The 47,083-nt window shown below is 56.2% G+C and carries 44 protein-coding genes, 3 pseudogenes and 1 riboswitch; of the genes and pseudogenes, 24 read left to right on the forward strand and 23 right to left on the reverse strand.

Annotated features, from left to right (window positions below):
- The first annotated feature begins 145 nt into the window (after nt 1-145).
- The gene (locus JCM12296_RS50340; RefSeq protein ID WP_054691798.1) at nt 146-325 is read left to right on the forward strand and encodes an FmdB family zinc ribbon protein; all 180 of its coding nucleotides are present in this window, start codon (nt 146-148) and stop codon (nt 323-325) included.
- Between the two features lie 139 nt (nt 326-464).
- Nucleotides 465-1,265 (forward strand): inositol monophosphatase family protein, encoded by an 801-nt coding sequence (locus JCM12296_RS09255; RefSeq protein WP_054691800.1) that lies wholly within the window; start codon nt 465-467, stop codon nt 1,263-1,265.
- Between the two features lie 28 nt (nt 1,266-1,293).
- On the opposite strand, the gene JCM12296_RS38080 is transcribed toward JCM12296_RS09255, so the two are convergent.
- Nucleotides 1,294-1,464 carry a hypothetical protein gene (locus JCM12296_RS38080; RefSeq protein WP_157067496.1) on the reverse strand — a complete coding sequence of 57 codons (171 nt, stop codon included), beginning with the start codon at nt 1,462-1,464 and terminating at the stop codon, nt 1,294-1,296.
- Between the two features lie 157 nt (nt 1,465-1,621).
- Here JCM12296_RS38080 and JCM12296_RS09260 point away from each other — a divergent pair, with 157 nt between their 5' ends.
- Nucleotides 1,622-3,079 carry an aminoacyl-histidine dipeptidase gene (locus JCM12296_RS09260; RefSeq protein ID WP_054691804.1) on the forward strand — a complete coding sequence of 486 codons (1,458 nt, stop codon included), beginning with the start codon at nt 1,622-1,624 and terminating at the stop codon, nt 3,077-3,079.
- 29 nt (nt 3,080-3,108) lie between these two features.
- On the opposite strand, the gene JCM12296_RS47250 is transcribed toward JCM12296_RS09260, so the two are convergent.
- Nucleotides 3,109-3,726 carry a J domain-containing protein gene (locus tag JCM12296_RS47250; protein WP_172683826.1) on the reverse strand — a complete coding sequence of 206 codons (618 nt, stop codon included), beginning with the start codon at nt 3,724-3,726 and terminating at the stop codon, nt 3,109-3,111.
- 202 nt (nt 3,727-3,928) lie between these two features.
- Here JCM12296_RS47250 and JCM12296_RS09270 point away from each other — a divergent pair, with 202 nt between their 5' ends.
- Nucleotides 3,929-4,186 carry a hypothetical protein gene (locus JCM12296_RS09270; RefSeq protein ID WP_054691811.1) on the forward strand — a complete coding sequence of 86 codons (258 nt, stop codon included), beginning with the start codon at nt 3,929-3,931 and terminating at the stop codon, nt 4,184-4,186.
- An 18-nt stretch (nt 4,187-4,204) separates the two neighbouring features.
- Here the strand turns inward: JCM12296_RS09270 and JCM12296_RS09275 are convergent, their stop codons facing one another.
- From JCM12296_RS09275 to JCM12296_RS36155, 5 genes and pseudogenes are all read right to left on the reverse strand, one after another.
- Nucleotides 4,205-4,591 carry a response regulator gene (locus tag JCM12296_RS09275; protein WP_172683827.1) on the reverse strand — a complete coding sequence of 129 codons (387 nt, stop codon included), beginning with the start codon at nt 4,589-4,591 and terminating at the stop codon, nt 4,205-4,207.
- Nucleotides 4,592-4,604: 13 nt separating this feature from the next.
- A complete protein-coding gene (locus JCM12296_RS09280; RefSeq protein ID WP_054691817.1) occupies nt 4,605-4,976 on the reverse strand; it encodes a NifB/NifX family molybdenum-iron cluster-binding protein in 372 nt (123 codons plus the stop codon).
- A 183-nt stretch (nt 4,977-5,159) separates the two neighbouring features.
- The gene (locus JCM12296_RS09285; RefSeq protein WP_054691820.1) at nt 5,160-6,560 is read right to left on the reverse strand and encodes a sigma-54 interaction domain-containing protein; all 1,401 of its coding nucleotides are present in this window, start codon (nt 6,558-6,560) and stop codon (nt 5,160-5,162) included.
- Between the two features lie 176 nt (nt 6,561-6,736).
- Nucleotides 6,737-7,138 carry a hypothetical protein gene (locus tag JCM12296_RS09290; protein ID WP_157067497.1) on the reverse strand — a complete coding sequence of 134 codons (402 nt, stop codon included), beginning with the start codon at nt 7,136-7,138 and terminating at the stop codon, nt 6,737-6,739.
- Between the two features lie 38 nt (nt 7,139-7,176).
- Nucleotides 7,177-8,495: pseudogene (locus JCM12296_RS36155) on the reverse strand ((Fe-S)-binding protein).
- 553 nt (nt 8,496-9,048) lie between these two features.
- On the opposite strand from JCM12296_RS36155, the gene JCM12296_RS38085 reads away from it, so the two are divergent.
- The 18 genes and pseudogenes from JCM12296_RS38085 (at nt 9,049) to JCM12296_RS09400 (ending at nt 29,099) form a co-directional block, all read left to right on the forward strand.
- Nucleotides 9,049-9,213 carry a hypothetical protein gene (locus JCM12296_RS38085; RefSeq protein ID WP_157067498.1) on the forward strand — a complete coding sequence of 55 codons (165 nt, stop codon included), beginning with the start codon at nt 9,049-9,051 and terminating at the stop codon, nt 9,211-9,213.
- 268 nt (nt 9,214-9,481) lie between these two features.
- Nucleotides 9,482-10,087 carry a paraquat-inducible protein A gene (locus JCM12296_RS09305; protein ID WP_083455996.1) on the forward strand — a complete coding sequence of 202 codons (606 nt, stop codon included), beginning with the start codon at nt 9,482-9,484 and terminating at the stop codon, nt 10,085-10,087.
- Complete coding sequence (locus JCM12296_RS09310) at nt 10,084-10,746, forward strand: paraquat-inducible protein A (RefSeq protein WP_054691826.1); 663 nt, start codon at nt 10,084-10,086, stop codon at nt 10,744-10,746. Before JCM12296_RS09305 ends, JCM12296_RS09310 begins: the two co-directional genes overlap by 4 nt.
- On the forward strand, nt 10,727-11,317 hold the full coding sequence (locus JCM12296_RS09315) for an MlaD family protein (protein WP_054691827.1): 591 nt from the start codon (nt 10,727-10,729) through the stop codon (nt 11,315-11,317). The genes JCM12296_RS09310 and JCM12296_RS09315 overlap by 20 nt, the downstream gene beginning before the upstream one ends.
- Nucleotides 11,257-12,414 (forward strand): PqiB family protein, encoded by a 1,158-nt coding sequence (locus JCM12296_RS09320; RefSeq protein ID WP_054691828.1) that lies wholly within the window; start codon nt 11,257-11,259, stop codon nt 12,412-12,414. The genes JCM12296_RS09315 and JCM12296_RS09320 overlap by 61 nt, the downstream gene beginning before the upstream one ends.
- Nucleotides 12,411-13,055 carry a PqiC family protein gene (locus tag JCM12296_RS09325; protein WP_054691829.1) on the forward strand — a complete coding sequence of 215 codons (645 nt, stop codon included), beginning with the start codon at nt 12,411-12,413 and terminating at the stop codon, nt 13,053-13,055. Before JCM12296_RS09320 ends, JCM12296_RS09325 begins: the two co-directional genes overlap by 4 nt.
- A 404-nt stretch (nt 13,056-13,459) precedes the next feature.
- A riboswitch (cobalamin riboswitch) is annotated at nt 13,460-13,660 on the forward strand.
- A 148-nt stretch (nt 13,661-13,808) separates the two neighbouring features.
- Nucleotides 13,809-15,761: a TonB-dependent receptor plug domain-containing protein gene (locus JCM12296_RS09335; protein ID WP_054691838.1), complete on the forward strand. Its 1,953-nt coding sequence runs from the start codon at nt 13,809-13,811 to the stop codon at nt 15,759-15,761.
- Nucleotides 15,762-15,868: 107 nt separating this feature from the next.
- Nucleotides 15,869-16,543: a hypothetical protein gene (locus JCM12296_RS43925; protein ID WP_054691840.1), complete on the forward strand. Its 675-nt coding sequence runs from the start codon at nt 15,869-15,871 to the stop codon at nt 16,541-16,543.
- Complete coding sequence (locus tag JCM12296_RS47255; protein ID WP_054691841.1) at nt 16,513-18,648, forward strand: cobaltochelatase subunit CobN; 2,136 nt, start codon at nt 16,513-16,515, stop codon at nt 18,646-18,648. Before JCM12296_RS43925 ends, JCM12296_RS47255 begins: the two co-directional genes overlap by 31 nt.
- Nucleotides 18,648-19,838: a cobaltochelatase subunit CobN gene (locus JCM12296_RS47260; protein ID WP_054691842.1), complete on the forward strand. Its 1,191-nt coding sequence runs from the start codon at nt 18,648-18,650 to the stop codon at nt 19,836-19,838. The genes JCM12296_RS47255 and JCM12296_RS47260 overlap by 1 nt, the downstream gene beginning before the upstream one ends.
- Nucleotides 19,839-20,008: 170 nt before the next feature.
- The gene (locus JCM12296_RS43930) at nt 20,009-20,998 is read left to right on the forward strand and encodes a DUF2162 domain-containing protein (RefSeq protein ID WP_246804101.1); all 990 of its coding nucleotides are present in this window, start codon (nt 20,009-20,011) and stop codon (nt 20,996-20,998) included.
- Nucleotides 20,979-21,395 (forward strand): MotA/TolQ/ExbB proton channel family protein, encoded by a 417-nt coding sequence (locus tag JCM12296_RS09360; protein WP_246804102.1) that lies wholly within the window; start codon nt 20,979-20,981, stop codon nt 21,393-21,395. The genes JCM12296_RS43930 and JCM12296_RS09360 overlap by 20 nt, the downstream gene beginning before the upstream one ends.
- Nucleotides 21,364-21,726, forward strand: a complete 363-nt coding sequence (locus JCM12296_RS09365; RefSeq protein WP_054691844.1) for a DUF2149 domain-containing protein — start codon at nt 21,364-21,366, stop codon at nt 21,724-21,726. Before JCM12296_RS09360 ends, JCM12296_RS09365 begins: the two co-directional genes overlap by 32 nt.
- Nucleotides 21,727-21,787: 61 nt before the next feature.
- Entirely contained in the window at nt 21,788-23,854 is a 2,067-nt protein-coding gene (locus JCM12296_RS09370; protein ID WP_054691845.1) for a helical backbone metal receptor, read from the forward strand.
- A 45-nt stretch (nt 23,855-23,899) separates the two neighbouring features.
- Complete coding sequence (locus JCM12296_RS09375; RefSeq protein ID WP_054691848.1) at nt 23,900-25,825, forward strand: TonB-dependent receptor plug domain-containing protein; 1,926 nt, start codon at nt 23,900-23,902, stop codon at nt 25,823-25,825.
- Nucleotides 25,826-25,893: 68 nt separating this feature from the next.
- A pseudogene (locus JCM12296_RS09380) lies at nt 25,894-26,624 on the forward strand (sirohydrochlorin cobaltochelatase).
- A gap of 535 nt (nt 26,625-27,159) precedes the next feature.
- Nucleotides 27,160-27,603 carry a (2Fe-2S) ferredoxin domain-containing protein gene (locus JCM12296_RS43935; RefSeq protein WP_246804103.1) on the forward strand — a complete coding sequence of 148 codons (444 nt, stop codon included), beginning with the start codon at nt 27,160-27,162 and terminating at the stop codon, nt 27,601-27,603.
- Nucleotides 27,540-29,099: an NADH-ubiquinone oxidoreductase-F iron-sulfur binding region domain-containing protein gene (locus tag JCM12296_RS09400; RefSeq protein ID WP_246804104.1), complete on the forward strand. Its 1,560-nt coding sequence runs from the start codon at nt 27,540-27,542 to the stop codon at nt 29,097-29,099. Before JCM12296_RS43935 ends, JCM12296_RS09400 begins: the two co-directional genes overlap by 64 nt.
- A gap of 657 nt (nt 29,100-29,756) precedes the next feature.
- On the opposite strand, the gene JCM12296_RS39735 is transcribed toward JCM12296_RS09400, so the two are convergent.
- The 16 genes and pseudogenes from JCM12296_RS39735 to JCM12296_RS09460 all read right to left on the reverse strand — a co-directional run bounded on the left by JCM12296_RS39735 (nt 29,757) and on the right by JCM12296_RS09460 (nt 43,864).
- Nucleotides 29,757-29,939, reverse strand: coding sequence for a hypothetical protein (locus JCM12296_RS39735; protein ID WP_054691859.1), 183 nt, complete (start codon nt 29,937-29,939; stop codon nt 29,757-29,759).
- A 34-nt stretch (nt 29,940-29,973) separates the two neighbouring features.
- The gene (locus tag JCM12296_RS09410) at nt 29,974-30,624 is read right to left on the reverse strand and encodes a P-loop NTPase family protein (RefSeq protein WP_054691860.1); all 651 of its coding nucleotides are present in this window, start codon (nt 30,622-30,624) and stop codon (nt 29,974-29,976) included.
- Between the two features lie 256 nt (nt 30,625-30,880).
- Nucleotides 30,881-31,096 carry a biotin/lipoyl-containing protein gene (locus tag JCM12296_RS09415; protein WP_054691861.1) on the reverse strand — a complete coding sequence of 72 codons (216 nt, stop codon included), beginning with the start codon at nt 31,094-31,096 and terminating at the stop codon, nt 30,881-30,883.
- Nucleotides 31,097-31,218: 122 nt separating this feature from the next.
- A complete protein-coding gene (locus JCM12296_RS09420; RefSeq protein WP_054691864.1) occupies nt 31,219-33,171 on the reverse strand; it encodes an acetoacetate--CoA ligase in 1,953 nt (650 codons plus the stop codon).
- Nucleotides 33,172-33,216: 45 nt separating this feature from the next.
- The gene (locus tag JCM12296_RS09425; protein ID WP_054691866.1) at nt 33,217-33,855 is read right to left on the reverse strand and encodes a helix-turn-helix domain-containing protein; all 639 of its coding nucleotides are present in this window, start codon (nt 33,853-33,855) and stop codon (nt 33,217-33,219) included.
- A gap of 67 nt (nt 33,856-33,922) precedes the next feature.
- The gene (locus tag JCM12296_RS43940; protein WP_246804105.1) at nt 33,923-34,183 is read right to left on the reverse strand and encodes a hypothetical protein; all 261 of its coding nucleotides are present in this window, start codon (nt 34,181-34,183) and stop codon (nt 33,923-33,925) included.
- A 20-nt stretch (nt 34,184-34,203) separates the two neighbouring features.
- A complete protein-coding gene (locus tag JCM12296_RS09430; protein ID WP_246804106.1) occupies nt 34,204-35,088 on the reverse strand; it encodes a beta/alpha barrel domain-containing protein in 885 nt (294 codons plus the stop codon).
- Nucleotides 35,089-35,127: 39 nt separating this feature from the next.
- Nucleotides 35,128-36,131, reverse strand: a pseudogene (locus JCM12296_RS50345) (carboxyl transferase domain-containing protein).
- Entirely contained in the window at nt 36,091-36,717 is a 627-nt protein-coding gene (locus JCM12296_RS43955) for a carboxyl transferase domain-containing protein (protein WP_246804108.1), read from the reverse strand. Before JCM12296_RS43955 ends, JCM12296_RS50345 begins: the two are co-directional and overlap by 41 nt.
- Nucleotides 36,718-36,765: 48 nt before the next feature.
- Nucleotides 36,766-37,548, reverse strand: coding sequence for an enoyl-CoA hydratase-related protein (locus JCM12296_RS09440; RefSeq protein ID WP_054691869.1), 783 nt, complete (start codon nt 37,546-37,548; stop codon nt 36,766-36,768).
- Between the two features lie 41 nt (nt 37,549-37,589).
- Complete coding sequence (locus tag JCM12296_RS09445; RefSeq protein ID WP_054691872.1) at nt 37,590-38,738, reverse strand: acyl-CoA dehydrogenase family protein; 1,149 nt, start codon at nt 38,736-38,738, stop codon at nt 37,590-37,592.
- A 163-nt stretch (nt 38,739-38,901) separates the two neighbouring features.
- Nucleotides 38,902-39,249 (reverse strand): AMP-binding enzyme, encoded by a 348-nt coding sequence (locus JCM12296_RS48975; RefSeq protein ID WP_306303994.1) that lies wholly within the window; start codon nt 39,247-39,249, stop codon nt 38,902-38,904.
- Nucleotides 39,246-40,589: an AMP-binding protein gene (locus tag JCM12296_RS09450; RefSeq protein WP_306303995.1), complete on the reverse strand. Its 1,344-nt coding sequence runs from the start codon at nt 40,587-40,589 to the stop codon at nt 39,246-39,248. The genes JCM12296_RS48975 and JCM12296_RS09450 overlap by 4 nt, the downstream gene beginning before the upstream one ends.
- 353 nt (nt 40,590-40,942) lie before the next feature.
- Nucleotides 40,943-41,287: a response regulator transcription factor gene (locus JCM12296_RS48980; protein ID WP_306303996.1), complete on the reverse strand. Its 345-nt coding sequence runs from the start codon at nt 41,285-41,287 to the stop codon at nt 40,943-40,945.
- A gap of 11 nt (nt 41,288-41,298) precedes the next feature.
- Nucleotides 41,299-41,592, reverse strand: a complete 294-nt coding sequence (locus tag JCM12296_RS48985) for a response regulator (protein WP_306303997.1) — start codon at nt 41,590-41,592, stop codon at nt 41,299-41,301.
- 40 nt (nt 41,593-41,632) lie between these two features.
- Nucleotides 41,633-43,864 (reverse strand): cache domain-containing protein, encoded by a 2,232-nt coding sequence (locus JCM12296_RS09460; protein WP_054691874.1) that lies wholly within the window; start codon nt 43,862-43,864, stop codon nt 41,633-41,635.
- Between the two features lie 934 nt (nt 43,865-44,798).
- Here JCM12296_RS09460 and JCM12296_RS09465 point away from each other — a divergent pair.
- Both JCM12296_RS09465 and JCM12296_RS09470 read left to right on the forward strand, forming a co-directional pair.
- Complete coding sequence (locus tag JCM12296_RS09465; protein ID WP_054691878.1) at nt 44,799-45,029, forward strand: hypothetical protein; 231 nt, start codon at nt 44,799-44,801, stop codon at nt 45,027-45,029.
- The gene (locus JCM12296_RS09470; protein ID WP_054691881.1) at nt 45,026-46,963 is read left to right on the forward strand and encodes a TonB-dependent receptor; all 1,938 of its coding nucleotides are present in this window, start codon (nt 45,026-45,028) and stop codon (nt 46,961-46,963) included. The genes JCM12296_RS09465 and JCM12296_RS09470 overlap by 4 nt, the downstream gene beginning before the upstream one ends.
- Nucleotides 46,964-47,083 lie beyond the last annotated feature (120 nt).

Raw genomic sequence — 47,083 nt, forward strand, 5'->3', positions numbered from 1 at the left:
AAAACACGACGGATGAGGCTTGACACGCTTCTGAAAGCGATTTAAGTTAAAGCGTTAAGCAGAAAGGCGCCATGGTTCGCCGACTTTACCATTTAATCGAAAGATTCGGGTCATTTCCCATCAGGATCCGGAAAAGGAGTGACAGATGCCGGTTTATGAGTTTCAGTGTAAATGTGGCCACATTACCGAGGAACTGGTCAGAATGGACACAAAGACGGTCGAGTGCCCCAAATGCCATGGTCAGGCAAAAAAAATCATTTCCGCCTGTAGTTTTGAATTGAAGGGCGGCGGATGGTATGCCGACGGGTATGCCTCGAAAAAATAGCCGGCGCGCCCCGATCCATCACTTGTCGGGGCCACGATTATGTTCTTCCCACCTGGTTTGTTAACCCGTTGAAAAGCATTTGATTGTGAGCGCTTGGTGGTCACAGGCCCAGTCAGCCACCCATCGACCAGGAGACAGCATGTCACAGGATCCAAACCATGGGCTCGAAAACCTGATGGCGTTTGCCATTGATGCCATTCGGGGTGCCGGCCAAATCGCTTTGGAAAGCTTTAGCCGAAGCGGTGGCGTAACCAAGTTTGACGAAAATCTCGTCACTCGGGCGGAGCTTCAGATCAGCCAGGATTTCCAACGTCGCCTGGACCAGTCTTTTCCCGATCACCAGCTTTTTGACAGTCGCCGTCTGGATACGGATTATACGCATGACAGCCGCCGATACCTATGGATTTTTGATCCCATTGACGGCGTGGACAACTACCAGGCCGGGATCCCCATTTGGGGCATGTCTTTGGCGCTGTTCGAAAATTTCTGGCCGGTGTACGGTGCGTTTTATATGCCGGCAACCGGGGATTTATTCCATGCCCAGGCTGGGGGACAGGCCCTCTGGGGCGAACGTACCATCCACATACCCGACGATCGCACCATTGACGATGAAAGCCTGATGTTCACCTTTTCCCGCTTTCATCGCTACTATGCATCTCATTTCCCGGGTAAGATCAGAAACCTGGGCTGTACCGGCGCCCATCTATGCTACGTGGCCATGGGGCGGGCGGATGTCGCTGTCACGGCTAACGAAACGTTCCAGGATCTGGCGGCCACACGGGTGATTGTCGAGGCGGCGGGGGGGCGATTCTATAAGACCAGCGGTGAGAAATTCTATCTTAATGACTACCTGAATGGGGAACGGATCGAAGAACACCTTTTGATTACCGCACCCGGAAACTGCCAGGCGGTGCTGGACAGCCTCGAAAAACGCACCTGAATCAGAGCCCCTCACATCGACGGGGCGATTATTTGTTGTCTTCTTTTTCTATCACGCGCACATTCTCTGTGCGATAAATAAACACACAGATACTGAGACCTGCGGCGAACAGGGCGCAGAACAACAGAAAGTCGTCGGCGACCCGTTTCCAGGCCAGAAAGAAGACGAATGCGATGATCATTAGGAGTTTGGTGCTCATGGGCTGACCGGGATTCCTTCATGTTCCGTCGAAGTCTCATTTTGAGTATCGGTTGTTTTCGCCTTGGCCTTGAGACCTTATTTTCCCGCAGGTAGTCCTTGCTGCCGTCGTGTCATCCACCAAGCCCACACCCGTGACCCACCCAGGAGAATTGTGCATGCATCAACAGACCCGTCGAATCATTGACTACTTTGAACAGATCAGCCGGATTCCACGCTGTTCCAAAAATGAAATGCAGATTGCCCGATGGCTTCGGCAGTGGGCCGAGAAAAAGGGATGGGCCGTGCAATCCGATGCCGCAGGCAACCTGGTGATCAAGGTGCCAGCCAGTCAGGGCGCTGAACAGGCTCCCCCGGTCATCCTTCAGGGCCATATGGACATGGTTTGTGAAAAGCGCGGTGGTTCCGGACACGATTTTTCCAAAGATCCGATCCGCCTGGTCGAAGACGGTCTTTGGTTGACCGCCGCCGAGACGACCTTGGGCGCCGACAACGGGATTGCCATCGCTCTCGCGTTGGCCCTTGTGGACACGCCTGCAATCGAGCATCCGCCCTTGGAGCTCTTTTTCACCGTCGACGAAGAGACCGGTTTGAACGGTGCCCTGCAAATGGACCCAACGATGCTGTCCGGAAAGATCCTGATCAATCTGGATTCGGAAGAGGAGGGGCTGTTTGTCGTGGGCTGCGCGGGCGGTCGCGACACGACCCTCCGGCGGCCCTCACGATTCACGGCGCTGACATTGCAACAGGACGGTCTTGCCATTTCCGCCCAAGGCATGCGCGGCGGACATAGCGGGATTGATATCGCCAAGCACAGGGCCAATGCCAACACGGTGATGGCACGCCTTTTGGACGCCGCCAGAGCGCAAGGCCCCATTCAAATCGTCGACATCCTTGGCGGCACGGGCCGGAATGTGATTCCCCGCAGCTGCGAGGTTCGTCTGGCCTGCCCGTCGGGTCGGATAGCGGCGGTCGAACAAGCGGTCAGGCGGGCTGCCGAGACCATCCGAGCGGAGTTCAGTATGACGGACCCCGGGCTGACGATTCGTGTGGAGCGGTGGCGCAATGCCGATACGGGCTGCCGCGCGATGACCGAAGCCGATTCATCCGCAGCCATCGATCTGCTGTTGGCGCTGCCCAGCGGTCCGATTGAAATGAGCGCGGAATTTCCCCTGCTGGTGCAGACATCGACCAACCTTTCCATGGTTGCCATGGAGGCGGATGGCCTATGGGTGATCACCAGTCAGCGCAGTTCGGTTCTATCCCGACTGGATGCCATCTGCCGCCAAGTTGCCGCCATCGGCAATCTTGCCGGCGCCCGGGTGGCGTCGGATGCCGGTTACCCGCCTTGGCCCATGAACCCGGATTCAGCCCTGCTGGAACGGTGCAAGACCCTGTATCGTGAACTTTTCGGTTCCGCAGCCGATGTTCAGGTGATCCATGCCGGGTTGGAGTGCGGCGTCATCGGCGATCACTGCCCGGAAATGGACATGATTTCTTTGGGGCCCACCATCGAGAATCCGCATTCCCCCTCGGAACGGCTCCATCTACCCTCTGTGGAAAAGGTATGGCAACTGCTGGTCGCGCTAATGGCGTCCTTTGGCAAACGATCCTGAAAGCGGAACCGACCCTGTCCGTTTTCGCGTTAGCGGCCTTTGCCGATGCCGCGAACCCGCCCCACGGGCTGGACCGGTTCAACGCGGGACGTGCCTTGGATTGACTCGACGTTGCTTCCGCCATGGCGTCCATAGGTCGCTACCGACCGACGGCGGCGGGTCGTGCGATGGGTTGTGGTATCGCGCGGGCCAAGCTCGGCACTGCCGGCCATTTCATCCAACACCTGTTTGAAACTACGCCGCCGGGACGGCATGCTGTCGTCGGCCGATTCCGGCGGGATCGCTTCATTTTCCCTGCCTACAAACGCATTCAGCCTTTCAAAAAGGTGGTCTATCCAACTGCGGCCCGGGTCGCGTCCCGCGGTAGATGGGCGATGGCTGACGTCCGGGGCAGATTTGTGGGCGGTGGGCGGGGGATCGGCCTGGGGCGTCGGATCGGGACGTCGGGTGAAAAGGTACGGCTTGATCCGGGCGTAGGCGATGTTGATCTGTTTGAGTTGTTCCTCGGCCTGGGCTTTGGCGACGGATCCCTCGGGAAACTGGTCCGGATGCCAGCGCCGCACCAGACGCTTATATGCCTGCCGGGCCTCGGCCGTGTCTGCCCGGGGGCCAAGCCCGAGGATTTTGAAACACGTCGTTAAATCCATGGTTGCTTTCCGGTTGTCCGGTTGATGGGGTCGGTTAGGGCGCCCCATATGCCATTTCCCCTTTATATCGGCAGTTATACCGGAGCGGTCAAGAATTACAAGACGTGGCGGCTGGCGGCCGGAACCGTAACGAGGGCCTTGACCCGGCCGACAAAAGTCTTTATTCATTCCGGCAAAATGCCATCGCCGCCAAGGAGTGACCATGAAGAAAAAGCATCCCCTGACGATTTCCTATATTGTGTTTTACCTGCTTCTTTCCGAAGACACGTGGCGCATTGCCGCCGGGTTTGTCTGTGCGGTCCTGTTTGGGCCATTGGTGACCCAAGGACGCGGTTTGCAGCGACCCGCCGAAATAATGGTCTGGATAATGGTCCTGGCCATTGGATGGTCGATAACGGCATGGCCGGCCAGGAAAATCACCTCCATGCTGAAACGGGCGATCCAAAAGGCCGGCCGATGAGGGGCCTGCTTTCGTCTTCTATCCGTTGCCGGCGGTGGCAAACCCGAGAATCTGGTTCAGGTGGGTTATCAAACGTTTCGCATCGGCCTGGCTTGGCCGCGGGGGAAGTTGCATCAGGACGCCGAGCCCTTCACTGGCCTCGTGATAGTCGGCCTTGGAGAGTGAACTGACCAGCGCGCAGTTGATCATCGGGTTGATCGCCACCAGACGCTCGATAAATTCGAGACCCGTCATGTCCGGCAAGGTTTCGTCGACCACCACCAGATCGGCCGCCTGGGCACGCAGGGTTTCCAGCGCCTGGTCACCGGTTTCTTTCCAGTCGATGGCGCCACCTTGGCTGCCAATGGCGGTGGAAAGATCGGCCAAATGGTTTCTGTCCGGAGTGACTAGTAAAACAGTGATCAATGGTTTCTCCTTTTCAATGCGTGGAAGAGCTGTCGGTTTCAAATACGGCTCCCAAACAGCCCGGCATGATAAAAGCCGGTGCAAGCGATGTCCCCTGGGCGTATGCTCCAAGAACACGTTCCACTTTTCCGGTGATAAAGGGTATCAACCGGATGCCGCTTGCGGTGATAACGGCTGCCGGTGTCTGGGATACCGCCCCGCAGATGAGCACCGCCACTTCCTGGTCGATCAGTGCTTTTGTGAGATTTGACGGCTGCTCGGGATCGAATGTCGCCTCTTCTCGATTGATGATGTGGCCCTGGTCGATGGTGACGATCAGCAACCGCCGGGCTGCGTCAAAGACCGGTGAAATACGATCTCCCCAAATCGTAATGGCAACTTTCATAATTCCCCTCCAACTCGCGCAATGGCAAAGCCCATGCCAGAGCGCCAAAAAAGCCAGGAAGGGGTGAATGAATTGAATTTATAGGAAGTTGGGCCAAGGCGTCAAGGAATCTCATTCATCATCGACCTGCGAGTATCGCAAAACTGCATCCCCATGTAGGACCCTTTGCGCCCCATCTACCGCTCAATCGGTGGTTTGGGACGTTTTTTGTTTTCCCGAGGCCGAACGGCCATCGATATCCGGCAGGTGAATTCCCAGTTTTTTGATTTTTCGGAAAAGGGTGCTCTTGTGCATGCCCAACGCCTTGGCGGCCGCCAAACGATTGTAGCCATGATCCTTTAAGGTGTTGAGGATGGCCACGGCCTCGGTGCTGTTGAGGGTCTGGGCCAATGGCGGCGTCCGGTCTCGGGGAAGGGGGGACTGACCGCCAAATCCGCCGGGAAGGTGACGGATTTCGATGGGGCCGGCCGAGCACAAGACAAAGGCATGTTCGATAATGTTCTCCAGCTCCCGGATGTTACCGGGATAGTCGTGACACATGAGTACCCGCAAGACATCGGGATCCACGCCGGTGACGGCCTTTGCTCGCAAAAGGTTCATCCTTTCGACAAAGTGCTCGATCAGGAGCGGAATGTCCTCTTTGCGGTTACGCAGGGGGGGCAGGACCATGCGGACGACGTTGATGCGGTAGAACAGATCCGGACGGAATTTCCCCTCGGCCACCAGATCGGCGAGACGCCTGTTGGTGGCGGCAATCACGCGGACGTCCGATTTTACCTGGCGAACCGATCCAAGGGGCGTGAATGCGTGCGTTTCGAGAACACGCAGAAGTTTGACCTGAAATGCCGGGCTGGTCTCACCGATCTCGTCGAGCAGGATCGTGCCGCCTTGGGTGACTTCGAAATAACCGGGTTTGTCCCGTGTGGCATGGGTAAAGGCACCCGATTTGTAACCGAACAATTCGGATTCGAGCAGGGTGTCCGGCAGGGCACTGCAGTTGATGGCCACAAAGGGCTTTTCCTTGCGGGGGCTGGCATTATGGATGGCCCGCGCCAGAAGCTCCTTGCCCGTTCCGGTTTCGCCCTCCAGAAGAACCGTGCTGTTGCTTTCCGCGACCATGGGCAGGATGGCCATCATCTCATGCATGACCCGGTTGCGGCTGACGATATCACCCATTTGGATGCGCCCGTCCAGACGCTTGCGTAGCGCTTCGACCAGGCTGTAATCCCGAAAGGTCTCCACCCCGCCCAGGATTTTCCCACTCTTACTTTTTAAAGGCGCGGTGGAAACCGTGATGGGGATGCGTTTTTTTTGGCTGTTGACGATATACGTGGTGGTGTTGGTCAGGGTGGAGCCTTCCTGCATGGTCCGTTTCAGCGCGCAGTCCGACTCACACATGTTGGCGCGAAACACTTCCCAGCAATGCCGACCGATGGCCTCCTCCCGGCGGATGCCGGTGATTTCCTCGGCGGCGCGGTTGAACGACATGATTCGCCAGTCATGATCGACGGTAAAGACACCGTCGGAAATGCTTTCCAGGATGATCTCGGTCACGTTGTCCGGTATGGGCTTGGGTCTGGGCATCCCCTCGATATCAACCAAATTTTTTTATTTCTGATGGGTAATAGGGAAACACATGCGACGAAGGTTTAATGGCAACGGCTGCCATCACCGATCATTTTGCGTATATACTCTATTTGAAGGGGAAGTTCCAGCCCATTATTACCGGGAGGGGAATGCATTGGCGCGACGAATCCGTCTTATTTGATGCAGCGCAAGTGGCGTTGATCGCAGCGCCAGGCTTCGAAGGCATCCAGATGGGACAACAGATCCCTGCACTCCAGGCGCAGCATGCGAATCTGCCAGATGGCCGTGGGTTTGATGCGGTCATTGAAGATCTGAAAAATGCTGCCGCGGCCACAGGGATCCAGCCGGCTCAAAAGGTCGAGAAGATTTTCAACGGTGGGGAAATAATCGTCGATGTCGACGGGATCGCTCACGATCCGAGAGGCCAGATCCTTGAGGGTCCGATAGGTCCGGGGATGGTGGGTCGTCGCGGCACGCGTGGCCATCAGCGCGGTTTTCCAGCGGGCTTCCAGGTCGGCTTTGGTCAGTTGATTGTCCATAAAATACGGCTCCCCATCGATGGACCAGAGGGGCACGGCGGCATCCATGCCCCTCTGGCCATCGGTTTGGGTGTTTACATGGCCGTTTCGGGGTGGAACACGGCCACCTCCTTGAGATCATCCAAAAGGTATTCCCGTTCATTGGGACCGAGGACCCCCAAGGAAAGACAGATCAAGGTCCACAGGTGGACGACGCCGTAGTTGCCGCCATAATGTTCACTCAGTTCATGAATCTGAGCATGGCAGTTGTGGCAGGCGGCGATGCAATAGTCTGCACCGGTGGTCTGAATCTGATTGTCCTTGAGCTGACCGTATTTGAGCCGTTCGTCCTTGAATCCCGACTGCAGGAATCCACCGCCGCCGCCGCAGCAGAAGTTGTTGGAGCGGTTCGGATACATGTCGACGAAATTCTCTTCACCGACCACGGACTTGACCACAAAACGCAGGTCTTCGGCAACGGAATCCCCATAGCTCTTGCGGATAATCTGGCAGGGGTCCTGGACGGTGAATTTGATCTTCAGGTCCTTGTTCCAGTCCGGATTCACCTTGAGGCGTCCCTCACGGATCCATTTGGCGTAATACTCATAGATGCTTTTGACTTCAAAGTTATGGGCAATTTTGAATTTGTTCAGTCCGGCCCGGACTGAGAAAGTTACGTGCCCTCACTCGGTGTTGAGGAACGTTTTGCACCCCAATTTATCCGCCTGATTGGCCGTTGTGGTGGTGATGTGTTTCCAGGCATCGTCATCGGCCAGGAACATGCAGTAATTTTCTCCCGCCCATCCCTGGCTGCCATAGGTCCAATCCACGCCGGCCAAGTGCAGGATCTTCCACAGGGGAACCATCTCGTCAGGCTCGGTGACCGGTTCACGTGAGTTCTGGTTGAGAAAAAACTCGGCCCCTTCTTTGTCGATGGGGGCTTGCATTTCTGCAAATTCCGGCTGGGCCTCACGGTACTCTTCGAGTACATCCTCCACGACGAATTGAAAATCATCGGGGGACGTCCCATGGCGCTGGTACTTTCGTTACGCAGGGCCATGTCGCAGGATCCTAAAATGCCCTTGGGCCGCTCTTCGCGGGGGCGCAACTGCCGAGCGTTATAGACCAGTTGCGGGATGTCGATCTGCATGGGGCAGACATAAATACAACGCTGACACATGGAACACATCCAGGGCCAGTCCGACTTGGCGATTTCATCATCCAGCCCCAGGGCCGCCATGCGCAGGAATTTTCGAGGATCCATGTTGGCCAGGCCGGTGGCCGGGCATCCCGAGGAACAGGCCCCGCAGGTCAGGCAGAGGTTTAAATTTCCTCCTTCCGGTAGAACCTCTTTTACTTTGTCGATAAACGTCTGTTTTTTCTTACTACCCAATTGAATGGGGGCGTCAAGCATGAACCAATCCTCCTTTTCGCGTAAAATGAATGTGTGTTGGCTTAAAATGAGGCGATTACCCATCAAACGGTACGACCAAAAACGATGATACGCCCTGCAGCATAATATGTGCCCACTGAAGTGAAGATTGTAGCATTAAAAATATATAATTATTTCGGTTAGGAAAAATCGAGATGAACGGATTTGGGAAGATACGGTCGCGAAGATGCACCGAGACTGTCGGCAGACGGTCGCATTTGTGCAACCAGATTCGAGGCCGATGGCGTCGAGGTTAATTTTTGTCATTTTTGGCTTGCCAGATGGTGTATTATAGGATAAGGAGTGCGCCAACAGAGATAGCCTGCCGTTGGCGGGGAATCTGTTTCCCCTACGTCAAGTGGTGTTTGCCCCCCCTCTAAAAAGCGTAAAGCTGACGTAATTTCTTGAACGCCAAGTGGATTGCTGACCATCATCCAACCGATGTGCCGCCAGGGATCAACTGATTTCCGGGTCTTTGGTGGTGGGTCAAGTTGTTCGCGGTGGGGGCAGTGATAATGAATAAGTCGAGATAAAAATGGACGAGAACAAACGTAAACAAATCGAAGCCAAATTAATGCAGCTCTTTACCCAGGTCAGCCAGGATCAGGGCGCCGCTGCTTCCGAAAAAACGACCCCCCAGTGGTCAAAGTCATTCGTCGCCGGAAAGGTAAACCCGATTTCCAGGTCGCCTGAAACCTGAAATCGATATCGTTAGCCCATTTGTTTTCCGATTCGCGCATTGCCGGTTCCGAGGGATAACGGTCGACACCCGCATTTCTCATCCCACCCACAAGGGAGAGTCAACAGGGCCTCCCCCTGAAAGGTTCGCATTAGACGATCGGTCCATAAATCCATTATGCTCTACATGGTGGAAGATCACCGGAGACCATGAAAGCATTGCATGGCCGTCTAAACAGTGGTATCCAGTACTTTTTCAGTCACTGTAACCCATGCGCCGAAGGTATTGAATGGCTATGTCGCAGCCGTTGATTGCCTGCCACGATTGTGATCTGCTCCACCAAGTCAAAGCGCTTCCCCCGAAATGTACGGCGCGGTGTACCCGTTGCGGCGCATTGCTGTACGTGCACGCCCCCGATACCCTTGACCGGACGCTGGCCATCGCCATCACCGGCTTGGTGCTGATGCTGTTGGCCAACATCTACCCATTTCTGTCACTGGAGTCCCAGGGGACGATACTCGAAACGACCCTGATCACCGGTGTGATCATCCTTTCACAGCAAAGTCCCTTGGGGTTGGCCATTCTGGTTCTGCTCACCAGCATGCTCGTTCCCTGCATGTTTTTGTTTGCGCTGCTCTATACGTTGGGATCGATGAAAATCGGCAAATCCTTACCGGCCCGAAAGCGGCTGTTCCGGATCGCCCTGACCTTAAGACCGTGGAGCATGACCGAGGTGTTTCTGCTGGGGATTCTCGTTTCGGTGGTTAAACTTTCCAAATTGGCCAGCATCATTCCGGGGACGGCCCTGTTCGCTTTTCTCGCATTGGTGTTCGTGTTGGCGGCGATCAACACAACCCTGGATCCACACGTCATCTGGGAGAAGATGGATCCATGACCCTATCATCCGACGGCCTTAACAAAGGCACCGCTGCGGCTCATGGGCTCTACAACTGCCATATTTGTGGCTTGTTGGTTCGGCGGCCCAAGATACCGGCGTCCCATGTACACTGTCCCCGCTGTGGGGGACGGCTGCATCTACGCAAACCCAACAGTATCAGCCGAACCTGGGCCTGTGTGATTGCCGCGATGATTTTTTACATACCGGCCAACCTTCTGCCGGTGACGGTGACCACCTACTTGGGCCGCAGTCAGGCGGATACGATCATGAGCGGTGTGATCTATTTCATGAAGTCCGGCTCCTGGGGCATCGCGGGGATCATCTTCGTGGCCAGCATCGTGGTTCCCATTGCCAAGTTGATGGTGCTCAGCGGACTGATGTTCTCGGTACAGCGGCGTTCCCGCTGGCGCCCCCTGGAAAGGGCCCATCTGTATCGCCTTACCGAGACGATCGGACGTTGGTCCATGCTGGACGTATTTGTGGTCACGGTGCTGGTGGCGTTGGTTCGCCTGGGATATCTCTCCACCATCGAAGCCGGCCCTGGCGTGGTTTATTTCGCAGCCGTTGTCGTCCTCACCATGATTGCCGCCATGACCTTTGATCCAAGACTGATCTGGGATGCTTTGGAGAAAAACGATGAATCCATCACCGACTGACTCGGTTTCCGATTTGCAGGAGGCCGTGCCGGCCCCGGCGATCTCGCGTGGCCGGCGGTTTTCCATCGTCTGGCTGATTCCCCTGATCGCCGTATTGGTCGGTGGCTGGTTGGCGATCAAGGCCTGGCGTGAAAGTGGTCCCACGATCACCATTATGTTCAAATCCGCCGAGGGCTTGGTGCCGGGTAAAACGGAAATCAAGTACAAGGATGTCACGGTCGGCAAGGTCGAGACGATTCAACTCAGCGAGGACCTTTCCCAGGTATTGGTCACGGCGACCATGAGCCGTGAAGTGGCGAACTATCTTACCCAGGATACGCTTTTTTGGGTTGTCCGGGCCCGGGTGGCGGCTGGTGAGGTCACCGGGATCAGTACGCTGTTCTCGGGAGCCTACATCGGTGTGGCTCCCGGCACGGAAGGCAAACCGATTTACCGTTTCGATGGTCAGGAAAAACCCCCGTCTGTTCTTCCGGACACGCCGGGCCGCAGTTTCACCTCAAGGCGGCGCAGTTGGGCTCACTGGATATCGGATCGCCGGTCTATTACCGTCAGGTCCGGGTGGGACGCGTGACCAACGTGGACATGGCCAAAGACGGCAGCGGCGTGCTGCTGGAGATTTTTATCGAGGCGCCGTATCACCGGCAAGTGCGGCGGACTTCCCGTTTTTACAACGCCAGCGGCTTGAAAATGGATATCAATGCCAACGGCATTCGCATCAACACCGCTTCTCTGGCCAGCCTCCTGGTGGGCGGGATCTCATTTTTTACGACGGGAAACATAAAAATAACACCGCCTGCGGCCATGGATCAGGTGTTTACCCTTTACGAAAACCGCGATGCCGCCAATTCGGCGGCCTACAGTTATCGTGAGTATTATCTGCTCTATTTTCAAGAGAACGTCCGGGGCCTGTCGGCCGGTGCACCGGTCGAGTTTCAGGGCATCAAGATCGGAGAGGTGGTCAGTGTCAGACTGCTTTTCGATCAGGATCATCTGACATTTAGGATCCCGGTGCTCATCGCCATCGAACCGGATCGCTTCGAGTTCTCCGGCGCACAAGCGATCCCGGAGTACAAGGTGGTTGAGGAACTGGTCAAAAAAGGCCTCCGGGCCCAGCAGAGCACCGGCAATCTTTTAACCGGACAAAGTTATGTGAGCATGAACATCTATCCGGATGCAAAACACCAGGAAATCCTCACCGACGACCTCTATCCCGTGCTGCCGACCATTCCCAATGCGATGGGCGAAATCGCCACCACGGCCAGGCGTATATTGGATCGTTTCAACAAGCTGCCGCTGGAGGATACGCTCAAGGATATTCGCGAGGCCGCCCGCCAGGTGACCGAGACCGTCGGATCGAAGCGCTTGGAGAGTGCCATCAGCAATATCGATGAGAGTTTTTCGGAATTCCGTAAAGTGAGCACCGCGTTCAACGACGGAACGTTGCCCAAAATCGACGTTCTGCTCGATCAGGCCAAGAAAACGCTGTCCCAAGGAGAGACCGCCCTTGCCGAGGCCGGCAACCTGCTCGGTGAAGGGGCGCCCATGGTCCACAATCTCAATCGCCTGTTGATGGAACTGCAGGACGCGGTACGGGCTGTCCAGGCCTTGGCCGATTATCTGGAACGTCATCCCGATGCGATTGTTTTTGGGAAAGGAGACCAGCAATGATGCGGATTCGGTCGTGGTGGATGACGGGTTTGGCGCTGCTGACGGGGTTGACCTGCGGGTGCTGCGCTTTAAGCCCTCCGGTCAATTACTACACCCTGAGTGCCATTGCCGCGCCTGCCATCGGCGTTGATGACCAAAACGTCGCCCGCCCCCTTATGATCGGCATTCAACCGGTGGACCTGCCGGGTTATATCAACCGGTTGCAGATGGTAACCCGTTCCGGGGCCAACCGTGTGTCGGTGTCCGGCCTGAACCGTTGGGCCGACTATCCGGACCGCATGGTGCAACAAACCATCGTTGAAAATCTACAGCGGTTGATGCCCCATGCCCGTGTCCTCAATTCACCCTGGCCGTCGGCGATCAAGCCGAATATCATCCTCTCCGTCCAGTTTTTCGAACTGATCGGCACCGCGGACGGACAGGTGTCCCTTGGGGCGGTCTGGAACCTTTCCGGCGGCGAAGCCGTGGACGGTGCCGAACCGCATCGAACCGTTCTGGTCGAGCCCATGGCCGGCCATGGCTTCGACGCGTTGGCTGCGGCTCACAGCCGGGTCATCGGAAGCCTGTGTCAATCGATTGCCGAGGCCGTCAAAAAAGATGGACTCGTAAAAAGCCCGAGATCAAGGCTTGCGAATCCTTAAGGAATGAGGCGTACTTGGCGTACGCCGCAGTGACGAAGGATGAAGCGTAACGCCGATATCGGGCTTTTTACGAATCCGTCAAGAAAGATTCCCCGCGCTGACTTCCCCACCCGTGCCCGGCACGATCTCAGTGGGGCTGAAAAAGGCTGTTGCGCATTAAAAATACAGCGCCCGCCATTGTTTTTATGCGCTTCTCATCCCAAACGATCAACGTTTGCCTGCCTGCCGCCCAAAAAAGGAAGCCCCCAACATGAGGCAGTATCGGACCTCATGTTGGGGGATTTGGAGGAGGGCGTATGATTTTTTGGAAGGTTGAGTGAACATACGCTATATATTTTTCTTGCAAATCGAGTGCCAATAAAAAATATTGACAATCATCGCTGAACGGGTATTGATGCGTGTTTGGATCGGGTGCTCATAACCGTTTCTTCCCACCACGACGGGGGATTGAACCGGAAGAGCAGAATAGGGAACCCCGTGGGAATCGGGGACGGGCCCGCCGCTGTAATCGGGGACGAACGCCGCAAAAAAAGCCACTGACCGTTTCCATGGTCGGGAAGGCGCGGTTGTAGAGTGATCCGTAAGTCAGAAGACCTGCCTGATCCAAAATGAGTCGTAACGCGTGGACGGTGTTTGGCTCGTGCTCATCTTACCGTGGATAAAAAAGGGACATCCCCGGATCGAATCGTTAATCGGTCCGGGGATTTTTTTCTCCGGACCCACTGCCATGGACGACGAGGAGGGCCTTGGGTGATGAGAAAATGGGGTGTCTGTTGGATGGTTGCAGGATTGCTGCTGTGGCCGGTTTGCGTTGGCGCGGAATCAACACGTCAAGGTGATAAAGATGTTACCGTGTTAGATCCTGTGGTGGTGACGGCAGGCCGAATGGAGGAGAACCGATCGGACGTGTCGAACAACCTAACCGTTATCACCACTGACCAAATCGAGCAATCCGCTGCGCGTGATTTGGGAGAACTGCTAGGCCAGCAGGGGTTTATGATACGGGAATATATCAATTCTTTATCAACGATCCAGATACGCGGCTTCAGTACGGACACTTACGGCGAAGAATTGAACGGTTATGTGCTGATCTTGATCGATGGACGTCGTTCTGGAACAGGCGATCTTTCAAAAATAATGCTCGATAATATCGAACGCGTGGAAATTATTCGCGGGCCGGGATCTGTCCAATACGGCGCCTCGGCAACGGGGGGCGTCATCAACATCATTACAAAAAAAGGTTATGATGGAACCCATTGTTTTGCAGAGGGAACCTTGGGAAGCTGGGGGTACCACAAGGCAAGTGCCGGTGCGTCAGGAACGCTTAAGGATTTTGATTTTTCATTCAGCGCCTCCACTGAATCACAGGATGACTACGACACCGCCCAAGGTGAAGTATACCGCAACACCGGTTATGATGCCAAAGATCGTATCAGCATGAGCGCGGGGTGGACATTTTTGCCAAACCACCACTTTGGATTGACATACAGCGATTATCAGGGGGATGGCGTTGGTAATCCAGGCTATTTTAGCCAGAACGATTTAGATGATTATGGGGATCATGGCCTGCGCTCGGTCGACGCCGTTTATGACGGACAGACGGACGATGGATCGTTCATCTGGAAACTGCGTTATTTCGATGGCAGGGAAAAATATGAGGTGTACGATCCGACGTTGTCTTACTTTCGCGAAACAGATCAAAAGGGGGCGCAGGCCCAGTTGACCGCAAAGTGGACGCGCGTCGATGTAACCGCCGGATTTGATTGGCTCAACTATGCGATCGAGAATACCTATTCATCTGGAGATAATACGTATGACAGTCCGGCCGCGTTTATCCTTTTGAAAACGAAATTCCTGGACGAGAAACTGATATTGTCGTTTGGCGGGAGACATGATTGGTATTCCATCGAGAGCGATCAGGGTGAGCGTATCGATGAAACCAATTGGTCGACCAGCTTTGGGGCGGTTTACAAAATTACACCCGCCTGGCGGATTCGGACTAACTATGCCGAAGCTTTTAAAATGCCAACCCCTGACCAACTGTTTATGTACAATGACTACGGTCCGATATGGGGCATTTGGGCCGGAAACCAAGACTTAGATCCCGAAACCAGTCAGACCTATGAAGTCGGAATGGATTACGCCACCCGCTTTTTTTCCGCCAGCTTGACCTATTTTACGACGGATTTCGAGGATAAGATTTCATATACTTACATACCAGCGGATAACCTGACCCAATACGAAAACGTTGAGGGCGCAACCATCTCCGGAATCGAGGGGACGCTGGATTTCGATATCGGCACTTGGTTCGACTGGTCTTTTAAATTGGCACCTTACCTCTCTTTTACCCACCTATTTGAATATCGGGATGAGGAGGACGACCAGGACCTCCAATACACGCCCGAATGGACGGCATCTTGCGGCCTTCGTCTCACTTACCGGGAAATCGGGCTCATTTCACATCTGAACGTCACCTATACATCTAAACAGGATATAACGGACTACGAAGGCACTGGGGAAACAACGCTCGGCAGCTATACAGTTGCTGATCTCACCGCTTCCAAAGATCTGTTATCATTTGGAGAATATGGTAATCTTGCGCTAAAGGCCGCTATCCGTAACCTCTTCGACAAGGATTATGCCACCATTCAAGGATATCCCATGCCGGGTCGAAGCTTCTACGTGGGATTAAAGTACGAATATTAGAATCAAATGGTTATAACGGCTTATGATTGAGCCTGTTAAGATGCTGATATGTTTTAGAAATACGTCCGTCCATTTTTTCTTGTTATCATTGCCGGTTGGAGTCAAAATTGGATATTTTGTTGCGTCTGTTAGGCTGGCGGAAAGAAATAATTCCGCCAGCCTTAAACGTCGGCCGATGGGTCTGGCTGGTCATTTTACTGCTGCCATTTGGGCTGCCCGCCATTGGTCTGGCTGAAAAATTATCCATTCTGGAAGTGGATATCAACAGCTACCAGGTTCATCAGGCCGTCAAGCAGATGGATCTGCCGAAATCCATCCAGGTCCGTTATTTCACCCTCGCCGATCTGACCGGCGACCCCGCGGCAAAAGCATTCATTGTCGATTCAAAGGTGGTGCTCGTCAACGTGATGATGACGCAGTTGGCCGATTACATGGTCGATGAGGGGCTCATGGACGGCCGCCGGGTGTATGCCCTCAACCGTGCCGGGGATACCGAGGGCCTGGCGAAAAAGGGCTTTCGATTCGATGCGGCGATCATGGATTACTACCATCACCGCAGCGTGCCCAACCTGGTCAGCCTGGTCAGCCTGGCCGTGAACCGGCATGTGGATGCGTCGGTCTCCTTCAAGCCGCTGGAGAAGGTTCCCGAGGTCTGCATCCACCATCCGGATGCCCCAGCGCTGTTTACCGAACTGGCCGCGTTCAATCAGTGGAATGCCGCCCGCAGGATCATGATCCCGGCCATCCACGGGTGGGAATCCTCTTCTACGGCACGACCCTGAAGGAAGGGCAGGTGGAAGCCGCCGATGCGCTGATCCGGCAATTGGAGGCGGCCGGTTTCAACGTGCTGCCCTGTTTCGGGCCGGTGCAGCCGATCTTCGAGCGCTATCTCAAACCGGTATCCGGCGAATCGCCGGTGGACCTGCTGCTGGCCTTCAGCATGAAATTCTCCTCCGGCATCAACGATGATATTCGCTCGGCCCTGGCTGCCCTGAACGTGCCCGTCTTCAATGTGATCCGGCCCTATGCGGAAACCATCGAAGCCTGGCGGCAAAGCGATGTGGGGCTGGGACCCATGGAAACGGTGTGGGCCGTGGCCACGCCCGAGTTTTCCGGTGCCATCGAACCGACCGTCCTGATCGGCAAAAAGGAGATCGTCGACAAGCAAACCGGCCGACACCTCTTTGTGTACGAAACCATCCAGGAGACCATCGATTTTCTCATCCCGCGCCTTAAGAAATGGATCGCCCTGCAACGCATGCCCAACGCCGAAAAGAAAGTCGCCATCATTTACTACAACCACAGCCAGGGCAAGCAGAACATCGCCGCCGCCTACCTGAATGTCTTCCGCAGCCTGCAGTTCATCCTGACGCGCATGCAAAAGGACGGTTATGCCATCGAGAGACCGGATGCGCTTACCGAGGAGAAAATCCAGCAATGGATTTTAGACGGCGCCCGCAACGTCGGTTCGTGGGCTCCCGGCGAACTGGACGCCCTTTTGGCCGCCGGCGAGGCGGAGACGGTCTCCCTGACCGAATACCAGACCTGGTTCGACCGCCTGCCCGAGGCCTTCCGCAAACCGGTGCTCGATCAATGGGGGCGGCCGGAGGATTGCACGATCATGACCAAGGATGACCGGCTGGTTTTCCCCATGGTCAAATTGGGCAACGTGGTGCTCTTGCCCGAACCGGCCCGCGGCTGGACCGACGATCCCATGAAACTCTACCATGACACCACCCTTTATCCCCACCACCAGTACATCGCCGCCTACCTCTGGCTGGCAGAGAAGTTCCACGCCGACGCCATGATTCACCTGGGCACCCACGCCACCTACGAGTGGTTGCCCGGCAAGCAGGCCGGGCTGGTCCCCTGGGATCCGCCCGAGATCATGACCGGCGCGATTCCCAACCTCTATCCCTACATCGTGGACGATATCGGGGAAGGCATCGAGGCCAAGCGCCGGGGCCGGGGCGTGATCCTCGACCATCTGACGCCGCCCATGAAGGAGGCCGACCTGCACCATGAATACCGGAAACTCCACGATCTCTTTCACCAGTATGAGATCGCCTGGGCCAACGGCAGCGAGACCGTCGAGGAATACATGCAGCAGATGCGAGGCCTGGTGGAGCAGACCGGGATCGCCAAGGATCTTTCCATCACCACCATGGACGATGCGGCCATGGAAAAGATTCACCTTTACCTGCACGAAATCGATACCAACTCGCTGCCCTACGGTCTGCACACCTACGGCAAACCCTACGATAGCGATGCGGCCGATGAGACCGTTCGCCTGATCCTGCAGCAGAATCCCACGGCGGATCGGTCCCAGGTGGCCCGGGACCTCGGCGACTCACCGATCCGCGAAATGGACAACCTGATGCGCGGCTTAAACGGTGCGTATGTCCCGGCCGGCGAGGGCAACGATCCGTTGCGCAACCTGGCCGCGATCCCGACGGGAAGAGACTTTTACGGCTTCTCACCGGCCAAGGTGCCTTCCAAGGCCGCCTGGGAGATCGGCAAGCGGGCCGCCGAGCAGATGATTGCCGAGAAATTGAAGAAAGAAGGCCGCTATCCGCAAAAGGTCGGGGTGGTGCTCTGGGCCACGGAAACCACGCGCAACGAGGGAGTGAATGAGAGCACGATTCTTTACCTGATGGGAGTTACACCGGTCTGGGACGCCACCGAACGGGTGACCGGCAGCCGGGTGATTCCCGGCGCACAATTGGGCCGTCCGCGCATCGATGTGCTGATCAATCCCTCGGGCCTTTACCGGGATATGTTTCCCAACAAACTGGTTTTTCTGGACGAAGCCGTCCAGAAGGCCATGCTGCAGACCGATATCGACAATTTTCTCAGCCGCAATCAGGCACTATCAAGGAGACGCTGATGGCCTCGGGCATGGATGCAAACGAAGCCGAGGTACAGTCGCGTTTTCGCATCTTTACCGAAAAGCCCGGCTCCTATGGCAACGGGGTGGAAGAGATGATCGGCGCCTCGGGCCTGTGGGAGAACGACGAGGCGGTCAGCAACGTTTACCTCAACCGCACCCAGTTTGCCGTGGGCCAGGGACGCTGGGCCGTTCCGGTGAAAGGTGCGTTCACCGAGAATTTGCGCGGGGTGGACATCGCCGTGCATTCACGTTCCACCAATGTCATCGGCATCATCGATACCGATGATTTTTTCATGTACCTGGGCGGGATGTCCCTGGCGGTGAAAAACGTCAAGGGCGAGGCGCCGGACACCATGGTGACCCTGCACCGCCGCAAGGATGAATTGACCGTCGAGGATGTGACCAAGACCATCGGCCGGGAGATGCGCACCCGTTATCTGAATCCCCAATGGATCGAGGGTATGAAGCGCGACAACTACGGCGGCGCCCGCCAGATGGCCGATTTCGCCGAGAATCTGTGGGGCTGGCAGGTGACCGTGCCGACGGCCGTGGATGCGGCCAAATGGCAACAGGTGTATGAGGTCTACGTGGAAGATAAATACGGCGAGGATCTGGAGGCTTTCTTCAATGCCCACAATCCCTGGGCCTACCAGTCCATGACCGCGCGCATGCTGGAGACGGTGAGAAAGGGATACTGGCGCCCCGACGAAGCGGTGAAACGCAAACTGGCCGCCGAGTATGCCGTCAACGTGGTGGAGAAGGGTGTGGCCTGCTGTGATCACACCTGCAACAACCCCATGCTCAACCAGATGGTGGTGAACATCATCTCGCTTCCGGGAGTGCTTTCGCCGGAGATGGTCGAGCAGTTCAGACTGGCCATCGAAAAAATGGCGGCCAAGGACCTGGACCAGCAGACCGCCGACCGGAAGATGCTGCTGGAAAAGCTCACCGCAGACACGAAGACGACGGCGCCTGCAGACCCGGCGTCCATGGACAAGGCGGAGAAGGATATGGCCTCGGCCGATGCGCCGGCAAAGGCCGAGGCGGTCGAGGGGTACAAGATGGAAGACATGGACACCCAGGATCAGACCAGTGCCTTGAGTTCGTCGGGCGTGCAATGGATGGCATCGCTGTTCGTGCTTCTGGTGTTGGGGCTTTTCTTTTGGGGCGTTAAGCGGCGCAAGTAAGAATGATGGACTCGTAAAAAGTCGCATTTCCGACGGATTCGTAAAAAGCCCGAGATCAAGCTTGCGAATCCTGAGGAATGAGGCGTACTTTTGCGTACGCCGCAGTGACGAAGGATACGCGTAACGCCGATATCGGGCTTTTTACGAATCCGTCAAGAAGGGGCGGCACCATGCTTTATAAAAGCCTGATTCTCGGTGTGCTTTTCAGTATCGGCGTGTTTGCCGTCAAAAGCGGGGTGGGGGTTGCCTATGGGGTCTGGCACCAAAAGCGAAAACGTGACACGGCCCTCGGGCTTGTTCTGTTTGCCCTCGGCTATGCGCTGATTTTTGGCGCCGCGGCCGTCATCCTGCCCCGCCTGGACCTTGCACGTCACCTGTCGGTCGTGCAGACCTGGGTTCAGCACGGCATGCTGGTTCATCTGATCATGGCCGCGCTGATGATGGGCTGGGGCGTCGTTTTGCTCAGACACAGCGCTTCGCCAACGTCATCGCGGAGCCGGGGATGGCTGATGCTGGTGCTGCCCTGTCCGCTGTGTCTTACCGTGATTCTGCTCTCGTATGCGTTTCTGATCGCCTGTTTTCCGGATCATCCCATCGGGCTCGCCGCTTTACTCTTCTTCGCCTTCGTACTGATCAGCCTGGTCACCACCGTGGCGGTCCGGCGCTATGGGCAGATTTCGGGCATGCCGCCCGATCTGTTCCTGGGCGGCGTCATGCTGCTGATGTCGCTCTATTTCATCGTTTCGGTGACGGTCATGCCCCATTTCGCCGACCTGGACAAGGTCTATCGCATGGCCCGTTACGATGCCGGCCAGCCTTCCCGGGAGATCTTCCAGGCGGTGGTCCTTGCCGTCTGTATCGCCGGTGCCTTCGCCTCCGGTTTTTTTCTACCATCCGAAAGACAAGGAGTCCGTCATGATCGACCTGGGTGCACTGCTCAAAACCTTCATTTATCTGATCTCCTCTGCATTGCTCTACCCGGTGCTGCTCTTGCTGGTGGGCCTGACCCTGGTCATCATCGTTCAAGGCGGATCGTTTCTTGCCGAGTGGTTGGAACGGGTGCGCCTGAAACCCTGCGCGCCGCAAGCGCTTCCGCAGCTGCTCAAAAGCGGGCAGGCATCGGCCGCGGTGGCCCACCGGGTGAATCAGTACGTTCGTGACCTGCGGCAGGTGCGGCGCCAGGATAGCGACGTCGACGTCAGCGTGGAGAATCTGCTGCAGGAGACGACCCTGAAGCTCTGGAAATCCATGGACCGGCTTCGCATCCTGGTGCGGGCGGCGCCCTCCCTGGGGTTGATCGGGACGCTGATCCCCATGGGCACCGGGCTGGCGGCCCTGGGGCAGGGGGATATGACCCGGCTGACCACCGATCTGGTGATCGCCTTCACCACCACCGTGGTCGGGCTGGCCATCGGAACCGTGGCTTTTTTTCTCTACACGATCCGGCGCCGCTGGATTGAGGAAGACATCAAGAACATGGAACTGGCCACCGAAATGCTGATGGATGATGAGAAAGGCAGTGGATATGAGATATTTAAAAACGCGGCGAACCAGTAGCCGGGGGCGAGCCTTCGGCGATGCGGCCTTTCGCGACGATGACCCCATGACCGGCGTGGCCAATCTCTTCGACATCGGCCTGGTCTTCATCGTGGGCCTGTTGCTGACCTTGTTCAGCGCCTATCGCCTCCAGGATCTTTTTGATCAGACATCGGAGATGACCATCATGAAGCAGAAGGCCTCGGGGGAGATGGAGATCATCACCAAGAAAGGTAAAAGCATCAAGGCCACCCGGGTGACGCGCGAGTCTGCCAAGGGCATGGGTAACCGCCTGGGTGTGGCCTATCGGTTGGAGGACGGCACGATGGTGTACGTGCCGGACGGTAAATAGGAATATGAGGATATCGTGAACCGTGAATGTGCAGAGAAAATTGAGGCTGGAAATGCTTAAGATGAGAAAACCGGGGCTTTGCCTGCGATGGCTGTTGATCGTGCTGGCCGGCTGGCTTGTGTTGAGCCCGTTGGCAGGGGCCAAGCCGGTCACGGTGACCGACGATGCCGGCAGGGTCATTCGACTGGCGGGCGTTCCCCAGCGGGTGGTCTGTCTGGTGCCTTCGGCAACGGAGATGATCTTTGCCATCGGGGCCGGGGATGCCGTGGCCGGCATCACCCATCACAGCAGCGCGCTGCGGGGTGCCGCCGAAAAACCGCTCGTGGGTGGATTTTCGTTCCCGTCCGCCGAGCGGATCATGGCCTTGAAACCGGACCTGGTCATCGCCTCGTCCCTGAACGCCAAACGGATCGCCATCCCGGATAACGCCATCCCGGTCCTGGTGCTGGATATCCGGCGCATGGACGACGCCTTTCGTCATCTGCGGCTCATGGGAACCCTTTTCGCGCGCCAGGCCGAGGCCGATGCGCTGATCCAAAAGAACCGCCGCCAGTTGGATCTGATCGCCCGCAAGGTGGCCCAAATTCCGCCCGAGCGGCGCAAACGGGTCATGCGCCTGATGGGCAAGGGGCCGATCATGACGCCGGGAAGCGATTCGTTTCAAAACGAGATGATCCGCGCCGCCGGTGGAATCGCGCCGGACTTCGGCCAGGCCGGCGGGGCGGTGCCGGTTTCCCGTGAGCAGTGGACCGATTTCAATCCTCAGGTGCTTTACGGTTGCGGCTGGGATGTGAAGGCCGACGATGCGGTTTTCAATCAAGCGGACTGGAGCGGCGTGGATGCGGTTCGGCAGCAGCGCATCTACACCTTGCCCTGCGATCTGACTTGCCGGGCCGGCGTTCATCTCGGCGATTTTGTCGCTTGGCTGGCCTCGCTGATCTATTCGCAGGAATTTGCCGATGCAGGCCATGAGGTTCTGCCCCGTCAGGTGATCGATCGCCGGCCGGTGCCCATCGACCTGGATTATGTGCAGGCGGCCGTCGTGGCTACCAGCACCATCCATGATTTTCCCAACAAAAGCCTGATTGTCGATTTCAAGACGCCTCGCGGCATCGTCTCCACGCTGGAGGGCGCCCGCGACGGCATCCTCACCGTGGGCAACCACTACTCCTCGCCGCCTTGCTGGGCCCTGACCCCCATGACCGGGCTGGACGGCCTGCATCAGGAGCTTTATCCGGTGATCGGCAAAGAGAAGGCCAATACGACGTTTCTCTTCACCGGTGCCAACATGGACAACCTGTCGGTCCAAAAGGAGACCTACAAGGAGATGACCGTCTATGCCCTGGTGACCGCCGGCGTGCGCGGCAATGCCGTGCGCATGTCCCGGGACGTGGGCAATTACTACGAGCCGGGCACCATCAACATGATTTTTCTCAGCAACATGCGCCTCACGCAAAGGGCCATGACCCGGGCGATCATATCGGCCACCGAGGGCAAAAGCGCGGCATTGCAGGATCTGGATATCCGTAGCGCCTACCTGCCGTTGGATGCGGCGGCCACCGGCACCGGCACGGACAACATCATCGTCGTCCAGGGGGATGGCAAAACCGTGGACAATGCCGGCGGCCATTGCAAGCTGGGCGAATTGATTGCCCGGACCGCCTACGCCGGTGTACGCGAAGCGATCTTCAAGCAAAACGGAATTGTCGGTCGGCGCGATATTTTCCAGCGGCTGGTCGACCGCCACATCAGTGTTTCACGGCTGGTCGGCAAGGCTGACTGCGACTGTATCGCCGAGGACCGGATGTTTGCCGGCCGCGTGGAAGCGACCTTGCTGGATCCGGCAATGGCCGGCTTTCTCGAAGCCGCCCTGGCGATCAGTGACGGCGCCGGAAGGGAGACGGTTGCCGACCTGGCATCCTACCGGACCTGGTGCCTGGCCGTGGCCGGCCGCATTGCCGGTCGGCCGCTGGAAGAACTGACCGCTTTCGTGACCGATGAGAAATTCCCCAAACCCCTGGCCATGGCCCTGAATGCGATTTTTACCGGTGTTTCCCGGGCGCCTGGCGTTCATTTGACCGATGTGCCCATGAACGCAACCCCACCCATCGCCGACAACGGAAAGTGACGGATACTTGTGAGAATAGCTGATGAAAGCCGGATTTCATTATTCATGAAAACGACCTTGCCCTCCTTTTTGATCCACACCCGACCATGGCTGAGAGATTGCTTTTTGATCCTTGCGCTGACGGTGCTGACCTTGAGCCCGGGACGCGCCGTTTACGGCCAGGAAAACCACGACCATGCGGAGGGGGCACTGGTTCTGGAGAGTATCGTGGTAAGCGCCGAACGCATCGACGCCTATGCCCAAACCAATCCCCAGCAGGTGGTTGTCCTGGATGACGCGGAGATTCAACGTCGCAACATGCTCAGCGTGGAAGAGGCGCTCGGCAGCATGGCCGGCGTGGAGGTGAAGAAAAGTTCGGGCATCGGCTCGCGCATCTCCATCCGCGGATCGGGAAAATCCAGTGGCGTGCTGGTGCTGCTCAACGGCCGGCCCCTGGGCAGCAGTCAGTATGGCGGCGCGGATCTGTCCACGATTCCCATCGAGATCGTCAAGTCGATCACGGTCTTCAAACCGCCGGTGCCGGTATGGCTGGGGCCCGGTGCCAGCGAAGGCGCCATCGTCATCGTTACCCGGGATGCGACCGATATGCGCGGTGAAAAAAAGCCGCACGTCACCCGGATACGGGGTGCCGGCGGTTCCTACGGGTATGCCGAGGCCTCGGTGAGCCACCGGGTCAAACTGACGGCGGGCAGCGCCATGGCCACCGCCAGCGGCAACCATCGGGACGGCAAACGGACCAACAGCGACCGGAATAGCGGTAATGCCTCCCTGCACTGGGATCGGGCTCTTTCCGGCGGACGGCGGCTGGAACTGGACGGTCGCTACTATCTGTCCGAATACGGCAGCGCCGGACCGGAGGACAACCCCACGCCCGACGCCCGCCAATCCTACCGCAAGGGGTCCCTGGACAGCCGGCTGAGCGGCATTGTCGGCAGCAGTGGCGATTACGCGATCAATCTTTATGGCGACACCGTCCATCTGAAGGACGAAAGCCAGACCGGCCTGGTATCGACCCTGGACGACGATAAAATCGGGATCAAGGCGGAAAACAACTGGAGCGGGGACGATGACCGCTGGGGCCTTCAATTGAGCGGTATTTTGGAACGCGATGACGTTGACCATACCCTGTCCGGCAGCCATCACCGCACCACTTCCGGGATCGGGGCCCAGGTCGATCGCCGCTGGACGGCCCTTGCCACCACCCTCGGCGCCCGTATCGATCACACCACGGATTTCGACTTCAATCCCGGCTTTTCCGGCGGGTTGAGTATCCCCTTGAATGACCGCTGGGCGGTCAAGGCCAATGCCGGTTACCGGGTCAATATCCCCACCTTCGGCCAGCTCTACCAGCCCAGCCATGGCAGCATCGACCAGGCCCGGGGCAATCCCGATCTTGATGAGGAGCGGATCTGGTCGACCGACGCCACCCTGGAATACCGCCAGGGAAAGGCGCACCACTTCCAGGTTTCCCTGTTTCGCTCCGATACCCGGGATCCGATCGTCTATGAGCGGGGCGACGACCGCATCTATCGGCCGATGAATGCCGATCGCGCCTGGCGGCACGGTGTTGAGGCCACATGGAAATACGGGTTCGCCAGCGGTCTGAGCCTCGACTTCGACGCCATTTTGCAGGATTCGGAGGTGACCGATACCGGTAACGAACTACCCTATACCCCCCGGGTGAAACTCAAGCTGACCATGCAGTACACGCTGAAAGACCCCGGTACCCGGCTGGAGACGACCCTGCGCTACCGCAGCCGCCAGTACAGTGAAGCCGAGAACCGCGAGGATCAACGCATTGACGCGTATACCACCGTGGATGTAAAAGTGATCCAGCCGTTTACCATCAGAACCCTGGCCGCGGAAGGGTTCCTGACCGTGGAGAACCTGTTGGATGAAGATTATGAAGTCCACTATGGCTACCCCGATGACGGGGTTCGCTTTGTCTCCGGATTCAATCTGACATTTTAAAAGAATGTGAAGCCATGCAAAACAAGATTCCCATTGTGATGGCGGCCTTCGGCACCACCTCGCGCGCCATGGACACCTACAGCAGGATCGACTCCGCCGTGAAGACGGCTTTTCCCGGGCATCCGGTCCGATGGGCCTATACCTCACGGATGGTCCGGGCGCACATGCGGCAGCGTCATCAGGCCAACATGAAAGGCCCCCTGGACGTCTTGGATGCCTTGGGTGATCAGGGGCACCGATGGGCCGTGGTGCAGTCCATGCACCTGATCTGCGGCCATGAGTTCTACCGCCTGGTGGATAATGTGCACCAGAGCCGGGTACGTGCCAGCATGGGGCTACCCCTGTTGACCGCCTATGCCGATTACCAGCTTGCCGCCCGGGCGATCCTCAGCGGCAGGGATCCCGGTGACGGCACGGCCCTGGTGCTGGTCGGCCATGGTACGGATCACCCGGCCTGGACGGCTATCCGGCGCTGGCGCAGATCCTGCGGACCCGAGGCGGCAACGTGCATGTGGCCACCATCGAGGGCGATACGGACATGGACGAGATCGTTGCCGCCGTGGTCCGTTCCGGCGCCCGGCGGGTTCGGCTGGTCCCCCTGATGTTGGTGGCCGGCGTGCATTTGGCCGAAGACATCGCCGGTGACACGGACTCGTGGAAAAGCGCCTTTGACGCCGCCGGCCTGGAAACGGCCGTGGAAACTCAAGGGTTGGGAAAAGAGGCGGCGATCATCGACCTGTTCATCCAGCATATCCGCGATGCCTTGGCGATCATTCCGGAGACATCGGCGCCGGCATGATCGCCTGCCTGCGATTCCTGTCCGGTGCTACCCGTCACTGCCCTTTTTCCGGACCGGTTCCCATCCCCCGCCCAGCGCCTTGTAAAGGGCCACCAACGCCAGCGTCCATTCCTGAACATCCAGAAAGGCCGGCCTGCCACACCCGCAACAGGGTGGCGGTGCGGCCTTGGTTTGGAAGGTGGGCGTCTCGAACGGCTCAGTTTTCTGTTGCGTGAGCGCATCCAGGCCGCCTATGGTGCCCTGGACAAGATTTGAGAGTTGTGATAGCTACCCCCGGTTTTGAGATATTTCCATTGTTGATGAACTCGTAAAAAGTCGCATTTCCGACGGATTCGTAAAAAGCCCAAGATCAAGGCTTGCGAATCCTGAGGAATGAGGTGTACTTAGCGTACTCCGCAATGACGAAGGATACGCGTAACGCCGATATTGGGCTTTTTACGAATCCGTCATTGTTGAAAGTGACCATGACGCATACACGCACCGATGAAGACAAGGCCCATCTGAAGACGATAGCGGCAAGGAAGGCTGCCCGATCATGACCGTAAATGCCGGCAGCACGATCCGAGCGGCCTACCAGACCCTCTTCGACGCGGCCACCGCCCGGCAGGACGCCTTTGTCCGGAGCCGTCTGCCTAAGATTCATATCGGCATGGCCACTTGCGGTATCGCCTCCGGAGCCCTGGAAACCCAAGCGGCCTTCGAGACGGCCCTGGCCGAGCGGGGCGTTGCGGCCCATATCCACACCGTGGGTTGCATGGGCCACTGCTACGCCGAACCGGTGGTGATTATCGACCATCCCGATTCGGGTTTCCCGCCGATTCTCTATCCCCAGGTAAACCCGGGCAAGGCCAGAATGCTGGTCGAACTTTTTCTGGAAGAAGGCGATCTGTGTTTCGAGCACATCATGGCGCGACCGTGGAAACCGAGAAGATTCCCTCGGTGTCCGGCCTCGCCCGTTTTAACCGCGAGAAACGGGTGATCATGAACCGCTGCGGGCGGATCGATCCCGAACAGATTCACGAGTATATCGCCGACGGTGGTTACCGCGGCGTGGTCGAGGCGCTATGCCAGCCGCCCGAGGCACTGATCGATTTGATCGAGGCTGCCGGCCTTCGGGGACGCGGCGGGGCCGGGTTTCCCACGGCCCGGAAATGGCGTTTCGCCCGGGTGGCTGCGGGAACGGACAAACGGATCGTCTGCAATGCCGATGAAGGCGATCCCGGTGCTTACATGGACCGCACCCTGCTGGAGAGCAACCCCCACCAGGTGATCGAGGGCATGCTCATCGCCGCCATTGCCGTGGGGGCCACGCGGGGGCTCTTTTACGTGCGTGCCGAATATCCCCTGGCGGTGCGTATGCTCACCCAGGCCGTCGAGCAGGCCCGTCAAAGTGGGGTGTTGGGGAAGAATATTCTGGGCAGCGGCATCGATTTCGACATCAACCTGTTCCAGGGGGCCGGCGTCTTTGTGTGCGGTGAAGAGACCGCCCTGATCCGCTCGGTGGAGGGCTATCGCGGCACGCCCCGGCATCGCCCGCCCTTTCCGGTGGAGCGCGGACTGGACGGACGCCCCACGGTGATCAACAACGTCAAGACCCTGGCTGCCGTGCCGCCCATCGTGGAGAATGGGGCCGACTGGTTCCGCGGCATCGGTACCGCCGACAGCCCGGGCACGGCGGTCTTTTCCGTGGTGGGAAACGTCGCCCAGCCGGGACTGGTGGAGGTTCCCATGGGGGTGACCCTGCGGGAACTGATTTTCGATATCTGCGGCGGCATTCCCAAAAAGAAAAAGTTCAAGGCGGTGCAGATCGGCGGGCCGTCGGGAGGCTTTCTGCCGGCCGACTTCCTGGATACAGCGGTGGATTTCGAAGCGCTGACCCGTGCCGGCGCCATGATGGGGTCCGGCGGCATGGTGGTGATGGACGAGGATGCCTGCATGGTGGATGTCTCGCGCTATTTTCTCGAATTCACCCAGAAGGAGTCCTGCGGCAAGTGTACCTTCTGCCGCATCGGTACCCGTCATCTTTTGGATATACTGCGGCGGCTGACCCGCGGCGAAGGCCGCCAGGGGGACATCGATCAGCTGGAGACCCTCAGCCGGGCGATCAAAACCGGATCCCTGTGCAGCCTGGGCAGGACCGCGCCCAACCCGGTGCTCACATCCCTGGCCTATTTTCGCGACGAGTACGAGGCTCACGTCAACGAGAATCGCTGTCCGGCGTGCGTCTGCCGCGTGATGACCGCATTTTACATTGACCAGGAAAAGTGTGCCCTCGGCTGTGATACTTGCTATGGCCGCTGTCCGACGGATGCGATCTTTACCTCCAGCAACCGCAAGAAAGGCATCGATCAATCCCTTTGCGTCAAATGCGGCGAGTGTTCGGTGGCCTGCCCGGCGGTCTACGGCGCCGTGATCAAGATTTCACCGCCTCATCGGGTGCCGGTGATCGAGCGGCCACCGGAGAGTCGGTTTTGATGGGGGCTTGTTTTGTTCAAAGACTTTTTTGAGATGCCCTGTAGCCGACGCGCTCAAAGATAACTGCTAATGTCCGGTATTTGGGAAACGATCCTTATTATTCACCAGATACCCTGTACTTTTATGCTTCGGTGGCGAATCACCGAAGGTGTTTTCGCAAACGGACTCCATCCAGCGTTCGATTTGATCCCGGTATTGCTCCGGTCCAATCTCCATCCCGCAGTCCCTGCAGGCAACCGTGGCGGTGGCTCAACGCCCGTGTAGTTGGGCACGGCCCCCGCAGAAGATGCATTTTAGCGTCGGCATGAATTGACCTTTTATCTCTCTTGTTTTTGCAAAACGGCGAGAGGTGGCTGCGGTTCAATCGTTTCGCGTTGGGGGGCTTCCCTTGGCCCATTCAGATGAACGAATGCATCATGGGTTGACTTGATCTTTTTTAGAGCGCAGGGCACGGGCAATTTCCTGGTTTTCGCGCTGTGCCGCGCGAGCACCAGTGGTAGGCGCACATCACGTTCCAGTAAAAACCGTCTTTCGTTCAACCGATTTGCCTTGCTGAAGCCTGGCGAAGTTCGGCAGGGCATCCCGATTGGGGAGTTCGGGCTTGTGGCGGGCCATGATTTTTTCCAGCCATTTGAGATCGTCTTCAGCAATCGGCAGTCAGTAGATGCGCCCGCCCGCATAATAGGCTCCCAGCCCACCGGCCAGGGCGGGAAGGTAGGTTGGGACGGTATAAACGGTGTTGAGTCCGGTAAATCGAAGTTTTTCCGCATGGGATGCAAACAGTGTCTCCGCGCTTTTGAAGACCTCATTCACGTCCTTGGAATCGCCGACGCCGTGCAATCGTTCCACCTCATCGACAATCAGTACGATTTTTTTATCGGGTGCCGCACGTTCGCGGCGTATGGTTTGAACTGCTTCCGCGACAAAGTCGCGCGCCTGCTTGACCAGTTTTTCCACCAACGCGGGTTTTTCTCTGGAGCTCGGCCTTGAAACTCGGATTGTGATGCAGCGATGCTTTCAGCTCTACGGCTCCGGCGGGAATCGCGATTTCGTCGAACCGAACATCGGATTCTAAAAACGACCAGACCCGTTCAAAGAATCCCTGACTGCCAGGCGCCTTGCCGATCCGCGCTTCGACCTTCTCGGAAAATGCGCCTAAAATTGCGATTAGAAAATCTGTGATTTCTATACGTTGGGTGAGCGTCAAATATTCGGATAAATCTGCATAAAATACTTCGCAACCGAAATCGTGCAGGATTTTCGCCAAACGCAGCAACTCTGTTGTTTTACCTGTCCCCCGGTTGCCGGTGAACAGATAGGCACCGGCGCTGGCGGAAAAATCGATGTGGGCGGCCAACTCCTGGACCGGGTCGCGTTGACCGGTTCCATGAATGTGCTCGACATAGACACTTGAATCCAGGCTGTTTTCAACCAGATCCCGGACTCCGAAGTTTATCGGCCGATCCAAATCCAATGCGTTATAAAAGGTTTTGGCGCGGTCACGAATGCTACTGGCATTTGTCATGGGGGATGCTCGATTCGGTGTATGGCGTCTTTATATCGACGCCATCTTTGACGGATTCGTAAAAAGCCCGAGATCAAGGCTTGCGAATCCCGAGGAATGAGGCGTACTTAGCGTACGCCGCAGTGACGAGGGATACGCGTAACGCCGATATCGGGCTTCTAAGGAAGTGACCCGAAATTCGGGTCACTTCGTGAACACGGGTATTTCCCCATAAGGGGTAAACTGATTTTTACGAATCCGTCATATTAAAGCATATTTATTCGATCATAACCATCAATTGGTGAGTGGCGACTTGATCTCCGATATCAACCAAGATATCGGCAATTTTCCCGCTTACTGGCGTTACAATTGGATTTTCCATTTTCATGGCTTCAAGGAGAAGAAGCGTCTCTCCTTCAGCAACTTCCTGGTCTTTTTTCACTTTCAGTTTAACGATGGTTCCCGGCATTGGGGCGGTTATTTCTTTGCGCATTCTGTTTTTCCCTTATTTTGAGGTTTGTGATCAACGGTTTTTTTTTCGGATGTACATCCGTATTGGTCCGTTGGCATTAAGCCGAGACGTTGATCCGCAAATGGATGGTGGCGTGGATGCATTCAATCTTGTTGCAGTTCCTTTATATCCGCATAAAATTCCAAAACCTCCGGATTTTTCAGCGCATCTTTGTTTCGCACGGTTTTGCCTTCGATGATTTTCTTGACGGCGATTTCCACTTTTTTCATGTTCAGCGTATAGGGGATCTCCGGGACGGCGATGATTTTTTCCGGGACATGCCGGGGCGATGCATGGGTACGGATTGTTTGCCGGATCCGCTTACAAATGTCATCATCGAGTGCATGCCCGTTGACCAGTTTGACGAACAAAATCACCCGAACGTCGTTTTTCCAATTTTGCCCCACGACCAAGGCGTCTTCGATTTCAGGCAACACCTCCACCTGACGATAGATTTCCGCCGTGCCGATCCGGACCCCACCGGGATTGAGGGTCGCGTCGGAGCGCCCATAAATCACCACACCGCCCCGGTCGTTGATCTGAATGTAATCCCCATGGCGCCAGATGCCGGGATAAACATCAAAATAGGCCGAATGATACTTTTTGCCGTCCGGGTCATCCCAGAAATAGATGGGCATGGAAGGCGATGGCGCGGTGCAGACCAGCTCCCCTTGCCGGCCTATCACCGGTTGACCATCGCTGTCGTATGCCTCGACCTTCATTCCCAATCCGCGGCACTGCAGTTCGCCGGCATAGACCGGGCCGATGGGGTTGCCCAGGGCAAAACAGCCATTGATGTCCGTTCCGCCGGAGATGGATGCCAGTTGCAGGTCCTTTTTGATATCGCGGTAAACGAAATCAAATCCTTCGATGGAAAGGGGGGAACCGGTTGACAGAAGGGCACGCAGAGGTGAAAGATCAAACTGCTCAGCGGGTTTCAACCCGGTTCCGGCAAGGGCCGACAGATAGCCGGCGCTGGTGCCGAAAACGGTGATTTTTTCCGCTTCGGCCATCCTCCACAGGATTTCGGGACCGGGGTAAAAGGGATTGCCATCGTAAAGCACCAGGGTGGCGCCGACGGACAGGGCGCAGGTGAGCCAGTTCCACATCATCCAACCACATGTCGTGAAATAGAAGATGGTGTCCTCCCGCTTCAGGTCCGTGTGCAGCAAATGCTCTTTCATCTGCTGCAGTAAGATGCCGCCGGCGCTTTGGACCATGCATTTGGGAAGTCCGGTCGTACCGGAAGAGTACATGATGTACAGGGGGTGGTCGAAGGGCAGCTGTGCAAACTCCAGGGGCGGAGGGTTTTTTACTTTGAAATCCTTGAATTGAATACCATTAGAGATCCTGCTCAGGTCCGGCTCCTCCCGGGCGTAGGGGACAACAACGACCTTTTCCACTGAATCGATTTGTTCGAGGATTTTTTCCACACGATCCAGGCTATTGATACGCTTGCCCTTGAACCAATAGCCGTCTGCGGTGAACAGGACCCGGGGTTTGATCTGGCCAAATCGATCGAGGACGCCTTTGATGCCGAAGTCGGGCGAGCAGGACGACCAGGCGGCGCCCAGGCTGGTGGCGGCCAGCATGGCGATGATGGTTTCGGGCAGGTTGGGCATGAAGCCGACGACCCGGTCACCGGTCGTCACCCCCAACGATTGGAGGGCCGCAGCGACAGCGCTGACCTCGGTAAACAGTGCATGGTACGATAGCTCACGGCGAATGCGATCTTCACCGTAAAAAATGACGGCGGTTTGCTTATCCCGAAAGCGCAGCAGGTTCTCGGCAAAGTTGAGTCTTGCCCCGGAAAACCACTTGGCACCGGGCATTTTCTTTTCATTATCGATGATCGCGGTGGGTTGTGTCGATGCGATGACATTACCAAAGGCCCACATTTCCTGCCAGAATTCGGCAATGTTCGTCACCGACCACTGCCACAGGTCCTTGTAATCGTTGATGTGTTGATCGTATTCTTGGTTGATGCCGTGGATAAATGCGGTCATGTTGGCGTGTTGGACCCGCTCTTGAGACGGTTCCCACAGAAGTTTTGCCATTTTACACCTCTTTTTTCGTCTCCAAAGGTGAGCCAATGCGGTTAATTATTGATTGTATAGAACCGCCAGGATGGTTGCCGTGTCGGATTTGGCGGTGAGCCAGTGGGGAGTGGTGGATGAGTAATACACGCTGTCCCCGGGTGACAATTCATGACGCTCGGAACCGATTTCCAATACCACCGTCCCCTGAAGCACATAGATAAATTCCTCACCATCGTGTTGCGATGTCTCTTTCTGGGCGCTTTCGGTCAATTTGACAAGCAGTGGCTCCATGTGGCGTCCTTTGACTTCTGCCGCCAGCCCTTTGTAAATGTATAATTGCTGCTGCCCACCTTGGGCTGTGGAGCGGGAAATGGTTTTTTGTTCCCCCATCCGCATGATGGCATAGGGTTTGTCTCCCTCTCCGGAAATGAGACCGCCGATGGCAGCCTCCAGGGCTTTGGATAGTTTCATTACCGTACCCAATTGAGGCATGACCTCCCGGGTCTCGATCTTGGATAACAATTCGGTGGTGAACCCCGTTATTTTGGATAGTTCTTCGATGGAAAATCCCTTTTCCTTGCGCAACGCCTGAATCCGGTCACCGATTCCTGAAACGCCGGTCGGATCCGATGCTGGAATCTCTCCGGTCAGTTCTTCGAAGTAATCGACATTGATATGGGGCAGGGACGCTTTTGTATCCATTTTTCTCTCCCTTCTTGTACGCCATGATAGGCCTTGCCATGGCCGGCAAAGATATAAAAACAAACAATTACGGACGGTACTGCTCGGGCAGGATCGCCTTTTCTCCCCAATCGCCGGGAATGGGCTGGCCGGGTGCCTCGCCAAGCGCTTCTTTGCGTTTGGCCAGACCCGGACGGGCAAATTTCATATGCCCCTCTTTCAGGGTCCGTCCATTGATGGTCACCTCGCTTCTCAGGCGCTGGCCCACGGTACGTTCCAGTTGGCGGCCCAGCCACAGCACGCGGTCGACATCATAGCCATGCGCGATTCCCATTTCGTCAATCTGCACCAGTAAATCTTCAAGGCAGATCAGACCCACATAGCGCGGATCTTCGTAATAATAGTCGCCTGTCCCGGGTACCGGGCAGTCGTCCAGAAAATTGGCCGGCTGGCGCCCAGGCCGCCCAGGGTGCCCTCAAAATGAGAAATTCCCGCCTGCATGGCAGCCAATGCCGACGCCGACGCCATGCGTTTGGTCTCGTGAAAGTGGGCGATGTGCAGGGATGGATCCGGGATCTCATCCAGAACCATGGAAAAATAGCGATACACCTCCGGGGCCGATGCGCTACCGTCATGGTCGGCATGTTCGATGTCGGTGGCACCGATTTCCAGCCAGCGTTTGGTAAACTCCACCGCATCCTTGAGTTCCGTTGCCCCGGCGATGGGGCTGCCCCAGATGGTGCTTACCGTACCGCACATTTTCAGCCCGGCATCGCGGCATTTTTGAATGGCCCGTTCGCACTCCTTCCAGTAGTCGGGCAAGGTGGTGCCGGAATTGGCGAAGTGATGTTCCTCCTCGGTGGACACCATCATCAGGCAGCGATCCGGTCCCACGCCTCTTTGGGCCAGTTCAATGGCCCGGTCCACGGCCGGTTCACGGATGGTCACGGCGGTGATGGTCAGGTCATCATAGTTGATTCCTCTTTTCCCGCAGCGGGCCTTGAACCGGTCGCTGCGAAGGTGTGCCAGCACCTGTTCGGCGTCGCTGAACTGGGGCATCAGATACGAATTGCCCAGGTTGGTCACCTCGATGTTGCGGCAGCCGGCGAAGATCATATTCTCGGCATAGAAGATCTTGGCCCGCGTGGAGATGAATTTTTCCAGGTGCTGGAACCCGTCCCGAACGGTGATGTCGCCCAGGGTCACTTTTTTCGGCATCCGCGGGAAGATTTTCCAATAATCATATTCGGTCATGGTGAACTCCTTCCTTTACTCGTGTTGATGGGGTACGCTTTAAAATCGGACATTCCCGAAGGACGGCTCCCCGATGGGCTTGAGCAGGCTCACCTCAAAGGCCATGCCGAGCCAATCGCGAATTTCGGAAAACTTGAGTACGCGGTCCGTGAGCAGCCTGGAGCCGCAGAAAAAGGGATGGGCTTCGCCATCGTATTTCTCGATCATTTTCTGGCTGAAGGCCTGCTTCTCTTCCACCGTCATGGGCTTGCCCTTGGCTTCCCTTTTTTTCTCTTCAATGGAGAGCAGCACGCCGGCGGCGCTTCTGCCGCTCATCACACCGGTGCGGGCACGCATGGTGCTGAAGAGGAAATGGGGGCGGTAGGCCCGGCCGCACATGCCGTAGTTCGCCGCCCCGTTGTCCGGCCCGATGACCAGCTGGATTCGGGGCACCTGAGCGCAGGCCACGGTTCGAACCATGTCGGATCCGTACTTGCCGATTCCCTGATGTTCCGATTCGGAGCCCACCATGTAGCCGGGGGCACTTTGAATGAACAAGAGCGGCGTCTTTTCCTGGGAGCAGCGCACCACCACTCGGCGGCTTTGCGGGCCGCTTCGGCAAAGATGATGCCCACCGAATTGGAGGCCACCACGCCCACGGGAATCCCCTTGATGCGGATCTTTCCGGTCAGGATGTTGTCCCCGTGGCCCGGGGCATAGGATTTTTTGTATTCGATAAAATAGGAATCATCGGCGATGGCATTGATGATGCCCCGACCATCGATTCCCTGATGAACCTGGCGCGGCATCAGGTCATAGATGGCTTCGGGGGGCGAGGTGGGCTGCGCTTCGGCGTACCGGTGGGAATGAAGTTTTTGTGGTACTTCCAGGGCCAGGATTTCTCTTACGCGATTGATCGCTTCGTCCTGGTTGGCGCAAAATGGTCCGCCCCGCCGGATACTTGGGTATGCACCCGGGCCCCGCCGAGATCTTCGGCGGAGATGACTTCCCCGGTGGCCATCTTCACCAAGGCGGACCGCCCAGAAAAGAGTAGGACATCTTATCGATCATGATCGACTGGCAGGCCATGAAGACGATGTAGGCGCCGCCGGCCGTGTTGCCGCCGGTGCTCATGGTGATCTGTTTCAGCCCCATGGCGGACATCCTGGCCATGTTGTAAAACATGGAACCAAAATGACCGTCATCGGGGAAAACGTCAACCTGCATGGGCAAAAAGGCCCCGGCCGAGTCGGCGATATAGACGCAGTTCAGCCCGCATCGTTCGGCGATGGCCTGGGCGCGCATGTGCTTCTTTAGCGTGATGGGCAAATAGGCGCCGGCCTTGACCCGGGAATCATTGGCGAAAATCATGGTCCAGTTGCCGTTGATTTTTCCGATGCCCGTGACCACGCCGCCGCAGGGGACATCATCGATCCCATCGGAATAATTCACCCCGAAACCGGCAATCTGCCCCAGCTCGAAAAACAGGCTGCCCGGGTCGATCAACTGCTGGATCAGGTCGCGAACCGGTTTTTTGCCCTGTTTGGCCAGACGGTCGACGGCTTTTTGCCCGCCCGGCCAGGTGGCCGCATGCACCCGTTCGTCCAGTTTCTTTTCTTCGTTTTCCCAAAAGATCCGATTTTCTGTCATCGTTGGTCCTTTTTGCCCTGAACTGGCCGTGTTTTGCATCAACATGGTCTATTCTCCTCGATAGATCGGTTTGCGTTTTTCTTTGAACGCCGCCAAGCCTTCGAGCCGGTCCTTGGTGGGAATGGTCACCCAATAGGCGTTGGACTCCATGGCCAATCCGGACTGAAGGTCCGTTTCCATGCCGTAGTTGATGGCATATTTGGCCTGTTCGATGGCGATGGGACCGGTTTCGCAGATTTCGGCAGCCAGTTCCCGGCACGTCGCCATTAACTGCTCCGCCGGGCAAACCCGGTTGACCAGGCCGATGGCCAGCGCTTCCTGGGAGTTTACCCGCTTTCCTAAAAAAATCAGTTCCTTGGCCTTGCCTTTGCCCACGATCCGCGGCAGACGCTGGGTGCCGCCGGCCCCGGGAATGATCGCCAGGCGGGTTTCCGTGAGCCCCATGGTGGCATTGTCCGAGGCGATACGGATGTCGCAGGCCAGGGCCAGTTCGGTTCCCCCGCCCAGGGCAATGCCGCCCACCGCCGCGATCACCGGCTTGTTCAACTGTTCGATGGCGGTGAACAGGCTGCGGATGGTAAAGATATATTCCTTGACCTTGGCCGGCGGCAGTGAAGCGCGTTCCTTCAGGTCGGCACCCGAGCAGAAGGCTTTTTCTCCCGCACCGGTGATGATGACGACCCGGGTGTCCGAATCGAAACGCAAGGCTTCGATTTGATCCTTTAATTCACGCAGCAACTGGAAATTGAATGCATTCATGACCTGCGGGCGGTTCAGGGTCAGTGTGGTGACCTGATTTTCTTTTTCGATTAGCAGTATTTTTTCCGTCATGGCGTTATTCTCCGTATTCGGTATGATTTTACGCACCCGTGTTAACAGCCGATGTAGCGCGAAATGACAATCCGTTGGACCTCGGACGTTCCCTCGCCGATATCCAGCAGCTTCTGGTCCCGATAAAAGCGCTCTACACCGTAATCTTTCATCAAACCGTATCCGCCGTGAATCTGGACGGCGTGATTGGCGACCCGGCCCATCAATTCGGAGCAGTAAAGCTTACCCATGGCGGCCTCTTTTTCAAAGGGGCGCTTGTGGCTTTTCAGCCAGCAGGCTTTGTATAAAAGATTGCGGCCGCATTCGATTTCCATGGCGCAATCGGCAAGCTTGAAGGCGTTTGCCTGAAATTTACTGATCGGCTGGCCGAATTGTTCCCGCTGCTTGGCATATTTCAGTGCGGCCTCAAAGGCTCCCTGGGCGCCTCCGAGTCCCATGGCGCCGATGGACAGACGGCCCCCGTCCAGGGTCTTGAGCATCTGGTGAAACCCATCGCCCTGTTTGCCGAGTATGTTTTCCTGAGGAACACGGACATCGTCAAAATACAGTTCCGCCGTATTGGAGGCCCGCCACATCATTTTCTTATGCATGGGCACCGCCTTGAACCCCTTGGTGCCGGCCTCGACGATAAAACAGGTGTATTCCGGCCGGCCATCCTCACGCTTGCCGGTCACCGCCTGAACGGTCACCCCCAATGTCATGTCGCAGGCCGCGTTGGTGATGAAGATTTTGGACCCATTGATCACCCAATGGTCGCCATCTTTGACCGCCGTGGTTTTACTGCCACCGGCATCGGATCCGGCGGTGGGCTCGGTGAGTCCAAACCCCCACAGGGCCTCTCCGCTACATAGCCTGGGAAGATACTTTTTCTTTTGCGCTTCACTGCCAAAGTAGTACAGGGGGCCGATGCCCAGGGAGTTTCCAGCGGCCACGGTCGCCGCCTGGCTGCCATCCACGCGGGCAATTTCCTCAACGGCAATGATATAGGAAATATAATCCATGGCCTGGCCCTCGTAGGCTTCGGACACGAACATGCCGAACAGTCCGATTTCCCCCATCTTGCGCGTCAGTTCCGGCGAAAATGTTTCACTCTCATCCAATTCGGCGGCAACCGGTGCAATTTCCCTTTGGGCGAACGTTCGAACCTCTTTTCGAATCATTTCCTGTTCTTTGGTTAAATCGAAGTTCACTTTTATTCCTCCTTTTTACCGTCCATGGCCGTCCATTGGCCGGTTTTCGCATTCAATTTAGGTCCGGGCCTTGGCCTCCTGAGCATCGCCTTGCTCTGAGAATCATTCTACCGACCGGACGTTAGGGATGCTGATAAAATTTTTTTAATCGTTTCCTGGCCGGTCAGGCGGTCTTGATGGCGGCTGCCGTCTGGCGCTGCAGCTCTTCGATGGCTTGATCCCGCAGTTTATATTTTTGGATTTTGCCGGAAGCGGTGGTGGGGTACTCATCCACGAAGAAGAAGTACCTGGGTATCTTGTGGAAAGCGATCTTCTTATCGCAGAATCCATGGAAATCGTCCTGGGTGGGGGGATTCTGGTTGCCGTTTTTGAGTTGAATATAGGCAACCACCTCCTCACCGTACTTCTCGCTGGGCACGCCGACGACCTGCACGTCACGGACGTCCGGGTGGGTATACAAGAACTCCTCGATTTCCCGTGGATAAATATTCTCGCCCCCGCGAATGATCATATCCTGCTGCGCCCGGTGATCTTACAATATCCATTTTCGTCCATTACACCCAGATCGCCTGTATGCAGCCAGCCGTCGGCGTCAATGGCGGCGTTGGTTTCCTCGGGCATTTTATAGTAGCCCTTCATGACATGGTACCCGCGTGTGCAGAGCTCGCCTTGCTGGCCGGCGGGCAAGGTGATGGTACTATCGCCGAGATCCACGATTTTTACCTCAACATTGGGCAGGGCCCGGCCAACCGTGCTGACACGAAGGTCCAGCGAATCCTCGGTACGGGTTTGGGTGATTCCCGGGGATGCTTCGGTCTGGCCGTAAACGATGGTCATCTCACTGGCGCCCATCTTGTCCACGACTTTTTTCATGACTTCAATGGGGCAGGGCGACCCCGCCATGATACCGGTTCTCAAGCTGCTGGTGTCATAGGACCGCTTTTCCATCTCTTCCAATTCGGCGATGAACATCGTGGGAACGCCGTGAACCGCTGTGCAGCACCCCTGTTCGATGGCTTCCAGGACCACGTCCGGCTTGAACTGAATCACCGGTGACATGCATGCCGCGGAAACCACACAGGTCAGCGTCCCCAACACGCAACCGAAACAATGAAAAAACGGAACCGGAATGCACAGATTGTCCTCGGCGCTCAAGCGCATGCATTCCCCCAGGCTTTTTGCATTGCCGATGATGTTGGTATGGGTGAGCATGACGCCTTTGGGAAAGCCGGTGGTTCCGGAGGTATACTGCATGTTGATGACGTCATCCGGGGCAAGGGATTGCTGACGGACGGCCAGCGCCTCGTCACTGATTTCACTGCCGCGATCGAGCATGGCCTGCCAGGACAGCATTCCGGGCGGGGTGGGCTCACCGACAAAAACCACGTTTTTTAAAAAGGGAAGTTTCTCAGATGTCAGTTTTCCCGGTTCACAGCGCGGTAGTTCCGGACAAACCGTATTGATGACGTCGATATACTCTTTATCATCGCGCACGCCGCCAATCATTACCAGTGTGGTCGCATCCGATTGTTTCAGCAGGTATTCCAGCTCGAAGGATTTGTAGTTGGTATTCACCGTGACCAGGACGGCCCCCATCTTGCCGGTGGCAAATTGGCAGTCCAACCACTCGGGAACGTTGTTGGCCCAAATGGCAACCTTTTCGCCTGGCTCGATACCCAGTGCCATCAGCCCTTTGGCCACCTGATTGCAGATGGCCTTGAATTCAGCGTAGGTATGATAAATATGTCTCTCATAATACCGGACGGCGGGGTTGTTGCCGAACTGCTCGGCGACGACGTCCAATAGTTCTCCGATCGTGATATTTCCGACATCAAAAATTGGTAATTGCATGTAGTCCTCCCCTTTACCGAACAACCAATAATTTTGCAGGACCTTCGATTGGCCGAAGTGATGAAATGAGAAAAGGAAAATGGAATTCATTTTAAGAGATAGCCATGGCTGAATACGATTTAATCAATCCGTGTCTTATTGACAATCGGCAGCCGACGCATTTTTTTGTGATACCGATGCCATCGGACGCGTGGGCCATTTGTTGACATCAACCGGGTAAAAAGCCTACACGCGCGTTGGTGGTGCGGTGCATCGGAAATTCAAACGGCCGACAAAACCACACGGGGCTTAAATGGAATTTTCAAACAGACGCTTGAAGAAAGGGACGCGAAGGTTGGCGGGGTAAGATGAGGCTATGCCTGGACCGATGGGGTGATCTTTTTGGTGTTTTCCCAGTGAACTGCCAGGCGGACCAATTCCGTGGCATTTCTGAGCCCTAATTTTTCTTTGATCCTTTCCCGGTAGGTCCCGATGGTTTTGATGCTGAGATTCAGTTTGCCGGCGATATCGCGTGTACTAAACCCTCGGCCGATGAGACGAAATACTTCGAGTTCGCGGTTGGTCAGCCGTTTGATGGGATCCGCGTCGGCCGCCCCGGAATCTCCGCTCAACTGAAAAAGGATGTGTTCTTTGACCTGATCGTTAAAGTAGAGGTTCCCGGCCAGCACCTGACGAATGGCAAAAACCACCGACTCCATGGCTTCCTCCTTCATAATGTAGCCCCGTGCACCGCGCGTAGGGCTCGCTCCGCATAGAGGAATTCGTCATGCATGGAGAGGATCATCATCGGCAGGTCTTTCCTTTGGTTATGGATCTCCTTTATCAGGTCAATGCCATCACTGTGCTTCAGCGATATATCCACAATGAGAAGATCCGGGTTCAAGCGCTCGATTTCACGCATGGCCTGGTGGACACTCTCGGCACCGCCGCATACGGCAAGATCCTCTTCCTGATTGATCAATTCACTGATTCCCAATCTGAAAATGGGATGATCTTCGACCACGAAAATTTTCCTTTTTTTCATTCGATCAATCCATCCCTGATTATGCGTGAAATGAAGTGGGCATGGCCTTGCCATCGTTGACCGGGCATTGCATTTGCAATTGTACCTCGGTACCGCCGTCTGCGCATGGCCGTATGGCCAGTGCTGCCTGGATCATATTGGCACGGAAATCCATGATCCGCAATCCCATGCCCGCATTGCGATCGCCTTGGGGCAGACCGACACCATCGTCGGTGACGGTCAAGACCAGCCGTCCCGCCCCGGCGGTCAGTCGAATCCGGATCGCATTGGGAGTGGCGTGCCGGGCCGCATTGTAAACGGCTTCCTGGGCGATCCGGAAAATATGGGTGGCCACGGTATTGTCCTGGATCATCACGTCGGCCTCACAGTCAAACGTGCAGGAAATTTGAAACATCGACTGGACATTTTCCGCCAGTTCACGCAAGGCCACTACTATACCATGATTCACGAGATTGACCGGGTAAAGGCCCCTGGCAAGCTGTCGGCACTTGACGATGGCGATCTTGAGCAGCTCCTTGATTTTATCCATCTGGGCCGCCTCGGAAATACCGCGGGCCTCCAATTTGCGTTTGAGCACGGTTCCCAACCCCACGATTCCGATCAAGTGAGGGCACAGATCATCGTGAAGGTCGTGTCCGAACTTCTGGCGTTCCCTGTCGCCGATATCCATGACCTCTTTTTCCAGTCGTTTCATCTCGGACACATCCCGATAGACGATCACACTCCCGGAACGTTTTCCGGTTCGATCGCGATACATTGCCCTCCGGATGCTCACCTGAACCAGGGAGCCGTCCTTTCGATAACACCGGGTCTCGACGCTTGACATGGCACTTGTTTGGGAACGGGTCCAAAGACCTCGGCGAAGCCTTTCCCAGTTCCCGCCTTCGATGAAATCAACCATTTTATGTCCCAGGCAGTTTTTTTCACTCCAGCCGAAGACCTTCGTGAACGCGGGGTTCAGGTAGGTCACCAATCCGTTGGTATCATGGACAAGGATCGGGTCAGGAACGGCCTCCATGACGGAACGGTATTTTTCCTCACTTTCGCGCAAGGCCGCTTCGACCTGTTTTCTCTCGGCGATTTCCTGGTGAATGCTTTGGCTATAGGTCTCCAGACGTTCCATGAACGAATTGAAATACAAGGTCAGGCGTTCCATTTCGTCACCGGAAGCAGGCAGGCGGGTCTCGGTTCGCAGTTCGGCGATGCCTTTGTGCAAGCGACAAATCAACCGCTGCATGGGCTGGGTAATCGAATGGCTGATAATGAAGGTGATCGGCAGCACCAGGGCCAGGGAAAACAGCATGGCCAGTAAAATCACCTTCTTTAACAGTTGCAGGGGCGCATAGAATTCGTCGAGATAGCTGGACGTGGCCACGATCCATTTGAAATCGGGCATGTACTTGAAATGAACAAGTTTTCGTCTGGGTGCGGTCTCTCCCGGATTCCTCCATTCGTACACGAGCTGCCCGTTTTTTTCCCTTAACATGGTTTTTACCGGCTGGTCCGGCAGCTTATCCGTTTTCAGCACATTGACGCCTTGCAGCACGGGATGAACGATGACATTGCCATTAATGTCCAGAATAAAAGCATACCCCGTCTTTCCGAATTGCAAGGATAGGATACTTTCCCGAAAGTCATCCACATCCACCAATTCGCCGAATTCATTGCGGTAGGATGAGACATTGATAATCCAGTCCCACGGTTTGAAATAAGACATGAAGAGTGCCTTCGGCTTAGGGTTCGGGTCCCCGGGATTCATCCAACGGTATTCGATGTACCCCTGTTTGCGCCTGATCATTTCCTGGATAAATGCACGATCGGAAAAATCGACGCCCTCCAGTTCACTGCGGGGATGAATTTTCATGATACCATCGCTGTCCACACAGGCGATATATCCGGTAACGCCGATTTGTTGGGCCAGCAACATGCCCTTTGCTCTTTGTTTGGCCTCCTCTTCGCTCAATACGCCCTTTGAATAGAGTCCATAATGGTAGCTGACGATTTCAAGATTTTTTTCGGCGACGGCCCGAAGATGATTCTTGATAGCCACCGATGCGGAAATTTGAACCATGTTAAGGATGGCTGCGGATGTGTTTTTCAGCTCGCTTTCGATGTTCGCTTTAATCGTATCGCGAACGATGGAATAGATAACGGCGCTGCTTATGGTAATGGACAGGATGAATGCCGTCGAGTAACTCAATAGCATCTTGTATCGAATCGGAAGATTGCGGATTACAGGAAAACGATGCATGATGGCGCCTTGTGTTGAAACATGTATGGGAATTGAACGGTTTCGGGGTTAAATTGTCAAAGGGTCGCGACGCATTGGTCTTGCGCTTGAGACAGATGCACCAAGTAAACATGCATTAGTAGACGAACAGAACCTTGGCAATCGGCATGCACCTCATTTTTGTGTAAGACATCGAATAGCAGCGGACGTAAGGAAATGATAACGGAAGGTGTCGGTGAATAACCTACAATGCCTTTGTACTGGCAACCATGGCCCTCAATCCGTGGCACAAAATGTGACGGTACGTGAAACGAAATGAGTTCCCAGGGTAACCGCATTTGGCTTTCAGCTTTTTACTGGCCTAACGGGAAGCAGGCTCTCTTGGTTCAATCAATGCCAAATGCCAAAATCCGAATGTCAATTGAAGGATCGTATCGATCGTAGATGGATAGAATACCACCAATTGGCATTTGGCATTGGACATTTGGCATTTGTCACGTCGTCATCGTATAAAACGGGTAACGATGAATCAAATGCGGTTACCCTGAATGAGTTCCCGGTTATGCTTGACCGCTGACCGATATTGGGTTATGTCTCAACTTTCTTTGAGTCGCCCATCCGATCCGGTGTCATGAAGATGCCCAGACTCAGCAGAGATTCAGAACGACCCACAAGTTAAAAAAATACCATTTAATATACGAGCCACGAAGGCCAGGGATTGTTACGACTCCTGTTTTCGTGGCTTTTTGTTTTTTTGCATAGAGAAAAAGGCAGCCACATCCCGGCCAGGACGTTCCGGCTGCCTTTAGGTTAGCGTCCCCCGGCAGGGGAAGCTTTAGCAATTTTACGCCGAAGCTTCCCCGGCGTCAATTCCCGATGCCCCATTGCAGCGAATCTCGGTGCCGGCGGTCACGCCTTAACCAACTGGAACCATTGACCCGGAGAGGAACTGAAGATGAAACGGATTGGCAGGTCAGTCGTATGGGCGGGTGTCTTACTGGTTTGGATCGGCTTTTTGAGTGGCAATTTCAATCGGGTGCAAGCAGCGGAAACGGAATCGACATCGCCTGCCGCTTCGGAAGCGGCCACGGATTCAGAATCCTCGCCGGTCCGGAAACTGGAGCGGATCGTGGTGTCTGGAAAAGGCGGTTCCGCCGGCTTTGAACAACTTCCTGAAAAACGGTGATCGATCTGGAGGACTTTAAAATCATCGGGCCTGAAACGAGCGTCTTGGATGCATTGAAATCCCAGGCCATCGTCGATTTTCGCGGCGCCAGCGACCAGGACCCCGGGGTCGACTCCATCTATTTGCGCGGTTTCGATGCCAGACGCTTCGTTACCGCCATCGATTCCGTGGCAGTCCAAAAGACAGGGGGGCGCAAATCGAGTAATATCGTCGATTACGCTTTGCTGCCCACATTTCTCATCAAGGAGATCGAAGTTCTCCCCGGCCCCCATTCGGCATTGTTTGACAGCAAAAGCATCGGTGGCGTGATCAACATGATCACCCAGCGGCCGACCCGTCATGAGAGCCTGAAACCGGACTTTTCCGTGGCCACGAGCTATGGAACCTATGAAACCATCAATACCGTGGCCACGGCGCAGGGGGCGATCAAGAATCTGACCTACGATACCGCTTACCGCCATTATTCGACGGACGGCTACCTGAGAAATAGCGAAACCGATGTCGAGACGGTGTATGGGCGTGCCGGGTACCTGCTGCCGGCCGATGGCGTTATTACCGTCAGCGCATCGAAGACCGACACCGACCGTGAGGCGCCGGTCAACAATCCCGGTGAAAAGGATGGCGATTATGACAGCGATTATCCCCGTGCCGAGGATGGTTCCTTTGATCCCTACCAGGACCCTACCTGGGACGGCGAGTCCCATATCTACCGGCTTAACCTGGACCAGCCCTCTCCCATCGGACGGCTTCGGCTGGGCGCCTATAAAGGCAAAGACAAACGCATCCGGGCCTATTACGTAAATCAGGGAGACACCGAACGCAGCGTCATGGACACCGATTGGTGGCAGGTGGGCGGAAAACTTCAGGACGAGATCCAATGGGCGCCCAACCATACCACCACCATCGGTTACGACCTGGCCCGGTTATATGATGAGGGCCTGGACGACGATAAGACTGAACGCATCCGGAAGCAGGGCGGTTATCTCCAGCATCGTTGGGCGATTCTACCCTCCTTGGAAACGACCCTCGGGGTGCGCTATGAGAAAGTCAAAATATGGGTGAGCAACGAGTCCGGCGGGAACCTCTGGAACCGCGCCTATGACCGTTACGTCGACCGCGAATGGGACGAGTTCATGCCCAAATCCTTCACCACCTGGCGGTTGGATCGGTTGGCCGCCTGGCTGCGGGACAGTTCGCTCTCCCTGGGTGTCAGTAAAATCTGGCGCGCACCGGATTACCATGGCGATTACAATCCCCAGGGACGTCCCGCCGGCATATTTCTGGAGCCGGAGTACGGTGTCGGCTACGACCTGGTTGCCGATCGCCGTCTGTTCGGCGACATCATGCTCAAAGTCAACTACTCTTTTTACGATATCAAAGATTTTATCGCCACCAACAGCAGTTATGCCCAATATTCCGGGGCTGGCGCCGGGGATCTGCGTTTCAGCGACTATAAAGTCAACCTCGATGAGGTTTATCGCCATGGAATCGATATCCAGCTGAGCGGACACATCATTAAGCCACTCTCCTTCTACCTGGCCTACTCCTGGCAGGATTTTCGAAATCAGGGCGACGAACCGGCCGGCGAGACCGAACTGGATCAACGGGCCAGCCATCGCGTGACCGCCGGCCTGCGGTATCAGCTTTTCGAGACAACCGCCCTGATGCTGGACTACCAGTACCAGAGCGACGAGGTGACCGAGGTCTCGGAGGAGATCGCCGAGGATGTCTATGACTTCCGCCAGGTGCAGATCGATGCCTACCATATGGTGGACCTGGGCATCGAGCAAGTGCTCTGTAAAGAGAAGTGGATGCTCGATGAGGCGGTGCTCAACTTCTACGTGAAGAACCTGTTCGATGTGACCTATTCGGACGCTTCCGGCTTTCCGGCCACGGACCGCACGGTGGGGGTGACCCTGAGCATCCGTTTTTAGCCGATGAGAACATGAGGAGAAAAACGTGACCGACGATCATAGTCATTTTTTGGGAAGAGCGCTGGCAATCCATCATCGATGCCTCGCCGCTGCGCCGTCGGCGTAAAGGCGGGGCCGAGG

The organism is Desulfosarcina cetonica JCM 12296 (genome assembly GCF_001311845.1).
Taxonomy (GTDB): Bacteria; Desulfobacterota; Desulfobacteria; order Desulfobacterales; family Desulfosarcinaceae; genus Desulfosarcina; species Desulfosarcina cetonica.

What these genes read in the sequence shown, in the direction of transcription:
- JCM12296_RS09285 (WP_054691820.1), bottom strand. Translation starts at nt 6,560, where the DNA reads ATGCCCAGACCCAAGCCCATACCGGACAACGTGACCGAGATCATCCTG.
- JCM12296_RS09335 (WP_054691838.1), top strand. Translation starts at nt 13,809, where the DNA reads ATGAGAAAATGGGGTGTCTGTTGGATGGTTGCAGGATTGCTGCTGTGG.
- JCM12296_RS38080 (WP_157067496.1), bottom strand. Translation starts at nt 1,464, where the DNA reads ATGAGCACCAAACTCCTAATGATCATCGCATTCGTCTTCTTTCTGGCC.
- JCM12296_RS09410 (WP_054691860.1), bottom strand. Translation starts at nt 30,624, where the DNA reads ATGACAAATGCCAGTAGCATTCGTGACCGCGCCAAAACCTTTTATAAC.
- JCM12296_RS09280 (WP_054691817.1), bottom strand. Translation starts at nt 4,976, where the DNA reads ATGAAAGTTGCCATTACGATTTGGGGAGATCGTATTTCACCGGTCTTT.
- JCM12296_RS43930 (WP_246804101.1), top strand. Translation starts at nt 20,009, where the DNA reads ATGCTTTATAAAAGCCTGATTCTCGGTGTGCTTTTCAGTATCGGCGTG.
- JCM12296_RS48980 (WP_306303996.1), bottom strand. Translation starts at nt 41,287, where the DNA reads ATGGAGTCGGTGGTTTTTGCCATTCGTCAGGTGCTGGCCGGGAACCTC.
- JCM12296_RS09415 (WP_054691861.1), bottom strand. Translation starts at nt 31,096, where the DNA reads ATGCGCAAAGAAATAACCGCCCCAATGCCGGGAACCATCGTTAAACTG.
- JCM12296_RS48975 (WP_306303994.1), bottom strand. Translation starts at nt 39,249, where the DNA reads ATGATCATTCGCGGGGGCGAGAATATTTATCCACGGGAAATCGAGGAG.
- JCM12296_RS43935 (WP_246804103.1), top strand. Translation starts at nt 27,160, where the DNA reads ATGACCGTAAATGCCGGCAGCACGATCCGAGCGGCCTACCAGACCCTC.
- JCM12296_RS09365 (WP_054691844.1), top strand. Translation starts at nt 21,364, where the DNA reads ATGAGATATTTAAAAACGCGGCGAACCAGTAGCCGGGGGCGAGCCTTC.
- JCM12296_RS47260 (WP_054691842.1), top strand. Translation starts at nt 18,648, where the DNA reads ATGGCCTCGGGCATGGATGCAAACGAAGCCGAGGTACAGTCGCGTTTT.
- JCM12296_RS43955 (WP_246804108.1), bottom strand. Translation starts at nt 36,717, where the DNA reads ATGACAGAAAATCGGATCTTTTGGGAAAACGAAGAAAAGAAACTGGAC.
- JCM12296_RS09270 (WP_054691811.1), top strand. Translation starts at nt 3,929, where the DNA reads ATGAAGAAAAAGCATCCCCTGACGATTTCCTATATTGTGTTTTACCTG.
- JCM12296_RS09305 (WP_083455996.1), top strand. Translation starts at nt 9,482, where the DNA reads ATGGCTATGTCGCAGCCGTTGATTGCCTGCCACGATTGTGATCTGCTC.
- JCM12296_RS47250 (WP_172683826.1), bottom strand. Translation starts at nt 3,726, where the DNA reads ATGGATTTAACGACGTGTTTCAAAATCCTCGGGCTTGGCCCCCGGGCA.
- JCM12296_RS50340 (WP_054691798.1), top strand. Translation starts at nt 146, where the DNA reads ATGCCGGTTTATGAGTTTCAGTGTAAATGTGGCCACATTACCGAGGAA.
- JCM12296_RS09325 (WP_054691829.1), top strand. Translation starts at nt 12,411, where the DNA reads ATGATGCGGATTCGGTCGTGGTGGATGACGGGTTTGGCGCTGCTGACG.
- JCM12296_RS09430 (WP_246804106.1), bottom strand. Translation starts at nt 35,088, where the DNA reads ATGACCGAATATGATTATTGGAAAATCTTCCCGCGGATGCCGAAAAAA.
- JCM12296_RS09460 (WP_054691874.1), bottom strand. Translation starts at nt 43,864, where the DNA reads ATGCATCGTTTTCCTGTAATCCGCAATCTTCCGATTCGATACAAGATG.
- JCM12296_RS09315 (WP_054691827.1), top strand. Translation starts at nt 10,727, where the DNA reads ATGAATCCATCACCGACTGACTCGGTTTCCGATTTGCAGGAGGCCGTG.
- JCM12296_RS38085 (WP_157067498.1), top strand. Translation starts at nt 9,049, where the DNA reads ATGGACGAGAACAAACGTAAACAAATCGAAGCCAAATTAATGCAGCTC.
- JCM12296_RS09425 (WP_054691866.1), bottom strand. Translation starts at nt 33,855, where the DNA reads ATGGATACAAAAGCGTCCCTGCCCCATATCAATGTCGATTACTTCGAA.
- JCM12296_RS09310 (WP_054691826.1), top strand. Translation starts at nt 10,084, where the DNA reads ATGACCCTATCATCCGACGGCCTTAACAAAGGCACCGCTGCGGCTCAT.
- JCM12296_RS09255 (WP_054691800.1), top strand. Translation starts at nt 465, where the DNA reads ATGTCACAGGATCCAAACCATGGGCTCGAAAACCTGATGGCGTTTGCC.
- JCM12296_RS09440 (WP_054691869.1), bottom strand. Translation starts at nt 37,548, where the DNA reads ATGACGGAAAAAATACTGCTAATCGAAAAAGAAAATCAGGTCACCACA.
- JCM12296_RS09370 (WP_054691845.1), top strand. Translation starts at nt 21,788, where the DNA reads ATGAGAAAACCGGGGCTTTGCCTGCGATGGCTGTTGATCGTGCTGGCC.
- JCM12296_RS09420 (WP_054691864.1), bottom strand. Translation starts at nt 33,171, where the DNA reads ATGGCAAAACTTCTGTGGGAACCGTCTCAAGAGCGGGTCCAACACGCC.
- JCM12296_RS09450 (WP_306303995.1), bottom strand. Translation starts at nt 40,589, where the DNA reads ATGCAATTACCAATTTTTGATGTCGGAAATATCACGATCGGAGAACTA.
- JCM12296_RS09375 (WP_054691848.1), top strand. Translation starts at nt 23,900, where the DNA reads ATGAAAACGACCTTGCCCTCCTTTTTGATCCACACCCGACCATGGCTG.
- JCM12296_RS09465 (WP_054691878.1), top strand. Translation starts at nt 44,799, where the DNA reads ATGAAACGGATTGGCAGGTCAGTCGTATGGGCGGGTGTCTTACTGGTT.
- JCM12296_RS09260 (WP_054691804.1), top strand. Translation starts at nt 1,622, where the DNA reads ATGCATCAACAGACCCGTCGAATCATTGACTACTTTGAACAGATCAGC.